This is a genomic window from Shewanella sp. ISTPL2 (genome assembly GCF_013283205.1).
GTDB lineage: Bacteria > Pseudomonadota > Gammaproteobacteria > Enterobacterales > Shewanellaceae > Shewanella > Shewanella oncorhynchi.
The window spans coordinates 2,652,887-2,710,557 of the sequence record NZ_JAAPAV010000001.1; the positions used below are offsets into that span (position 1 = coordinate 2,652,887).

A 57,671-nucleotide genomic window follows, 5' to 3' on the forward strand; every position below is an offset into this window, starting at 1 on the left:
CATAAACATAGTGCAAACGCCGACGATATAACGCGCTGTAATAGCGGACATATAGTGCAAGTCAAAGTGCAGACGATAGAAGAAATCACCGCCGCGACTCTCACGCACTTCAGAGATCATGCCGCTGCCATCTGCTAAGGCTACATGTTCTTCAGTCTTGCCACGACGCTGACCTTTTTCTGGTGGCAGTTGCCAGCTAACGCTTTGAAAGGGGGTTCGTTCAGTTGGAAAACCTATCATCCAGCGCTGCGCTGTTGCCGGCGAATGCGCTTCTATGTAACTTTGACCTTTATCTAATTGGTTTTCGAGTGTATCGGCTCGGTAGTCTTGATAAACCCCTTTGTGTAATTCGGGTTCATTCCAAAGGCTGATCTCATGGCGAAAATAACTCAAGCTACCCGCAAAAAAGATCAACAATAATACCCAACATACCAGCAAGCCTGCCCAGGTATGTAGCCAAGATAAAGTTCTAAAAAATGTCTCTTTCATCTTATTGCCCACATACCTTGATCAATCCAAAACATAACAAACTCACTAAGCCTAAATCTCGCCACGCATGCCAGGTTTTACGCACACAAAAGGCATAAATAATAGCAATGGCATAAAACAGGAAAGCTAACATATTGGCTGTTATCGTGCTTTCAAAGCGCGGCATAGGTAGCACTAATGTCAGCAGGCAAGCCAAGGTTGCTGCCGCAACATAACCCGCCAGTAGAGCGGCACTCGCACGCGCAAAGACTTTGAAGGCAAACTGCGATTGCTCTTGCTTAAACCATTGCACAATTCCCCGCGAAATCAGCGAGAACGAGCGCATTTGAGTTGTAGAAGATTGCGTTGAGGTTTCAAACGCGGGTGTATTAGACATAAGTGCCACTTCTCATTTCGAGCCAATATGGGTCTGTTATGGCTATCCGTTACTGTTGATTCTGCAAAGTGTGCTTGAGCTTTTTGGCTTAACGACGAATGCATTTCTATAGCAGTAGATAGCTAACCGCGAGAAGTATAACTTAGTTAATTCAAATGATAAACGATATCATTTAGATTCGAATGTGAATTTGTGATCTTAAGCTGATCTGCTTTAGCGAGTGTAGGGTGGCGAGTTTAACGTATGTAGCGTAACGAGCGCTCTGTCACAATTGTTTGTTTTTATTTGTTGATATGTGTTTAGTGGTTACTGCTTGTTTAGCATTAGGTTAATTTTTATGCTGCCAATGTGAGCTTTATCAATTTTGATAGACGACGGTTTTGGCAGAATGCGTTATCTTTTTTACCGAGACCTAGCCTGATAACCCTATGCATAAAAATTCTACAAATGGTGAAACACACCTGTCAGATAATGCGATTTTACTATCAACGACGGATCTGAAGGGAAATATTAAATATGTGAATCAGACCTTTTCGCAGATCAGTGGGTTTAGTGTTGCTGAGTTGCAAGGGAATCCACATAACATAGTGCGCCATCAAGATATGCCTGCGGCTGCATTTAAGATCCTCTGGGAGCGAATTAAGCAGGGCAAGCCTTGGATGGGGATAGTTAAAAATCGCACCAAAACGGGCGGCTATTATTGGGTGAATGCCTACGTCGCGCCAGTGTATGAAGATGGTAAAGTTCATGAGTATCAATCTGTTCGTCGCCAAGCTACCCCTGAGCAGATTAAAGCCGCTGAGAGTATTTACCGTGATATTAATCAGGGCAAGCAACCTAAAGTGTTGCGTAAAGATAGGTTAGGTTTCAGTGGCAAAATACTGCTGGCCATGTTGGTTTCGATTACGGCTACGGCGATAATTGCCAGTTATTCCCCCATAGTTGCCGCGATGGTGGGAATGAGTCTCGCGTGCCTAGCATGGTATTACCTGATGCAGCCGCTGCAAAAGCTTGTGTCTATGGCAACTAACATTATTGACGATCCCGTCGCTACGGGCGTGTACACCGGCCGCCAAGATGAGATCGGTAAATTAGACCTCGCCCTACGTTTTTTGATCACTGAAATTGGTGGCGTTGTTGGCCGTATGGCTGATTCTGCCAGTGAGATCCAAGCACAAAGTGTCAGCCTTAAACAAACCATTACAAACACTTGGGAGCACGCCGATAGTCAGAGTGAACAAACCACGCAAGCTGCGACTGCGATGGAGCAGATGAGTGCCAGTTTTGCTGAAGTAACGGGAAACATTCATCGCACTGCCTCGGAAATGGTGTCGAGCCATGAGGCGGCTCAACGCGGTCATTCACGTTTAGAAACAGTTATTGATGCGATACATCAGTTAAGTGTACAAGTGAGCCACTTTTCCGATGTTGTACAAGCTATTGAACAAGATAGCCGTGCGATTCACCAAGTGCTCGAAGTCATACGTGCTATTGCCGACCAAACAAACTTATTAGCCTTAAATGCGGCAATTGAAGCGGCGCGGGCAGGGGAGAGTGGTCGTGGTTTTGCCGTGGTGGCCGATGAGGTCAGGCAGTTATCGAGCCGTACTAGCCAATCCACCTCGCAAATCGAGTTAATTGTTAGCCGTTTTAGGGAAAGCACTCAAAGGGCGACCTCGACCATGATGGCAGGGCAGGAACAGGTAAAACGTTCGGTAAGCTTAGCGCAAGATGCGAGTGTGGCTTTTGGCGAGTTGCTTTCATCTATTTCGCGAATTAATTCTTTGAGTGATGATAATGCGGCGGCGATGACGCAGCAGACTTCGGTGGCCGCAGAAATTAGCCGAGCTATCCATGTGATCAGCGACTTGGCTCAGCAGAGTTTAGAGCAGACGCTCGATGCGGCGGCGCGGGGTGATCAAGTGTCGCGTTTATCGACCAAGACGCATCATTTGTCCCAACAGTTTTGGCAGCAGAGTGTGCAACGTAAATATTAAGCGTATTTACCTTATGTCGTATTGCATTTTGTGATTGATTTATTATTAATGCCTGTTTATAAATCAATCACTTAATCATGTTTTTCTCGCTGTTTTATTTTTGACTTCTTGATGGAGGTCACATTTAGGAGATGCTAATACCTGAGTTGACCGAAATATTTGCCAATAACCCTTGTGTTTTATCCTGCATGCCCCAAGCTCTATTAGTGAAGCAAAAATAAAAGTAATGACACTAAAAGGGACAACCTATGAAAATAAATATTTCTGGTCACCACGTCGATGTTACTGATTCTATTAGAGAAGATGTTAACGAAAAATTTGCAAAAATCGCCACCCATTTCCCCTCTCTGATCGCACTGGACATTATTATTGCGAAAGAGCATGGCGAGTATCAGGTTGAGCTTCGTACGAATTATGAAGGAAGCCGTATTTCTGCTTCAGGTACCGATGAGGTTATGTACCCAGCAATCAAAGCAGCATCGAAAAAATTAGATGCAGCACTTAAGCACCGTAAAGGTCAGTTAAAAGCGGATTTGCATGAAACCCCGAGCTGTACAACGCCAGCTATTGCCCATGAAATTATCCAAGAGATGGATCTTCGTTAGGTTTTAGCTATAACTCATCGCTTTAGATGAGCACAAAAAGGGCCTTAAATGGCCCTTTTTGTTGGCAATCGGGTTTGGTTTAATGCTAATGGGTTAAATCAATGCCAGTTGTAATCCCTTGAGCACAGCTTGGGTACGGTCTCGGCAATCGAGTTTAGTGAGTATGTTAGAGACATGATTCTTCACTGTGCCCTCGGCTAAAAATACCGCATTGGCGATTTCCTTGTTGGAGAAGCCGCCCGCCATAAAACTGAGAATTTCCCGCTCCCGTTCCGACAATAATTCATTTCTAGTTACCCCAACGCTAGGTGCAGGTTTAGGCTCACTCATCTGTTTGAGTACCGAAGGCTCTATCAAGTAGCCGCCTTTGGCGGCGGTTTCGATGGCGTGCAGTAACTTGTCGAGTGACACGTCCTTGAGCAAAAAGCCGTTGGCTCCCGCCTGTAAACTATTGAGGAATAACTCACTGTCGTCGAAGGTGGTTAACATGATGACAGGTAAGCGATTGGCACTTTGCCGTATCTGTTTGAGCATGGCGATACCATCAAGATTTGGCATACGGATATCACTGAGCAGCACATCGACGGGATTGCTGGCAAGCTTTTTGAGTGCATCTTGACCGTCTTCGGCTTGCCATAACACGCGAATGTTGTCGGAAATAGCGAGCAGGCTAGCGATCCCTTGGCGAACCAATTGCTGATCTTCCACTAAACCGACACTGATGATGTTGTTTTGCATATCCATAGCTATTCCAAAGATTTTTTTAATAAAAAGTTAAGCGAGTGCTGGGAGTGTGAGGGTGAGTTGGCAACCGGACGCCGAGTCATTTGCCCTTAACTCCAAGGTGCCATTAAAGGGTTGTAGCCTTTCCTGCATGCCGCCGAGCCCAGTACCGAACTGTCCAGTGCCGCTTTTAGCTGATGCGTTTCGCGCAGCTCCCCGTGTTAGCCCAACGCCGTTGTCGCTCAGTTGTAATACCAGTGCGCTTTGGGAGTCTTCCATGCTCAGTTGCAGTTGATTCGCCTTGCCGTGACGTACGGCGTTGCTGATGCCTTCTTGCAGCACTAACAGTAGTGCCTGAGTCAGTTCGGCTGATTGCAGTGGCTTCATCCCTTTGCAGTGAAGAGTCACGCTGGGTAAGCGGGTCATCAGTGCCTCTAAAGGTGGGACTAAATCCAATCCCACTTGCACTCTTTGAGCCCTGACGACGGCGCGAATACTTTCAAGTAGCTGTTTAGCTAAGGATTTACTTTGATTGACTTGAGGTTTGAGCTCCTCGGGCGCTGTATGGCTTAGTACTTCCAATTGCAGGGAAAGCGCTGTGAGTTGGTGGCCGAGAATGTCGTGCAAATCGCGTGATATCCTTAATCTTTCTTGCTGTTCGCTGGCTTGGCTCAGCAGCGCGCGAGTGGCAATAAGCTGTTGGTTTAGCTGTTCTTGTATCAAACGTGATTTACGTTCAGAAAGCCTTGCTTGGCTACTGCTGTAGGCAAAGAATTGAAAACCAAGATAAATCAAAATATTGAACACATTGCTTTGTTCATGCAATTGCCATTGCAGCAGCGCGTAATAAACAAGGTTGGCTAGCAGCAGCTGTGAAATGGCTTGGCGACGACTAAAAAACTCAGGCAACAGTGACGCCCAAATGACGAAGAGGATAGGCAGTAATGCGTTGTTTGCTGTGAGCATTAAGCTCATCACGGTCAACGGCATCACTAGCGTGGTTATGCGGCGAAGTCGAATATTATTATGCGCAACTTTATCGGTAGCTATCAGTATAAATTGCACTACAAACAGCCCATACAGTACGACATTTAGCATGCCTTGCCATGTATGCAATGCGGCTTGATTTATCCCAACCCAAGCGACTAATGCCCAAGTGAGCACTCCTGCAGCAATCAACATGTTTTCTTCTTTCGCTAATCGATTTTCTAGCACGAATGACGATTCCTTAATCCAATTCTGCCGACCATTCTAAGGTATCAGCGCCAGATGTCACTATGCCAAAAGTCATCTTGTTAAATTTTTGTTTCATGACTTTTGGCACCTGTTTTTCGTCCTGCGATTTTTTAAGCTAACTCCATCGCAGTTACTTATCAGCGCAAATAACAGGAGTAAGACATGAAACACGTGAACTCGGCTATGACAACTCAGATTCGCCAAGCAAATATGACCAAAAGGACGTTATCAGCGATTTGGGGCGCAGGCTTAGCTTGCTCGCTCTTGTCGGCTGGAAGTGTGTCGGCAGGAAGCATGTCGGCTGAGAGCCAGGCACATACCCTGACTGTGGATATCGATAATATTCAAGTACAAACTGGCGCCTTGATGGTGGAGCTTTATGCCAATGCCGAGGATTACGCCGCAGGCCACAATCCTAGCGCATCTATGATAAAGCCCGTCACTAAAACAGATCACAGGCTGGTATTTAGCGATCTCGCCGATGGCCAATACGCGGTAAAGGTCTTTCACGATGAAAATGGCAATCACAGTTTAGATACCAATATGTTAGGTGTGCCGAGTGAAGGCTATGGCTTTAGCAATAACGCCGGCAGTTTTGGACCAGCGAGCTTTAAAGACGCCAGTTTTAGTCTGCAGGCCGATGCACAAATCACCATACATATTCGCTAAGGGGGGCTGCACCATGGATAGACGTCAATTTTTAGCAGGTTCAGCCGCCCTAATGACGAGTGCTGTTTGGGCCAGTTCGGTTGATAAATTATTGGCGCTGGATAGCGCACAAACGATCGCACGTGAGCCATGGGCCATAGGTTTTAATGGGGCGCAAGGCGACTATCAGCCACTCACTATGCAGGTTTCGGGCGAGTGGCCAGCGCAGTTGAGTGGCAATCTATATCGTAATGGGCCAGCGAAAATGTCTCGGGCAGGAAAGGCATATCAACATTGGTTTGATGGTGATGGCATGGTGCAACAGTTTAGTGTGAGCAATGGGCAAATTCAGCATCAGGCCAAGTTTATCCAAACAAAGAAGTTTAAAGTCGAAGAGGCCGCTGGCGCGTTTAAGTACACGACCGCAGGCACAGTGATCCCCAATGCTTTACCTATTCGAAATAACGATGATTTGAATGTGGCTAATACTAGTTTATTGCCGCGCCACGGCGAGTTGCTCGCTTTATGGGAGGCGGGTTCACCCTATCGACTTGATGCCCAGACCTTAACCACGCTTGGCGTGAAAAGCTTTGGTGACAAATTTAAGGGCTTGCCCTTTTCTGCTCACCCGCTCGATGACGGACAAGGTGGACTATGGAATTTTGGCGTCTGGTATGTCGGTGGTGAGAAGCAATTACTTGTGTATCAAGTGGCAGCCGATGAGAGCATTGCCAGAATGGAAGTGATTGAATTACCGCAGGCGAGTTATTTACATGCCTTCGCGCAGAGTGAGAATAAGCTAGTGTTTTATATTTCATCCTGCGTGTATGAAGAGGGCGAAACCTATGTTGATGCCTTTAAATGGCGCCCCGAATTGCCATCGCAATTACTGGTTATCGACAAAGCCGACTTTAAAGCGCGCCAGTTACACCCGCTGCCCGCTGGATTTGTGTTTCACTTTGGTCAAGCCATTGAGAAGAATGACGAACTTTCAGTACAACTTTGCCTCTATCCCAATTCGGCGATTTTAACGCAAGGGATGAAGGGGTTACTAACGGGTGCCCGAAAAACAAAAACACCCCATGCCGAGTTAGTGACAATTACAGTACCGCTCACAGCACCACTTACAGCAGCATTTACACTAGCTAGCAAAACGCAGTTTGCGGAGACCTTGCCTTCCTCTGCACGTATTAAGCGCAGCGGCGTGATGATGGAGTTTCCCCAGTTTTCGCAGCACATTATGAGTCAAAAACAAACTAGCGGTGAAAAAGCGTTTGCAGAGAAAACAGGCGGGGCTTCGGAGTTTGTTCCGTTATTTGGCGTTGGAGCAAGATCAGATTCAGCAGTTAACTCTGGCTCCAGCTCTAACTTTAAATATGAAGCAGAATCTGAATCAGGGCTAAGTAACACTTTGTATTGTATTCATAATGCAAAAGACAGTAGCAAGCACAGTGCGGATACATTTGGTGACGCGAGCTATAGCGCGTTTTATCTTGGCAAAGGCAAGGTTGCCGAAGAGCCGCTCTATATCCCCGCCACTGAGCAGCACGAAGCTTATTTACTGATGACTTGGCTCGATTACCATAATGCACAGTCTGGTTTGTCTTTGTTTCGTGCCAGTGATATCAGTGCGGGCCCTATAGCTTCGGCTCAAATGAACAGGGTATTGCCACTAGGGTTTCATGGCTGCTTTATTGAAGCTTAATATTTTGATCTATAAATAAAAAACGCAGCTCTTAGCTGCGTTTTTGTTTCAGGCGAAAGAAACGTCTAGTCATCAATTTCCGCATTGTGATAGACGTTTTGTACGTCGTCACAATCTTCAAGTGCGGCAATAAACTTTTCAAACATAACGACATCTTCACCTTCAACTTTAGTCATGTCCTGCGGTACGAAGGTGATATTGTCAAATTCAAAGTTAACCTCTGGCATCGCTTCGGTCAGCGCAGTTTTGACTTTAAAGTATTCAGTGTGTGGTGCGTATACTGTGATTAAGCCATCTTCAAGCTCAACATCGCTTACATCAACGTCAGCCATCATCAGCAGTTCTAAAATCGCATCTTCGTCATCACCCGCAAACACGAACACGGCTTGATGATCAAACATGTGGCCAACTGTACCTGGGCCGCCGAGTTTGGCATCGTTTTTCACGAAGGCTTGACGCACTTCGGTGAAGGTACGTTTTACGTTATCGGTTAAGCAGTCAACAATGACCATGCAGTTGCCAGGACCAAAACCTTCGTAACGGGCTGTATCGTAATCTTCACCGCCGCCGCCTTTGGCTTTTTCAATTGCGCGTTCAATAACATGCGCAGGCACTTGGTCTTTCTTAGCGCGTTCAATTAAGCGACGCAGTGATAAGTTTCCATCGGGCTCAACGCCGCCTTGCTTAGCGACAACGTAAATCTCTTTACCGTAGCGTGAATAAATGCGGGTTTTTTGACCGGCTGTTTTCGCCATGGATTCTTTCTTGTTTTGATATGCTCTGCCCATCTTGATCTCGTTAGCTCAAAAAAATTGCGCCGATATTAGCAGTTTTCTTGGCATAAGTGCAGTCGTCCCTATGTGATTTATTACCTAGAAGGCGACGGGGCACGCATTTCAGGGCAAAGTTAGTTTTCTCAAGGAAGATCCGCTTTTAGATAGGCTAGGACTATATCGCGATAGATTAATACTAATGTCTAATGCCATACGCTCGTGAGACTGTTGATGATAGCTAACTTCTACTTTGTTTATTTAGCGAGATAAATTATCTAGCTTATTCAGAGAAATAGACTAAAACTATAAATCTTGAGCGCTATCATAGTTAGTCCTCCCTCGTCAGTTGTAATAAATAGTCGCTGTAATTGATACTAACTGAACGAAGGCTAATGATTCGACTCTTAGCATTTCCCTTTCATTTTTACCTTGCGCAGTTACGGGAAGTATATGGAAATACAACAAAAAATTTTAATTTTCATCAGTTTTACGCTGGTCACTCTGGGGAGTTTATTACTTGAGGGACTGCATCTTCCGAGCATTGTGCAGGCGGTGATCTTGGGCGCTCTTGCCTGTGTCTTAGTGGTGTGGGTGTGTTTGCGCGCATCTAAGGCTAAGCTCGACACCGATGAGGCAAACATTAAGGTATTACAAGAGCAAAGCATTCCCGCCCACGATATCAGTGTGCAAACCAGCAAAATGGCTATCGGTTCGGCTGAGGTGTCGCATTTTATTGATTTACTGAATAAATCAATTGAATCAAATGGCGAGCATGCCAGCGCCATTGCGGTTGCCGCGGGGCAATTGAGTCACACTACGGCCCAACTTGGCGATAATGCAGCCGATATTTTAGGTCAAGCTCAAGAGGCTGAGCGCGTTAGCGTGCAGGGACGAAGTCAAGCTCAGAAAGGTGTTGCGGCCATTCGTTCACTGAGTACGGATATTGATACCGCCGCTGAGCAAGTGCAGGCGCTTAAATCAAGAGCCGAAGAAATCCAAAAAATTACCGAAGTGATTAACTCCGTTGCCGAACAAACTAATCTGTTGGCGTTAAATGCGGCTATCGAAGCGGCTCGTGCGGGAGAGCAGGGTCGAGGTTTTGCGGTAGTGGCTGACGAAGTACGCAGCCTTGCGGGGAAAACGGCGGGTGCAACCCAAGATATTGGCAAAATGCTATTAGAAATCCGCAGTGAAACGGATAAAACTTCTGGGCTGATGGAAAGGGTCGTGACGCAAACCGCCGATGTGGTCGCCGCCATGGGCGAGTTAGACGCGCACTTCACTGAGATTTCGGCTTCTGTGACTCAATCGGCCCATGCCTTAGGTGATATGGAAGATTCACTCAAACAATATAACAACACTACTAACGACATTAGCCGCTCGGTGACTCAAATACGTGACTCGTTAAATTCGACGGGTAAACAGAGTCATAGCGTATCCGAGCAGGCCTTTACTTTATCCTTGACCACTGAGGGTATTTTTAAAGCGCTGTCTAAATGGGATACACAAACCTTCGATCAGCAGGTTCTGCAATTGGCGAATGTTGCCGCTAAAGCGTGCGGTGACAAGTTAGCACAAGGTTTAGTCAGTGGCAGTTTTAGCGAGGCTGATTTGTTTAATCCTAAATACCAACCTATTACCAATACTCAGCCGCAGAAATACAGCACGGCTTTCGATCGTTATACCGATCAGCATTTTCCAACGATTCAAGAGCCCATTCTGGCAAAACACAGCGAAATTATTTATGCGGGAGCCGTTGATAGGAAAGGTTATTTTCCGACCCATAATAAACGCTTTAGCCAAGCACTGACAGGCAAAGTTGAGGTTGATATGGTGCACAATCGAACCAAACGCTTGTTTAATGATCCGACAGGGATCCGTTGCGGCGCCCATACTGAACCTGTGCTATTGCAAACTTATAAACGCGATACGGGCGAAGTGATGCACGACTTGTCGGTGCCCATTTTTGTAAACGGTAAACATTGGGGCGGATTTCGAGTGGGATTTAAAGCTAAGTAGATTACTGATAACTCAAATTTAGGTTATTTACTCTAAAAAATGCATAAAAACGCATCTTTATTTGTGTCTTATATGTGATCGATAGTGGGTAATTGATTAACATAATAGAAATAGATTGGCATCTTTTTGCCGAAGTGCTTAAATAGCCCAAGGTGTACAGTATAAGACAGTATTGTATCCAATAAAAAATCATAAAATTTGAATAAGACCTTAAGTAATTGATTTAAAATGTTTAAAGTATCTTCCTGGATATTTTAAAATGTTGAGGACAGGGAGCTCTCTTGCGACGTAAATATAACGCAGTAGATGCTGCTTAATGTGAGTTAAATGTGATGCAAGCAAATCAAGCGACTGTAACTGTTTTATATTATGATGCGCCCGTAGGGTTAATTATGCACAACGCCGTATTAGGTAATTTGCCAGTGAGTGAAGCTGGGCGTGTGATGATACCTGCAAGTTTCCGCAAGGGAAAATCTATCATTGCTGTACTTGAAGGTGAGTGTAAGATATTGAATTCATTAGGCGAGCGAGTGTTTGCTCAAGCTAATATAGGTTAACATTTTAAACTAATCGTCATTCTTGGGACGAATAATTCACTTTGCTAAATTATCGTCCCGACATTTTCTGCAAAAACTCTATTCAATCCATCTATTTCTATTAATGTTAGCGCTTGTTCGCTTAATCATATTCGGTTAGTCATTCAGATATTTACTGTCCCACAAATTAACGCACTTTAATGGCAGACTTCTACCAGCAATTGGTCTGCAAGGTACTGTAAGGTTTCGGCATTAGGATGGGTGTGGGCGAAGGTTCTTAAACCATAAATTCCCATCATTAAATATTGGGCTCTTTGCTCGCTGCTGCGATCGCCTTGGAGGAGTCCTTGTAACGTTGCGGTGGCAAATTGTAGTGTGAGTGCTTGCTGCCAAGATTGTAGATATTGATTGATGATGTCTCGGATCTCAACATCTTGCTCTGCAATTTCATTTAACGCTTTTGTCAGTAAGCAAGCTTGGGCGCTATCGCAACTCAGACATTCAATAACGAGATGATCTAAGTAGGTTTTCAAATTAGTCAGCACATTCTCGCCATTGCCGAATAGATTGTTGAATTGCTCGTTTCTGTCGAGTTGATATTGCTCTATGGCCGCGATTAATAACCCGCGTTTATTGGTGAAGGCACAGTAAATCGACCCCGGATGTAATCCCGTGGCTTGAGTAAGATCTTGCATGCTCGTTTTGGTGTAACCCTTGTGCATGAAGGCGGCCATAGCGCCGCGAAGTACCTGTTCTCTGTCGAACTCTGCATTACGCATCGAATTTAATTCACTTGTATAGAAACGCTTAGGCCAGATTCTACCTAAATTTGAACAAACATTCAAAAATGAACTTGAATGATCGTTTAAATAATAATATCTTGAATGCATATTCAAGAATGGGACTGAGAAAATGACCACACAAACCACGCCAAATTCATTGGTAAATCTGTTCGATACCTACTCACTTAATGACACTATTACCTTAAATAATCGTATCTTAATGGCACCTTTAACCCGTTGTATGGCGGATGCTGATTTAGTGCCGACCGATGATATGGTTGCCTACTATGCACGCCGCGCTGAAGCGGGTTTGATCATCACAGAGGCGACGATTATTCGTCCCGATGCTCAAGGTTATCCCAATACCCCTGGTATTTTTACTCAAGCGCAAATTGCTGGCTGGCGTAAAGTGACCGATGCTGTACATGCCAATGGCGGTAAGATTTTTGTGCAGTTATGGCATACGGGCCGTGTTGCTCATCCACACTTTTTCGGTGGTGGTGATGTGCTTGCGGCATCAGCACAGAAGATTGAAGGCAGTGTGCCAAGAATGCGCGAACTGACTTATGTTACGCCAAAACCTGCCACACTTGAGGATATTCAAGGCCTAGTGCGTGATTACGCCAAAGCGGCGGAAAATGCCATTGAAGCTGGGTTCGATGGCGTCGAAATCCACGGTGCAAATGGTTATTTAATTGACACTTTCTTACACCATGATAGCAATCGCCGTACTGATGAATACGGTGGAACACCTGCCAATATGTCCCGTTTTGCGCTTGAGGTTGTCGATGCTGTTGTGGCTCGTATCGGCAAAGATAGAACCGGTTTACGGATTTCTCCAGGGGCTTATTTCAATATGGCGGCAGATAGTCGTGACCGCGAAGTATTCGATTACTTCTTGCCTGAGCTGGAATCCCGCGATATCGCTTTTGTGCATATTGGGATTTTCGATGACAGCATGGAATTCGATTATCTTGGTGGCAAAGCTTCAAGCTATGTGCGCGCCCACTATGGCAAAACCTTAGTGGGTGTTGGAAGCTACAGCGCTGAAACCGCCAGTGAAGCGATTGCGGCGAATAAGTTTGATTTGATTGCTATCGGTCGTCCATTCATTGCTAACCCTGACTATGTTGCTCGCGTGCGTGATGGCGTTGAACTGGTTCCTTACAGCGACGAAATGCTTGCAAGCTTAGTATAATTTCGCTTAATAGCTTTATAAAGAAAGGGTTAGCATGTGCTAACCCTTTTCGTTTGTCTCTCTCGTTTTTATTTAATCCGCTTTAACTAAGGATCTGAGTGCGGTGAGCTTTTGCTGAGCGATGCCAAAAATGCTCTCGGGAGAATATTGCCCTTGGCTAGGTGTGGCCGTTTGCGGCAAACTTCCTGCGGTTTTACCGAGCAGTAACTCCATTGCTTGAGTCACATGGGTAATAGCCCAAATATGGAATTCCCCCTGTGCCACTGCATCGACAATGTCTTTGCGCAGCATAAGGTTGGCCATGTTCGAGGCAGGAATAATCACCCCTTGTTCCGGCGTACGGCCTTTTATTTTGCAGACATCGAAGAAGCCTTCAATTTTTTCATTCACGCCGCCAATGGGCTGAGCCTCACCAAATTGGTTCATCGAACCTGTGATGGCAATATCTTGCCTAATTGCTTGCTCGCTAATAGCCGAGATAATGGCGCAGCATTCGGCCATCGACGCGCTGTCACCGTCCACTCCGCTGTATGATTGCTCAAAGGTGAGGTAAGTGGTGAGCGGGATTTGCGCCGTCTTACCTAAAACTGAGGCTAAATAAGCGGTTAAGATCAACACGCCCTTAGAATGGATCCTGCCTCCAAGTTTGACTCTGTGCTCGATATCCATCACTTCACCCTTACCAAACGCAGTGGTTGCTGTGATGCGATTGGGCATACCAAACTGATGATCTGAGGTCGAGATGACGGATAAGGCATTGATTTGCCCAACCACTTTGCCCTGAGTGCTAATTAAGGTGGTGCCGTTGGTAAAGCTTTGCATTATGTTGTCGTGAAGACGCGAGACTCTTTGCTCTTGATTTCGCAGTGCTTGCTCAACGTGCGGCACTAAAATTTGCTGACTGCCCGAAGATTTAGCGCAGTAGTTTGATTCCCGCAGTAGGTTGGCAATATTGGCTGAGTGTAGCGACAGTTTTTGTTGATCTTCGGCTTCCCGCGAGCTGTATTCGATGATGCGTGCTATAGCTGCACGGTCGCAATGTAGCATGTTGTTGTCGTGAACTATGCTCGAAATAAAGCGGGCATAGTGCGCCTCAGAAGTTGAGGTTCTGTCCATCACATCTTCAAAATCGGCGGTAACGCGGAATAACTCACTGAAGTCAGGATCATAGTGCTGTAACAGCTGATAAGTTTCGTGATCGCCAAACAGAATAATTTTTACATCTAAGGGGATAGGCTCAGGCGCCAATGAAATCGTGCCCGACAGTGACACTTCCCGCTCGAGCGAACTTAAATCGAGTTTGCGTGAACGCAGGGCGCGTTTTAACCCGTCCCACACGTAAGGGCGTTCTAACACTTTTACGGCATCCATCAATAACACGCCGCCGTTAGCTTTGTGCAGACTGCCAGAGCGGATAAGTGAGAAGTCGGTGAACACTGTCCCCCTGAAGGTGGCATTTTCCACATAGCCAAATAGGCTGTGATAACTTGGGCTTTCTTCTACGACAATAGGGAATTTTTGAGTCCCTTGAGCGACCAAAACGTTAACTTGGTAGCGGCGGGGCATTTTCTTTTCAAGGGAAGCGTAGGCTAGGCCCAGTTGTTCTTCACTTTCTTCTAAAAAGATATCTAAATTGTCTAAGATATCCGCCTGCATACCGGTTAAGAAAGTCCGCGCTTCTGGCTGGTGCTTGAACTTATCTTTGAGTGGCTTAATAAAATGGATTAATACTTCTTTGGCGACTTGTTCGTCATGCTCTTGCTGCTTGTCGCTGAATTCTTCTTCCCATTCAGTGATTTGGCGAATAATACCGCGCAGTTTAACTTCTAGGCCATTGATATTACTTTCAAATTGACTACGTTCAGTCTCTGTCAATGCTTCGAATGAAGCTTCGTCATGGGGTTCTTCACCATTGAGCGCTACCATTTGATAGTCGCCCTGCATGGTTAAACTGAGGCTGATGCCTTTTTGTTTCGCTTCTTCGGTTAATTCAGTGAGTGCGACTTCTTGTTTCTGTGATAATTGGCTTTTGAGCTTTTCGGTGCGGGCATAATACATTTCATTATCAAAGGCTAAAGGCATAGCTTTGACAAGTTTAAGCATCAACTTTTCGACGGCTTTTTTAAATTCAAGCCCAGTCCCTGCGCTCAGTTTCAGTACTTTAGGGCAACGGGTATCATCGAAATTAACCACATAGCACCAATCGTACAGGGTATGGTCGTTTGGCTCGTGACGGCTTAGGTAACGCAGCATCATGGTCCGTTTGCCGAGGCCGTTCTGACCTATGGCGTAGATGTTGTAACCCTTTTCTTTAATTCCCATTGCAAACTCTACCGCTTGCTGGGCGCGTTCTTGGCCGACAATATCATTGAGAGGTGTGAGTTCTGCTGTCGATTGGCAATCTGTGCTTAATTGGTCGAGTTCGCAAATGCGATATAATTGTTTACTGTTGAGCAGGGTAGCTTGGCTTGATACGACGTCAGTGGGCATAAATATCCTTGGTTTTTCAGCCTTATTATTTCCATTGTAGACAATAAGATAGCATTTTTGTCAATCAAAACCCTGTTATTGCTGATATATGTCTTTAGGGATGGTTTTCTCTCGCTAAGAAAGTGCTGAATTATCGGGGGAAGACTTAATTGATTAAGTCTAACTAATTGTTACTCAATAAACTTATCGCGATACTGACACTAAAATTTTGTGCTAAAGTAGCAAATGCAATGTTAGTTGGATTTACCCGTGCAAGCAGTCTGCTGAGTGTGAGTAAGTTAGTGTGAATTTTGATGGTTTGACCTCTACCACCCTAAAAGGTGGATATGATGGAGTAAGTTTTAGATCCAACCTTAGTGCCAATTGAGATCTATTGATTTGATGTTAAACGTAAAATTTTATGAGATTTTACTGCTTGGTTAACGTTTTCCCTCTGTCGCAATATTGGGCATGTGTTTAAGGTCTTACGGTATTCTCGCCGTAGGCCGATTGAGCAGTAACGAGATCTGAGTTGGCAAGATGATGATAGATGTACCTATTACGCAGCAACAGCTGGATAACTGGTTGAGTGACTTAAATTTAGTCGCTGAGATATCAAGCAGTAAAGCAATGTTATTAGCATGGAATGCTGCGGGTGAACTTAGCAGCATGTTAAGTTCAGACTCTGCGGCTGAAAGTGAAATACAGGCAATACTCAGCCACTTAAGTGGCAATCATTTGGCTACCTCCCAGCCTGCTATAAGCCAGTCCGTTGTGATGCCCTCAATGCTCACACCATCAGAAATCGTTTCCAATCCCTTTGATATTATTGATAAACCTACTATTTCCCCTCTAAGCAATGCTAAGTTGTCCAGCCTGAGTGAGCCGATTTCAGCATTGCCGCGATTAGGCAGTCATCAAATCACGGCTGCATTATCTGTATCACAGCTAACTGAGCAGGTACGTGAGCCTCTGTTAATTATGGATACTCGGCAGCACTCAGATTGGCACACTTGTAGCGCAATCGGCAGCGTGATTTGTTTGTCTCTCGCTTGGCCATCTGGGGCTAATTTTGGCTTTTTATGCTTCTATCACAACGAGGCTCAAGGTGTAGATTCAGAAACGCTACAACTCGCTAAGCTTATCAGCGATAGCATTCAACATCAGTTAGGCGAGATGTTGAGCCAACATAATGCGGCTGAAACATTAAGCCGAGGTTCACCGAGTCGTGTCAAAACGGTCGATTTACAAACTTTTATCGATAGTTTTGACGAACATATTTGGATGAAAAATGCCGCTGGCATTTACACTCTTTGCAATCGTAGTGTTGAGAATGCGTGGGAAATGCCCCGTAGTGAGATTGTTGGTAAATCCGATGTTGAACTCTTTGGTACTGATATTGCAGAGATTTTTCTAGAGGGTGATAGGCTCGCTATCGAGTCTGGTACGCCTATCATTGTCGCTGAGTGTTTAGATGGCAGTGAAGCTAAAAATCATCTTTGGTTAGAAACGCTAAAACTCCCAACACTCAATGCCAAGGGGGAGCTCGTGGGCGTTATCGGTATGACTCGCAACATCTCCAAGCATAAAGCAGTTGAAGAACAGCTGACACTGGCGACCAATGTGTTTAAAAACTCGGTTGAAGGTGTCGTTGTGACCGATCGGCATGGCAATATTACCGACGTTAACGGTGCATTTTTTGAGATCACAGGTTATGTGAGGGAAGAGTTACTCGGCCAGAATCCTCGGATTTTTAGTTCGGGTCGGCATGATAAAGATTTTTTCGATAAACTCTGGAATACCTTGTTTACTCAAGGTAAATGGAATGGCGAAATTTGGAATCGGCGCAAGAACGGCACGATTTTTCCGCAAAATATCACCATAAGCACTATTTATGATGACGTTGGAGATGTGCGTTATTTTGTCGCTGTGTTTGCCGATATTTCAGCCCAGAAAGAGAATGAAGCGCAACTCACACACTTAGCGTATTTTGACCCGCTAACGCATTTGCCCAATCGCATGAAGTTCATGATGCAGCTTAAGCAAGAAGTGCGACAAGCTAAGCGGCTGAATTTGCAATTAGCGACTGTGATGATTGATGTCGATCTGTTCAAGCATATCAACGACAGTTTTGGCCACAGTATCGGCGATGAAATGTTGGTCGAGCTCGCCAAGCGTTTACGCAGTCAAGTGGGTGATCAGGATGTGTTATCACGGATTGGTGGCGATGAGTTTGTGGCATTGATTTCAGGGATCGACAATAGTGCAGATACCGCAGTTGCCATAAATCAATTGCGCCAAGTGTTTGAGCAACCTTTTATTGTGAGCACGGGCGACCACTTACGTTTAACGGCGAGTATGGGCGTTTCTTTGTATCCAAATGATGGAACCGATGCGGACACTTTACTGCGTAACGCCGATGCAGCCATGTATCGCGCCAAAAATGATGGCCGCAATAATTATGCTTTTTATACAGAGTCCTTAACTCAACAGTCTTTTGAACATCTTAAGCTGCAAAGTGCCCTCTATGGCGCGATTGAGCAAAATGCTTTGTACTTAATGTACCAGCCAAAACTCGATTTAGTGACTCGACAAACCGTTGGATTTGAAGCATTACTGCGTTGGCACGATCCTCAACTGGGGTTGATTTCGCCTGCGATATTTATTCCTGTGGCAGAAAAAATAGGTCTTATCCATGAAATTGGCTTATGGGTGTTAGAAACCGCTTGCCGTCAAGGCATGCGTTGGCTTGGTGAAGGCAAACATTTTGGCCGTATTGCCGTGAACGTGGCAGGACAACAGTTACAGCGCAGTTCCTTTGTGGATGATGTGAAACGTGTCTTAGCTGAAACGGGTTTGCCCGCAAAGCATTTAGAGCTTGAAGTGACCGAAAGTGTGATGATGCAGAATCCTGATCTTGCTATCCGTGACTTAAAGCGACTTGGCGATCTGGGTATCGAATTATCGGTTGATGATTTTGGTACTGGCTATTCATCGCTCAACTATTTGAAAAAACTGCCTATTCATAAATTGAAAATTGATCAGTCTTTTGTGCGAGACATTCCCTTCGATACCAACAATACCGCTATCGCTAAGGCTGTGATTGCGCTTGGACATGCGTTGAAGCTGGAAATTATCGCCGAAGGGGTTGAAACTAAAGAGCAAGCTGATTTTCTGCAACAAAACCAGTGCGATCAAGCTCAAGGTTATCTTTTTAGTCGTCCGCAGCTAGCTGAAGATCTCGACGCATTTTTATCGTAAAACAAGTTTGCATATAACAATAGGACTAACACTATGCCGCTAGTCGCTTAGGGTTGTGTCTGCTAAAATTCTAGCCATTATTTTCAGTGGTTAACTGCAATGTCTTTTAGTGCCTTATCCTTAAACTCCACGTTAGTGAATACCTTAGCGGTTCTTGGCTATGAATCGCCAACGCCAATCCAGTTAGAAGCGATCCCTGCCATCTTAGCTAAACGTGATGTTATGGCTGGCGCCCAAACGGGTACAGGCAAAACCGCTGCGTTCGCCTTGCCTATCTTGCATCATTTGATGACACTCAGCCCTCTGCAAGAGTTAACGGCTGTGAGACACGTACGCGGATTAGTCTTAGTGCCGACACGTGAGCTGGCGGTGCAGGTACAGCAGAGTTTTGTTAAGTACGCTAAAGGGACTGATATTCGTATTGGCATCGCCTACGGCGGCGTGAGTATCGATGCGCAGGTCGCCGTGTTTAATGCAGGGATTGATGTGTTAATCGCAACACCGGGCCGCTTACTCGATCACCTTAGGCAAGGTGCATTAAATCTTAAGCAATTGAGTGTGCTTGTTTTCGATGAAGCCGACCGTATGCTCGACATGGGGTTTATGGATGAAATTCAAGCCGTGCTCAAGCAAGTGCCGAGTGACAGACAAACCCTGTTATTTTCTGCCACTTTAGATGCCGCTATCTTCAGCTTAAGTAAAACCTTACTGCGCGATCCCAAGTTGATTGAAGTTGCCAAGCGCAACACGACCGCTGCCGAAATTGAACAAGTGGTTTATGCCGTCGACGCCGACCGTAAAACCGAACTCGTCAGCCATCTGGTGCGCAGTAAAAACTGGCATCAAGTGCTGATTTTTAGCCGCACTAAGCAAGGTGTCGATAAACTGGTTCAGCAACTCAATAAAGCCGATATTATCACTCAGGCGTTTCACGGTGACTTGTCCCAAGGCGCGCGCGAGAAAGTCTTGCAGGAATTTAAACAAGGTAAGATCCAAGTGCTAGTGGCAACGGATGTCGCCGCCAGAGGCCTAGATATCGTCGAGCTAAAATATGTGATCAACTTTGAGCTACCCTTTATCGCTGAAGATTATATTCATCGTATTGGTCGCACAGGTCGAGCGGGTAGTGCAGGGCTTGCCATCACCCTCTTTAGTCAAGAGGACGCCCTATTATTGGAAGAAGTTGAAGTTGTGCTCGACAAGCGTCTACCCCAACAATGGTTACTAGGCTTCGAACCCGACTTTAATAAGATGGATACCGAACCTAGACGTAACGGCAAAGCGGCTCAGAAGCAAAGAGCGAAGAAACGGGCTTTGGGTGGAAAGGGGAAAAGGTAGGTTTTTAGATGTGGCGTCTGAATGGCTGAATCTAATAGAGATTAGATCAAGTGGTGACATGATTCATTTATTGACACCAGTTCAGTTCCCACCGCCGCATTTGAATCGATAGCTCGAAATAAGTAATCGCATGAAAGTTCAAACAAAAAGGGCTTAACCTTGCGGTTAAGCCCTTCTGGTAAAATTGGTGGAGGCGGCGGGACTTGAACCCGCGTCCAGAACACCTACATCCAAGGCACTACATGCTTAGTCTCTCTTTTAATTAACCCGAATAAACTCCGAAAGACAGGATTTCATCGGGCGAGTCCGGTACTATTTCGCGGTTCACCCCCGGACGGAGTTCCCTCGCTATCAAATGTAAGATGACCATCTGTATACACCGCCCATTTGAGAGACCTGTGTCAGATGGCTAGCTAGCCTAAGCTGCTAGAGCGTAGTTATCGTCGTTTGCAACTATAACTGTGCGGCTTTTTACGAGGCCAACCGCCCCTCGGCATGCTCCCAGGGTTTCGTGAATCCTGTCGAATCCAGAATCGCCCCCAAGAATTTGATTGTAACCCGTAGCACTATGATCACCTAGCATCATTTGCTTCAAGTTCAATCGTTTGTTCATTATCCGTGCGTTTTTTCTTTTTTCATCACGCGGGCTTTTTCAACTTCCCATTCACGCGCTTTAGTATCTTCGCGCTTATCGTGATCTTTCTTACCTTTACCTAGGCCAATTTCCACTTTTACCCATGCACCTTTACGCCAGTACATTGAGATAGGAATAATAGAGTAGCCTTGGCGCTCAACTAAGCCCGCTAGTTTATCTAGCTCTTTACGGCTGAGTAGCAGTTTTTTCAAACGTAGGGGATCGCAGACAACGTGTGTCGATGCCGTATTCAAGGGAATAATGGTGCAGCCATGCATAAAGGCTTCGCCATTTTTCAGGAATACGTAACAGTCGGACAAGTTGACCTTACCCATACGGATAGATTTCACTTCCCATCCCATAAGGGATAGGCCGGCTTCCATTTTCTCTTCGAAACGGTATTCGAAGGTTGCGCGCTTATTACGTGCGATAGTCGCAGGCGCGGCTTTGCTTGAATTTTTCTTTACCATAGTGGCGCCATTATACGCACGGTGAATCAATTTGGTATTGATATAAGGTTTTATTTAGTTAATTTCAAGCCTCTATCGTGTTATTGCTGGTTTTTTGAACGTGATTAGGGGGTTGAGTATCAGCCTAAGTGCACAAGGGGTGCGTTTTTTACGTATCGTGATAAAATCCGTGCAAATTTTGATTGCTGGCCTAAGTTGTTTATTGCACGTGCGTTATTTTCGTGCGTTTGAGTTTGCTTAGGTCGCTGTGAATACGTTAGTGAAGAGTACTAAGTCCTATGCCGCAAATTTCTCGAAGTGTGTTAGTCCGTTTTAGTGCGATGCAAATGTATGACTTAGTGAATGATGTCGAGTCGTATAAGGAATTTTTACCCGGTTGTGTGGGTGGTAAAGTCTTAGAATTTGATGGTAAGACTATGCTGGCATCTGTGGATGTGAGTAAAGCGGGGATCCGTAAGACATTTACGACTCGCAACCAAGTGGTTCCTGGTAAGAGTATTGATTTAACATTGGAAAATGGGCCCTTTAAGCATTTATTGGGGCAGTGGCGTTTTACTGAGCTGACTGAAGAGGCCTGCAAGGTAGAATTCGAGCTGAGTTTTGAGTTTTCAAGTTCGTTAGCCGATATGGCCTTTGGTAAAGTGTTTAATGATCTTATGGTATCAATGGTGACGGCATTTACGAGTCGCGCTAAGGTGATTTACAGTGACAAATGAGACAGATAAGTTTGTAGTTGATGTGGTTTACGCCTTGCCTACACAGCAAAAAGTGATTTCGGTGAATGTGAATCCCGGCACGTCGGCGATTGAGGTGGTGCGTTTAAGTAACATAGTGAGTTTTTTTCCTGAGATCGATTTAGAGACGGTTAAGCTCGGTGTGTTTAGTAATGTGGTTAAGCATGACCAAGTGATTTTACCGGGGCAAAGGGTTGAGATTTATCGTCCTTTGATTGCTGATCCTAAGGATGTGCGTCGTCGCCGAGCAGATAAAGCTAAAGATGAAGGCCGCGCGAATAAAGTGACGGGCGGACGGGCTTAAATACTGACATCATTGCTCAATAAAAAAGCGCCCTTGGGCGCTTTTTTGTATTTGATTGACTGAGAAGAGCATAAGCAAAGTTTAGGATATTACTTAATTGGTTTTTGAACTTGCGCTTCAGCTTGATTTTCTTTCACTAATGGCTTTTCATCGGCGCGCTGTGCTGGAATTTGTGGCACTAGCTCAGTTTTATTACCTGTTGGCAAGCTGCTTTGTTCTAGCGGCGTACTAAATTCTTTGCTCAGTTCATAATCGCCTTTCACTGAGGTAAGTTTATCGCCCGTAAAGTGCAGTATGAGTTCTTTATGCGTAATGCTGGCATCACGCCCACTCTTGTAGTGATACACATAGTACCAAGTATCGTCAGCAAAACTATCTCGTAATACCGGACGGCCGAGAATGTATTCGGCTTGTTCTTTGGTCATGTCAATGCGCAACTTTTCAACTTGTTGCGGTTCCATGTAGTTGCCCTGTGGAATATCGGGCTTATAAATCAACCAATCGAACACGCTACAGGCACTGAGTGAAACAGAGAGCGCCACAGCGCCCAGTAGGGTAAGACTTTGCTTTTTATTGATCATTGTATGCGCTACTTCTGAAAATCTGGCGGCCATAATACCCAAGCATTCCCCCTCATGACAAGGGCAATCGGGCTTTGCAACCGTCATAGATCGAATTGTGTGACTTTTCGACCCAGTATGTTGGCTTTAGTTCTCAATCTTTAAGGATATTTATTCGCTGAAGTCATATGGGGTTATGAGTATGATTTTCTGCTTCAGAGCCGTACAGGTTTACTGCTGGCTGGATTGGGAAAAGAGTAAATGTGAGCGATTTCTTCTTTAAAGCCAAGCAATTAGTTAGCAAGTCGATAGACAGTATGTGTGGCGATAAGCATAGTAATCTCGTTAAAATCAGATTAAAGTTACCGATATGTTTTTATTGTGTTCTTGTACTGTGGCTTTTTGCCGTAAGTTTGCAGTGTTCGAAATAAAATAGTGGGATAGATGCATTGGGTTCTTTAGTTTGCGTAGGTACGGGTTTACAACTGGCCGGACAGATCAGTGTGATGAGTCGTAGTTATATTGAGCACGCTGATGTCGTGTTTTCACTCTTGCCCGATGGTTTTTCGCAGCGTTGGATCCAGAACATTAATCCCAATGTCATCAATTTACAGCCGTTTTATGCACAAAATGGTGAAGATAAAAATCGCCGAGAAACCTACGAACAAATGGTTAATTCTATATTGGAGGCCGTAAGGGCTGGCAAAAAAACCGTTTGTGCGCTCTATGGTCATCCTGGAGTCTTTGCCTGTGTTTCCCATATGGCGATTACACGGGCGAGGGCAGAAGGGTTTTCAGCGAAGATGGAGCCGGGGATTTCGGCCGAGGCGTGTTTATGGGCTGATCTGGGTATTGACCCCGGCAGCTCTGGGCATCAAAGCTTTGAAGCTAGCCAGTTTATGTTTTTTAATCATGTGCCCGATCCGACAACCCATTTATTGTTATGGCAAATTGCGATTGCTGGTGAACATACCTTAACTCAGTTTCATACTACGAGTGACAGGCTGCAGATTTTGGTTGAACAACTGAATCAATGGTATCCGCGAGATCATCAAGTGGTGATCTACGAAGCTGCTAATCTGCCAGTTCAAGCCCCTAGAATTGAGTATTTGCCGTTGAGTAAGCTGCCCGAGGCAAACTTGTCTCCGATCAGTACTTTACTGATCCCGCCAGCAAAAAAACTCGAATACAACTATGCTATTTTAACTAAATTAGGCATTAGACCTGAAGATTTAGGCTAATTGCGAGTGCTGTACTTCTGAGCTGAATTCGGGAGTCACCATATAAATAAGGAAAGGTATGTCTGCATTATCCGATTTTTTTATCCAGTTAGGCCAAGATGCACAGTTGATGGAAGCGTATCAACAGGACCCTGAGGCCGTAATGCGCGCCCATGGGTTAACTGATGAAGAAATTAGCGCTGTAATGACTGGGGATATGACAAAACTAAAAGTTTTGAGTGGCGACCAAAATTATCAAACATTTATTTTAGTCAATCATGGTAATAATTAACTAATCTTGAAACGGTTACGTTGTGCCCTATTAGCCATCTTCGCCTTGTGTTCGACAGCTTTGATGGCTAACTCTCTCGATTTTGATCAGGCACTCAATGAGCTTGATGTATTACTGCAATCTGATCTTAGTGCTGCGCAGAAAAAGCTTGCCGAATATGAGAAAGAATTCAGTCGTTTAACTACAATACAACAAGGGCGACTGAGGATAGATAGAGCGATAGGTTATTTTTTCATCGGTGAATATACTAAAGCGTTAGATGATCTTCACCAAGCCGAAACCTTAGTGACAAATACTGATTTATTGGCGTCAGTTTATAGTTACAAAGCCACGGTATATATAGGTATGCGTGACTATGACAAAGCCTTGGCTGCAGTCGCTCAAGCATTAGCCCTAGTGGTGAATATTGATGATGTCACGATTAAACGGCACTCATATCTAAGAATTGCCAATATTTATTCCGAAATGGACGCTTATAGCGATATGGGCCTTTATGCCAATAAGGTGCTACAACTCGCAAAGGAAACCGATGTCCGCGATATTTGTCATGCCAAATTGTTGCGCGCTATTTATTTACTCGGCGTGAAAAATCCCGACGCCTTCGATGTCTTCGAAGATAGCCGTCAATACTGTGATGCGAAGCAATTCCCCCTTTTGGCGACTATGTCGATGAAAGGTAAAGCTATGGTTTTGCAGGAGCGGGGCGACTTTTTAGGTGCGAGAGCGATTCTGCTATTAGCTTTAAAAGGGTATGAAGCTTTTCAATTTCAGTTAGAAATTAGCCATGTGCATGCACTACTTGCCGAGAATTACTTTGCCATGGATGAGCAGGTTCAAGCGAAAAGTCACGCCGTTAAAGTGCTTTCATTCCCCGATGATAATAGCTACATCGAACATAAGCATATTGCATATAAGGTATTTGCCGAACTGATGGCGGCGGATAAACAATTTGAGCAAGCCTATGAATACACAAGAAAAGAACAATATTATAATCAATTGATTTTTGACCAATCTAGAATGAAAACCCTCGCTTATCAGGCGGCTAAGTTTAATGCTGATGAACAGTCGCGTGAAATCAATTTACTCAATAAAGAGCGTGAACTTTACATCGCTCAGCAAATGGTAAAAGAGCGGGAATACACCAATATGCTGATGTTTATCACTATTCTAGTGGGTGGGCTGTTCTTCCTTGGGATTTTGTTAGCCGTAGGTCAGATGCAGAAACGTAAGTTTATGCGTATGGCGAGAATGGATGCCTTAACAGGCATATTGAATCGTGGTGCAGGGCAAGAGTTGGGAGAAAACCTTTTTGTGCAAGCCATGGCTCGTAGCGGGGATTTCTGTGTCATTTTATTCGATTTAGATTTCTTCAAACGTATCAACGATTCTTTTGGTCATGGAACTGGCGATTGGGCGCTTAAAAAGGTGGTTGACTCCCTTAAATCCCATATCCGAAATGGTGATGTTTTTGCTCGTATCGGCGGTGAGGAGTTTGCAATTTTATTACCCTATGCCGATGAAGAGAAAGGCATGGAAGTGGCGGAGCAATGTCGAGCTCGTATCGAGGCCATTGATACCCAACATTCAGGGCATAAGTTCGTCATAACGGCGAGTTTTGGCGTGAGCGGTTTAATGGCTGATGATCTGAGTTTGGATCCATTATTTCACCGAGCCGACATGGCGCTCTATGCCGCTAAGGCCAATGGCCGCAACACCGTAGTACGCTATTCTGACATATTAAAATGTGACAAGCAGGCAACTGATTTACGGCGTCATATCGCATCGCCCTCTGTGTAATGCAAGTCGAGTGAGCATTTAGTCTCATCCAGAGTTGGTAAGCCCTTACTGGTTTTATCCTTCCTTAGTTTATTGCTCGTTTTTTATTTTGCAGCCACTCACTAAAATGCAATAACAGTCTAAGGTGTCTCTAAGCGCTCTTTTACTCTGCTTTGTTGCTCCAGTTGATTTCCCCCACGCTTAAGTGTTTTCCGTATCAAAAATTTCTTATTTTTAATGAATTGCCTTGACCTTGTTAATAAATAAATGGGATATCATAGCTGATAATTGCCTAGCTATTGCTGGGTCCTTACATAGAACAATGCGCATTCCTTTTTCCGTTGGAGCCTTCATGGAACAGTCGAGTTTACTCACGTCGGTGCTGCTATTTTTATTGGCGGCGGTTATTTTTGTTCCCTTGGGTAAACGTTTTGGCGCGGGCCCTATTCTTTCCTATTTGGCCGCAGGGATTATTTTAGGCCCAGGTGGTATGGCGTTGGTTTCTGATCCTGCAGCCGTGTTGCATTTTGCCGAGTTAGGTGTGGTACTTATGCTGTTTGTACTTGGACTCGAATTGAATCCAAGTAAATTATGGGAACTTCGCAGTGCTATCTTTGGTTTAGGCAGTGGTCAGCTGTTGTTGTCATGGGCTGCGATTGGAGGTTTGGCTTGGGGCTTTGGCTTGTCTATTGAGGCGGCTTTAGTGGTTGGTGCCGCGCTATCTTTATCATCGACAGCCTTTGCCGTGCAGTTAATGAGTGAGCATAGGTTGCTCACAACCCCACTTGGACGTGATGCTTTTGGGGTCTTGTTAATGCAAGACCTTGCGGTTATCCCTATGTTGCTGCTGACAGCATATTTGGCGCCCAATTCTGCTCAGATTGAACATCATGCCGTGCCTTGGTACTGGACGTGTCTTGCGCTCGTTGGTTTTGTGTTAGTGGGTAAATATTTACTGCCTAAATTCCTTAAACTAGTGGCAAGCAGTGGGGTGCGTGAAGTGCTCACCGCTTTTGCATTATTGTTGGTCATGGGTAGCGCTGAGTTAATGGAGTGGTTGGGACTTTCCGCGGGTATGGGGGCATTTTTGGCGGGTATTATGCTCGCTAACTCAAGTTATCGGCACCAGCTCGAAACTGATATAGAACCTTTTAAAGGCTTATTGCTTGGGCTGTTTTTCATGGCTGTCGGTATGAGTATGGATTTGAAATTATTGATATCTGATCCGTTGCTTATTCTGGGCATTTTAATGGCTATGTTGCTGATTAAAACCTTTGTGCTTATGGTGCTGGGGCGCATTCGGCACCACAAATGGCGACCGAGTATTGCATTGGGATTGATCCTTGCAGAAGGCGGTGAATTTGCCTTTGTGCTGTTATCCCAGGCGCAGTTATCTGGCATTGTCGGCGATAAAATTGCGCAAGTCCTTGTGCTTGCTATTGGTTTGTCTATGGCGGTGACGCCGATATTGTTTACCCTGTTTCGTGCGACTAAAGCCAAAGTGGTGGATACTCGTCTGCCAGATACGATTAATGTCACCGAATCTGAAGTGGTGATTGCTGGATTTGGTCGAGTAGGCCAGATCACGGGGCGTATTTTGGCCTCATCAGGTATCCCTTTTGTCGCATTGGATAAGGATGCGAGCCATGTGGATGTGATTCGCAAATATGGCGGTGAGGTCTATTTTGGTGATGCCAGACGCTTAGACATGTTGATGTCAGCGGGGATTGCTCGGTCTAGATTACTATTGCTTGCCGTGGACAGTGTTGAGGATTCCATTGAAATTGCTCTGCAAGTGAAAACGCATTTTCCCCATATCAACATTGTCGCGCGGGCGAGGGACCGTAACCATGCTTATCGTTTGATGAGCCTTGGGGTGACGGATGTGTTTCGTGAGACCTTTGGTTCGGCGCTATCGGCCAGTGAGAAGATTCTCCAAGGTCTAGGTTTATCGCAGGTACAAGCCAACGAGCGGGTAAAAATTTTTGCTGAACATGATAAGAAACTGGTGATTGCGAGTGCGGCTCATCAAAATGATTTAGCGACGTTAATCAATCTATCGAATAAGGGTAAGGCAGAGTTGGAATCCCTCATGCGTGGCGATAGGGAGAATGTGAGCTAATGTTGTCACTCTGATTTGGATATAAAAAGAGAGCATAAATGCTCTCTTTTTTATTGGTTTACAACATCAAATTTAACGCTGATGTTTAGGTATTAAAAGCTATAGCTGTATTGCAGTTTGACGTTGCGTTCTTCACCCGGCATACCACCGAGGAACATGGCTTTACTGTAATAGTCTTTATTGAAAAGGTTATTGATGTTTAACTGGATTTTCCAAGAATCCGCGTTGTAGCTCACCGCCGAGTCAACGACGGTATAGCTAGGCACGTAACCGTCTGGAATACCAAATGAGCTTGAGTGCGTACTGCGATCATCGACAAATTTTGCACCAAGGCTCAGCTCGATTGGGCTTGATAATCTAAACCAATCCGCGCCATAGGTAACCCAAGCACTGGCAGTGACATAAGGCACACCTTTTTGACGGCTGTCGTAATTTGCGACGTCATTCGGGTTTTGCTTATCCCTTGCATCTTGGTACATGCCATTAAGGTTAACGCGCCATTGATCATTCAGGTGGGCATTGAGATCGAGTTCGACCCCCTGAGTATCTTCGCTGCCATCGTAAAAATACACGGGAATATTAGGGGTTAATATGCCATTGGTATAATCAGGGTTGTTATAGGCGACATTAGTACGCGAGCTTTTAAAGAATACCAGTGAGCCAAGCAATTGATCCTCAAATGCTTTAAAGCGCATACCTAGATCATTGCTAATTGATTCTGAATCATCTCGGTCGGTAGCATTATCTTTTACTGCATCAAGTACACTGTAAGCGGTTCGCCCTTTAGAATGGTTGATGAAAAATGATAAATCCTCAATCGGCATGTAGGTTAACCCTAGGTTATAGGTCATACCGTTATCTGTGGTATCAGCTTCTGGTGTCGCTTGGGATTGGCTAGTGCTATAGCGTGGATCAACACCAAAGTGCTCATAGGCTTGTTTAATTTCATTAAAGGCAACACCAATACGTGTGGTAAAGCCGTATGGCAGATAACTGACATGTTGTAAGCCTACGCCCCAAGCGCTGACTTTTTTGTCATAGTTAGCGGTTTTGAGTGGGTCATAGTCCTCGAATTTACCTGTGCCCCAATTAGGATTGCGGATGTCGTATATATAAGGCAGAGATCCTTGGTAAATGATTTTGCCATCTTTGTTTTTAAAGATTTGATCCGCATCGTAGATAGAATATTGCTGGAAGCGAATATTACGGTCTTCATAGTTGGCATTGACCAATAATTCATTGTCTATATTGCCAATTTGGAAGTCATAACGTAAATCGGCAAAGTACTGCCACGAAGTCTCGTCGGCATCCACTTTACGGTATTCCTGACGTCTTGCAGCAAAAGGATAAAGTTCGCCGTTTTCAACTAAAGGCGCGCGGGGATCAGCGTTGATCGGGTTTTTGCCTTGTTTCCAGTAGACGTAGTTATAAGCACCTGTTTGGCGGGCGAAGCCTGAAGTGTAGTCGCGATACTGTAATTGCTGATTAAGAAACAGACTATCGTTGAAGTAAATATTATGGGTTAGTTTAAATCTTAACTCTTCGCCTTCATTGTCCTTCGCCATGGGTGAAATCAGCCCTGCATCACCAAACGAATAGGGCCTTAAGCCATCAGCGCCCGACAACGAGGCCGCTAACTGCTGACGCTGTGCATCGGTCAGTTGTAGACCCTTACCACTTGGATCGTTGATTAAATCCTGCCAAGTGACCTCTCCCGCGCTCTTACCGCCGACTGAATCGGCATTGTAAATTCGAATCGGGTGGCCAATAGAGTCAACGGCAATAGCATCTTTGATGTAAGCACCTGAAAGCATTAAATCTTGGCTATCACTTAATACCCATTTCAAGGCGCCATAGATTTCGTCTCTGTCTGTACCTATATCGCGATAGCCATCACTGCGGCCGGATTTTGCCACTAAACGGTAGGCGACATCATCGCTCAGGCCGCCCGTGCTATCCAGAGCAAGGGAGTAGGTATCCCATTGCCCAACTTCGGCGGTAAATTTGTTTTTTGACTCGAATTGCGGTTTTTTCTCAATTAAATTGATGACGCCGCCAGCACTCCCCATGCCATAGAGTCCAGTCGCTGGGCCTTTTAATACTTCTACGGATTCAACGTTGGTTAAAGAGCGCGTGGGGTTGAAAGTGTTACCAAGGCCAGCACCGCCATACATACCGTCATAAGTGTAATTTGCGCCTAAACCACGGATGACTATGTTGTCACCGATGCCATAGTTATTACCCGCTTGAGTCACACCACTGATGTTACGGATCAAGTCTTGCAGATTATCTGTACCTTGGGTTTCGATCAGTTCTTGGTCAACAATTACAACTGCAGCGGGTGTTTCCATGAGAGACATGTCGGATTTAGTCGCTAGCCCTGAATTTTTCACCACTGAGTTTTGTCTGCCATAAACCGTGATGCGCTCAACGTTGGCTTCAGTATTTGCTGATACCGAGTTAGCTTCGGCGGATGCAGTTTGCGATAAAACGGAAAGGCAGGCGAGTGCAGTTAGTGACAAACGAAATGATTTCATTAATGGTTCCCCCAAATAAATAGGTCGCGAATAGTAATGATTTGCATTTGAGTTGGCAACATATGTTTCAGATGTCGTGGTTGAAATGTGCAGTGCTGCGAATAAGTGTTACGAAAAGGCATGTATTTGAGGAAGTAAGGTATGGGTTCTCGCAGGAGAAAAGCTTCATAAAAAGTCGCGTCTAAGCTCCATCCCGCTGTAATGTCAAATTTGTTTCATTTTTTTTATAAAAAAGTGATTTATTTTTTGAGTTAACCATCACATCCCACCTTGTTGATCGGGAAACGCAACCTAGTACTTAGTTTGAATCGCACACGACACTTATTTCGTTTACGTAAACGTCAAAATGAAACGGTCGTTTTAATTTGTGGCAATAGCAACAGTCTTTATCATTATGATTTATATGAATTTATCTGGCTTACCTCTAGGTTAGTTCAAAACATTGAGCATTTTCTACTTAGGTCTAATAGAGTAAAAATGATGTAATAATTAATTTACTATTAGTTATTTAATTACGTAATTAATTACTTTGCGTATTGATTGGTAAAGTTGTCTGACAAGTTTCATTTAACTGCAATTTCCATATGTGATTAAAATGTTTAATTGCATATTTATCAGTTATTTGTTGTTTATTTTATTGCTTGGTCAGACCAATTTTAGCATGGTTTTTACTTAGGTTAATGCATGTTTTTGTCAATCTTGGACTGTTGCAAATACAAACGTTTGTCGGTAAGTTTTAGTTCGAAAAAAACATTTGATGGTTTTTTGGTGAGTTTATAAGCAGTGGTGATTGGGGATGCTACTGCTTTATATGTCAGCGTTAAGCCTGTGATAGTGGAGCCTCTTGGGAGGGCATCAAGATGACGGAACACACTTTGAGTGAACAGCAATTGAATTCGACACTGGGTAAAGCTACAGCAAACGCCACGCTTAATATTGTGGGTCGTGACATTCCAGGCCAAGAAGTCATATTTACCGAAGGGGCTGTCGCCTTACTCGAATCCCTTTGTCGTGAATTTGCCGACGAAGTACCTGCCTTACTCGCTAAACGTAAAGATAAACAAGCACGTATTGATAAAGGAGCATTACCTGACTTTCTGCCTGAAACCCGCGCTATTCGTGATGGTGCATGGCAAATTCGCGGTATTCCCGATGACTTGCTTGACCGCCGCGTAGAAATCACAGGTCCCGTTGAACGTAAGATGGTGATTAACGCACTCAACGCCAATGCCAAAGTGTTTATGGCCGACTTTGAAGATTCCTTAGCACCGAGCTGGGAAAAAGTCGTCGAAGGTCAAATCAATCTACGTGATGCCGTGCGTGGTGAGATTGAGTACACAGCACCGGACACGGGTAAGCACTATAAATTAGGACCAAATCCTGCAGTGCTTATCTGCCGCGTTCGTGGTCTGCACCTTAAAGAAAAACACGTGCAGTTTAATGGCAAAGCGATTCCTGGCTCACTGTTTGATTTCGCACTGTATTTCTACCACAACTATCGCCAACTTTTGGCCAAAGGCAGTGGTCCATATTTTTATATTCCTAAGTTAGAAAGTCATATTGAAGCGCGCTGGTGGGCAAAAGTGTTTGCTTTTGTTGAGGACAGATTCTGTCTGCAAGCGGGCACGATTAAATGTACTTGCTTGATTGAGACTTTGCCTGCCGTGTTCGAAATGGACGAAATTCTCTATGAACTACGTTCCAATATCGTCGCACTGAACTGTGGTCGTTGGGATTACATCTTCAGCTATATCAAAACATTAAAACGTCATAGCGACCGAGTCTTACCGGATCGCCAAGCCGTCACTATGGATACGCCTTTCTTAAGCGCTTATTCAAGACTCTTGATTAAGACTTGCCACAAACGCGGAGCTTTAGCGATGGGCGGCATGGCAGCCTTTATTCCTGCTAAAGATCCTGCTCAGAACGAAGCCGTATTGCAGCGAGTTCGTCGAGATAAAGAGCTTGAGGCGCGTAACGGCCACGATGGCACTTGGGTAGCGCACCCTGGCCTTGCCGACACCGCTATGGGGATTTTCAACGAATACATAGGCCAAGATCACTGTAATCAATTACATATTACCCGTGATGTCGACGCGCCAATTCTGGCTAGTGAGTTACTTAAAACCTGCGATGGTGAGCGCACTGAACAAGGGATGCGTCTGAACATTCGTATCGCCCTGCAGTATTTAGAGGCGTGGATCAGTGGCAATGGTTGTGTACCTATTTACGGCTTAATGGAAGATGCGGCTACGGCTGAGATCTCTAGAGCATCAATTTGGCAATGGATCCAACACGGTAAGTCGCTGTCAAACGGCAAATTAGTGACCAAACAACTCTTTAAAGACATGTTGGTTGAAGAGCTGTCGAACGTGAAAAAAGAAGTGGGTAGCGACAGATTCACCTATGGCAAATTCACTCAAGCAGCGGTGTTGCTTGAAGACATTACCACCTCCGACGAGCTGGTCGATTTCTTAACCTTACCCGGTTACGAAATGCTGACAGCTTAGAATGAGCTCATTTGCTTGAACCGTTTTAGGTAAACCAGATTTAGCTGTGGCGGGGCTACCGCCAACCAAACAATTTAGCAGAGTGAAACTGGGGGCAGTTTCATGATAGCTACAACATCAAAGAGAAAGGAGCGACACTATGACTAAGGCAACGACTCAGACTTCACGTCAAGAGCAGATTGATGCAATCAAGAGAGATTGGGCAGAAAACCCACGTTGGAAACACGTGCGTCGTCCTTATACCGCAGAAGAAGTGGTTGCGCTTCGCGGTTCAATCGTGCCTGAGAATACTATCGCTAAGCGCGGTGCTGCTAAGTTATGGGAATTGGTTAACGGTGGCGCTAAAAAAGGCTATGTGAATTCATTGGGTGCGTTAACGGGTGGTCAAGCGGTACAACAGGCGAAAGCGGGTATTGAAGCGATTTACCTTTCAGGTTGGCAAGTGGCAGCCGATGCTAACTTAGCCGGCACTATGTACCCAGATCAATCTTTATATCCAGCTAACTCAGTGCCAGCTGTGGTGTCACGCATCAATAACTCATTCCGTCGCGCTGACCAAATTCAGTGGGGCAATGGCGTTAATCCAGAAGATGAAAAATTTGTTGATTACTTTCTGCCAATTATTGCTGACGCAGAAGCGGGCTTTGGCGGCGTATTAAATGCCTTCGAACTGATGAAGTCGATGATCGACGCGGGCGCTGCCGGTGTTCACTTTGAAGATCAGTTAGCTTCAGTGAAGAAATGTGGTCACATGGGCGGCAAAGTATTAGTGCCAACCCAAGAAGCGGTACAAAAGCTGGTTGCTGCACGTTTAGCAGCGGACGTGAGCGGTGTCGATACGCTGGTTATTGCCCGTACCGATGCTAACGCGGCCGATTTGTTAACTTCAGATTGCGACCCATACGATCGTGATTTCGTGACTGGCGAGCGCACCAATGAAGGTTTCTACCGTGTGAAAGCAGGTCTTGACCAAGCGATTTCTCGCGGTCTAGCTTACGCCCCTTATGCGGATTTGATTTGGTGTGAAACCGCTAAACCGGATCTTGAAGAAGCGCGTGTTTTTGCTGAAGCGATTCATGCTCAGTACCCAGATCAACTGCTTGCTTATAACTGTTCGCCTTCGTTCAACTGGAAGAAAAATCTGGACGACGCCACTATCGCGCGCTTCCAACAAGCATTGTCAGACATGGGCTACAAGTACCAGTTCATCACTTTAGCCGGCATCCACAACATGTGGTACAACATGTTCGACCTCGCTTACGACTATGCGCGCGGCGAAGGTATGAAGCATTATGTCGAGAAAGTTCAAGAAGTTGAGTTTGCAGCAGCGAAGAAAGGTTACACCTTCGTCGCGCATCAACAGGAAGTGGGCACAGGTTATTTCGACCAAGTGACTACGGTTATTCAAGGTGGCCATTCTTCAGTGACCGCACTGACTGGGTCTACCGAAGAAGAGCAGTTTTAAGCAGTAAGCAGCGCTTAGGATGATCCATTGTGATTGTGGATCACTCCTTAGCACGCCTTATGCTGATGTATCTGGTGAGGCGTGGTTAAAAACTCGAAATAGAGGGCAAGAGCGGACTGTGATGAGTTACCGATCTTGCGACTTAAATTTCGAGTCGAGTATGAAAGAGTGTTACCCGTAAGCCTGTGTTTAGCTGCTTTGCAGCTGTTGTCCCCGTGCAGTTCGCCTACATGTGCTGTGCGGGTTTTTAAGTCAAACCTTGTGACTTAACTTCCTACCCAGTAAGTTTTGCTTGCCTTAGCTTGGCGACTCTATGAGTCGCTATTTTTTTTGCTTATTGGTTCATTATCGCGCTGATTAATATGGTGCAACTCTGATACGACTTGGTGCAGTAATCGGATTATTTTACAGCAGCTTATTGCTATCTCATTGTTATTTAATGGCTATCAATAGTGGCCTGAAAAATGCTCTGAATACAGTGGGAAGTTATAGCGTATTAAAGCTGATTGTTGGCATTCACATTGAGGTCACCGCCATGAAATATTACAGTCGCCGTTTAGTTAAACCTGAACATTTAAATCCAGCAAATACCCTGTTTGGCGGTCAGTTGCTCAGCTGGATAGACGAGGAGGCCGCTATTTTTGCTGCCTGCCAGATGAAGAGCACAAGTCATGTGACTAAGTTGATTTCTGAAATCAACTTTATGACGCCAGCGCATCAAGGGGATGTGATTGAGTTTGGTCTGGAGCTAGTGAGTCTCGGCCACAGCTCGATTACTGTCAGCTGTCAAGTACGTAATAAGATGACGCAGGCGCCAGTGGTGAGTATAGATAAGATGGTGTTTGTGCATGTGAATGCCCAAGGATTGCCCGTTCCCCATGGTATTCGGGCGAATGCGGCTTAAGGGGCGTGGCGCTTAAAATGCGTGATGCTTAAATGTATAAGATGCTTAAAATGAGCAGTGACGCCTAGGCGTCACTGTCATTAGTCTTTGGTTAAATCTTCTTTTACCGATTTGACCGCATCCCGTGAAGCATGACCTATGGCTTTTGTCGTGTCTCGAGTCGCGTGGCCTATCTCAGTGGTGACTTCTTTAGTCGTTGTGCCGATGGCACGGCCTGCGTCCTTTAAATCCGCACAGGCGGATGTAGCGAGTAATAAAGGAATAATAATGAGCGTCGCTTTATTCATTGTGATGCCAATCCTCAATTTAAGTTCGTAACTCAATTTACTGGGCCTTGCCATTTTTACTGTGCAAAATGACATTCGGGACAATATAACAGATCTTGAGCTGAATCACGCTATGGCGACATTATCTGCTGAGCCGCTGTTGCAATGCTTCTGTTCGAGTATCAACCGAGTGAGTGAAACTAAGAGCATTAAATGACGTCGTGGATTGAGTTATCGAACTCGACAAATAAAAACGCCAGTGGCGTTTTGCGCACTGGCGTCTAAGGTCGCTAAATAATACTGCAAAGATTATTCGAGTTTGGCTAAGCGTTGTTGATAGTCTTCAATCAGGTGCTGCATGATTTCTTCAGGCGCCGCATCGTCACAGCAATCGTCTAAAAAGATTTTAAAGGTGACTAAGGCATGGCCGTCGTTTTTGAGTCTATCACTCTGCATTGAGAAGTAAGCATCTTCATTTTCGGCTTTACGAACCACAAACTTATTCGTTTCGAAGGTTTTTTCCCCAGAAAGCTCGTGCCATTTAGTGATGCGATTTAACGCGATCTCACAGGACTGGTTCATTTCAATATGATTTAACCAAGTAACGGGATGTTCAGGATCTTTGTAATGTGGACATCTAACTGTGTAGTTATATACATGGGTGATTGCAGTCATAGCGTACCTACCTGTTCGAGGATATTGTTGCCATCATAGGCATCGTTTTTGAATTCGGTCAATCATTAATTAAGTCTATATAGCCTTGATGTTTTTTGACGGAGAAGGATAGTTACTGCATGAAAATTAACCATTTACTTAATCTGTCATGTCTCTATTTAGCATGAGTTTTATGCCAATAACTTTGTGCTAGATCTCAGTTTTGGGTGAAGTTTCGCTTTTGCTGAATTACTGATTAATAAAGCAACAACTTGGTCGTCAGTAAGTCTTATTGATAAAAAGAGCGAACAGCGGAGTAAATAGGTTAATTAAACTTTGATGGGAGCTATATGAGTAAGTGGCAGCATAAGTTGTCGCAGAGGAAACGCAGAAGGTAGAATGGACAGAGGCCCATTCGTTAGAACGGGCCTCTCAGCTGGCTTCATCTTTTGCAGGGAAAAAGCGAACTGGGGCCATCTTATCGGATCTGTAACAGTCTGTAACCCACAGAGATCACGTTTTTTATATCATTTTGCTATGAATATTTGAGGTTCAGATCCTTTCTTCTTGAATATGCAGATTTGTGAGTGTTTTGTCAGTGCAAAGGTGCATAGACACTGAGTTTTATGTTGGTTTTTGTTACTCAATTTTTAAGATAGTAACTTACCTCACCATCTTGTTGATACAGGTGTAAAAAAGGCCCCAATAGTGCAGCAATAATCTGTGCACTATTGGAGCCTAAAACGAATTCATTGGAGGATGAAGTCGTGTTTACGCACTAGCAGGACAATAAGTCGTTATCCAGCAAGTTAGCGCACGATTGTTGTGTGCTAACTTGCGATTGGTAAGGTATGGCGATTACAGCGCACAATTACAGCGCATTAGTGAAGATCTGACAGATCTCCGCATGGGTCGCTTGTTTTGGATTGGTGAATCCACAGGCATCTTTTAACGCGTTATCCGCAAGTGTTGGAATATCTTCCGCTTTCACGCCTAACAAGGTCAGGTTTTCTGGGATCTTAACCGCAACAGACAGTTTTTTGATTGCCGCTATCGCCGCACTAGCACCTTGCTCATCTGTCATCGCAGACACATCGACACCCATAGCCTTGGCAATGTCTTTTAAGCGAGCAGGGACGACCTGGGCGTTGTATTCCTGCACATGTGGCAGCAGCAGAGCGTTACACACGCCGTGGGGCAGATCGTAGAAACCGCCTAATTGGTGCGCCATCGCATGCACATAACCTAAGCTGGCATTGTTAAACGCCATACCTGCTAAGAACTGGGCGTAGGCCATTTGTTCACGGGCGTTGATGTCTTGACCGTTTTCAACTGCGTTGACTAAGTTAGCTTGAATCAATTCCATAGCCTTGATCGCACAGGCGTCGGTGATCGGGTTCGCTGCAATAGACACATAGGCTTCAACCGCGTGAGTCAGTGCATCCATACCTGTTGCGGCAGTTAGGCTCGCAGGCTTTTTCAGCATTAACTCAGGGTCGTTGACCGACAGCAAAGGCGTGGTGTGTTTATCGACAATCGCCATTTTAATGTGGCGGGCTTCGTCGGTAATGATACAGAAGCGCGTCATTTCACTGGCAGTACCTGCCGTCGTATTAATGGCCACTAACGGCAACTGTGGTTTCGCGGATTGATCTAACCCTTCATAATCTTTGATGCTGCCACCGTTGGTTGCAACAAGGGCGATACCCTTGGCACAATCATGGGGTGAGCCGCCGCCGAGTGAAATTACAAAGTCACACTTGTTGGCTTTTAACAGGGCTAAACCCGCTTCGACGTTCGTCACGGTTGGGTTAGGTTGTACACCATCATAGATGGTGGAGGTAATACCATTTTGACCGAGTTTTTCGGCCACTTCACCCACTAAGCCAATCTTGACTAAGGGTTTATCTGTCACTATGAGTGCGTGTTTAAAGCCTAAGGTTTTGATGTCACCGATAGCATCATCCACTGCGCCTTGGCCTAATACGTTGACAGAAGGAATAAAAAATTTAGCAGCCATAAAATCCACCTATTTGCTTGTAAAGATTAAGTTGTGTTCTTTTCTGGTGATCAAGCTACCAATTTGGAGGTAGTGAAAGTGTGAGCTTGATCGAGTTCGGCGCTTATCTGAGGGTAATTTCCCACTAAAGTTGGAACTGGGTAACTAAATTTCGGACTTTTATGACGGGTATTAGTGTTGGCGTACGATATGGTTTTTTAGCGTTGTTAGCGCCCCTGGTGATGCATCATTTCTGTGCATTTTTCGTTTACTTTTTATCCCACTTTTTATCCAGCATTTGACGGCTCAATTGTTAAATCTAACAGAGGTTAAACCTCATGAATACTCTCATTTGTAGCATTAACTCCAATTAATTAGTTTGATATCTAATATTGATTTATGCGTACTGCTGTGGTTGTGGTAGGGCCGTAAGTCAAAGGAATCTATAGTTTTATCTTGTTTTTACAGGTTAATTCTTTTTTACATAACTAACTTGTGAGCTTTGTCACTGTGGTATTTTAGGTTGATAGTTACATCACTAATCATTATCATGATTGTTAATTGAACGTTCAATTAACGTCGTTCAGAGTATTGAGAGAGTGGTTATTCCTTGAGTATTTATGCCTAAAGCCGCAATGAAATTGATACGCAGACAGCAGCTTATCGATGCGACATTAGCATCGGTTGCCTTGCATGGATTGCAGCACACGACCATCAACAGCATTAGTCAGTTGGCGGGGATGTCGTCGGGGATCATCAGTCATTATTTCAGTGGTAAGCAGGGCTTGATCCAAGCGACGCTGCGCCACTTGCTCGAGCAGTTAAAGCAAGCGTTGCTCAATCGAATCCAAGGACAAGTGTTGGCGCCAACAGAGCGCTTAATGATGATAGTTGAAGCGAATTTTACCGAGTTACAGCGCTCACGAAATGTCACTCACACTTGGCTGAGTTTTTGGGCACAGGCCGTCCACGATCCCCAGTTAGCCCGTTTGCAGAATATCAATAGTCGCCGCTTATACAGCAACTTACATTTTTCCTTTCGGCACGTGTTGCCCAAAGAGTTTGCCCTGATGGCTGCTAAGCAAACGGCGGCGATGATCGATGGATTTTGGTTACGCAGCGCCTTAAGTGAAACCCCTGAGCAGGATTTTGTTCAGGCCGAAAAATTATGCAAAACCTTTATCCACAATGTGATAAAGCAGCATGGAGTCAATACATGTCAGTAGAAGTACAGTACAACTTTATTGCGGGTCAGTTGCTCGCTAACGACAGCGGCGAAACCTTCGACGTCGTCAATCCTGCCACTGGGCAATTGGCGTACCGAGTGCAAGTGGCCGATGAAAAAATTCAGCAAGCGGCCATCGAAAGCGCCAAAAAAGGCTTTGCTATTTGGTCTGCCATGAGTGCCACTGAACGCAGCCGTATTCTGTTAAACGCGGTCGCATTATTGCGGGCTCGTAATGATGAACTCGCGGCAATCGAAGTGTTCGATACAGGTAAACCTTGGCAAGAAGCCTCAGTGGTTGATGTGGTCACAGGCGCAGATGCTATCGAGTTTTTCGCCCATATTGCCCCTGGGCTTGAAGGCGCGCAGCAGCAAGTCGGTGGGGATTTTTATTACACCCGCCGTGAGCCTTTAGGCATTTGTGCAGGCATTGGCGCGTGGAATTATCCATTGCAAATCGCCTGTTGGAAGGCCGCACCTGCCTTAGCTAGCGGCAATGTGATGATTTTTAAACCTTCGGAAGAAACGCCGCTTGGCGCACTGAAATTGGCGCAACTCTTAAGTGAGGCGGGTTTGCCCGATGGCGTATTTAACGTCGTGATGGGTGACGGCAAGGTTGGCGCTTGGTTAACGGGGCATCCAGATATTGCCAAAGTGTCCTTCACGGGCGAAGTCGGTACCGGTAAAAAAGTCATGGCCGCGGCGGCAAGTTCATTAAAAGACGTCACTATGGAACTCGGTGGTAAATCACCGCTTATCGTATTTGACGATGCCGATATCGATAATGCCGTTTCAGGTGCCATGCTCGGTAACTTCTATACCCAAGGTGAAGTCTGTACTAATGGGACGCGGGTGTTTATCCATGAGTCAGTTTATCCACGCTTTATCGAAAAACTGCTTATGCGTACTCAAACCAATATTGTGGTGGGCGATCCTATGGCGCCAGAGACTAACTTTGGCGCCTTGATCTCCAAAGATCACCAGCAAAAAGTACTCGATTATATTCAGCAAGGTATCGATGACGGCGCAACTCTGCTCACCGGTGGCACAGCATTAACACCTGAAAATGCTCCCAATGGTTACTTTGTTGCCCCGACGATTTTCACCCATTGCACCGACGAGATGCGCATCTGTAAAGAGGAAATCTTTGGCCCTGTGATGTCGGTACTCACCTTTAAAGAGGAAGCCGAAGTGATTGCTCGGGCAAACAATACCGCTATGGGCTTGGCCGCTGGGGTGTTTACCCAAGATATCAGCCGTGCTCATCGGGTCATTCATCAGTTACAGGCGGGTATTTGCTGGATCAATGCTTATGGCGCCTCGCCAGCCGAAATGCCTGTAGGTGGGTATAAGTTGTCGGGTATTGGCCGTGAAAACGGTAGCGAGACACTCAAGCATTACACCCAAATTAAAGCCGTTTATGTGGGTCTGCAGCCCTTAGAAAGCCCATTTTAAGGAGGCATTTTGACTCAGTCATTAGAGCAAAAATATTATAACTACATCATAGTTGGTGCAGGATCAGCGGGTTGTGTGCTCGCCAATCGCTTGTCAAAGGATCCTAAAAACGAAGTGCTGTTATTAGAAACCGGAGGCAGCGATAAGAGCATCTTTATTCAAATGCCGACGGCGTTATCAATTCCGATGAACAGCCCTAAATATGCTTGGCAGTTTGAAACTGAGCCTGAGCCATATTTAGATAATCGCAAGATGCATTGTCCTCGGGGCAAGGTGCTTGGCGGTTCATCGTCGATCAATGGCATGGTATACGTTCGTGGTCATGCTAGGGACTTTGATGAGTGGCAGGCGCAAGGGGCGACCGATTGGGATTATAGCCACTGCTTACCGTACTTTAAGAAGGCGGAAACCTGGGCCTTTGGTGGTGATGAGTATCGCGGTGAGTCTGGGCCGTTAGGCGTGAATAACGGCAATCAAATGCAAAACCCCTTGTACCAAGCCTTTGTGGATGCGGGCATTGCGGCGGGGTATTTATCGACCACCGATTATAATGCGGCGCAGCAAGAAGGTTTTGGCCCTATGCATATGACGGTCAAAAAAGGCGTACGCTGGTCAACCGCCAATGCCTATTTACGCCCAGCGATGGCTAGACGTAACCTCACGGTTGTGACCCACGCTTTAGTGCATAAAGTGTTATTGGAAGGACAAATGGCTGTTGGCGTTCGCATTGAACACAAAGGTAAAGTTGAAGATATTCGTTGTAACAAAGACGTGATTTTAGCTGCTGGCTCAATAGGTTCGCCGCATTTACTGCAATTATCAGGCATTGGCGATCCCCAAGTATTGGCCGATGCAGGGGTCGAGTTACAACATGAGCTGCCCGGTGTTGGTCAGAATTTACAGGATCATTTAGAGTTTTATTTCCAATTCAAATGCCTTAAACCGATTTCACTCAATGGCAAGTTAGATCCTTTCAGCAAGTTCTTAATCGGTGCTCGGTGGGTTTTAGATAGATCCGGTTTAGGGGCTACGAATCACTTCGAGTCCTGTGGTTTTATTCGCTCAAAAGCGGGTCTGGAATGGCCAGATTTACAGTACCACTTTTTACCTGCGGCTATGCGTTACGATGGCAACGAAGCCTTTGCGGGTCATGGGTTTCAGGTACATGTAGGCCATAACAAGCCTAAGAGTCGTGGTGCCGTGACCTTAGTGTCGGCAGATCCTAAAGCACCGCCCAAAATTCAGTTCAATTATTTACAGCATCCCGATGATATTGAAGGCTTTAGGGCCTGCGTGCGTTTGACTCGTGAGATCATCAATCAAACGCCATTCGATGAGTATCGTGGTGAGGAAATTCAACCCGGCACACAAGTGCAAACCGATGCGCAAATCGATGCCTTTGTGCGTCAATCGGTTGAGAGTGCTTATCATCCTTCTTGCTCGTGCAAGATGGGCACGGATGCGATGGCGGTGGTGGATCCCGAAACCCGCGTGCATGGCTTGCAGAATTTACGGGTGGTGGATTCTTCTATTTTCCCGATTATCCCGAACGGCAATTTGAACGCGCCGACCATAATGTTGGCTGAGCGCGCCGCGGATCTGATTTTAGAGGCTGAGATGTTAGCGCCAGCAGACTGTGCCGTTGTGGTTGCCGACGCTTGGCAAACCACACAAAGAAGTACTGCGACAAGTTAAAGCCATAAGTTAACAACACGCCTGCTCAGTCCGTCGAATCGACGGACTGGCGGCTTCAATTTTGAAGTGACTCATTAATTGATGACTCAAAAGGGTCATTATTCATTTTATCTAAAGGGTCGGTCAGCCCGCAGTGAGTGTGCAAATGACCGCTTTCACGACTGATCATCTATCAGGGTTTAACTATCGCGGAGTGTTTTTAAGTAGCGATATTTAAGGCTTGAGGGCAGAACGTTGCCTTTAAAAATGGATCAGTTTTTATTATTAAATAAAAACATGGAGTTACATTTTATGGGTTTATATCCAGATGCCGACTTACACCCAGTATCGACTGGGACTGAGTGCTCATTATGACTTGGTTATTATCCGCAGGGATACTGTTCACTTTTACCGCGATTGCGTTTGTGATTTATCGCTGGGGCAATATTCGCTGTATCGGCGTGACGCCTGTGCGTACTTTTACCTTTATCGCGATTCTGTTTACCTCAGGACTTGATGTCGGCTTGATCATGTTTCCGCTCACCGAGTTTGCGGGTTACGCCAATGTGGCGGCGAGTCCTGAATACGGCTTTAGTAATCCGCTGGCGATTGAGTTTGGCTTCTGGGCCTTTTTGATTTGGAGCTTCTACTTTTTAACCTGTTTTTATTTTTGTGTCATCGAGCCTAGGGTGAGATTCTTCGATATTCCTTGGGTTAAGTTCATCAATAATATCGTAATTATTGGCACCTGCGCCTTTACCGCCTATTTGCTATTGAGTAATTTACCTTGGTATTTACCCGAATTAGGTGATGGCGAAACCATAGTCGGTAGCTTCTATTTAATCGTATTTATGGTGATCGCCGCGGCTGTGTATTCCAGCACTAGCATACGTTATGTGCGTATCTTGAGTCTGGCGAGCACTTGGTTGTTTTTAGGCTTGATTGCCATCATGTGGGCCAGTGCATTTTTATCGGCTGACTCGAGTGTGGGCGAGTTCTTTACGACCTTTGCCATGCTGGGTGACTACTTCGGCAATATTCAACATTTTGTGTTACCCATCAATGACTACCATGAGTTTTATCTGTTCTGGTGGTTTGCGTGGAGCATTATGATTGGCCAATTTACCTCGCGCTTTGTCGGCGGGATGAAAACCTATCAAGTGCTGCTGGCCATGATGGTGTTTCCGTCTATTCCCATCGCGATTTGGTTCACCGTGCTTTATTACTACAGCGCCAATGGGTTAGATACCTCGGGCTTCTATAATCTGGCGATGGTGATTGTAGGGGTGACCTTTGTGATTAACTCACTCGACTCACTGGTACGCCTGTATACCGACAATCTTAACCTGACGATTGAGCGGTTAGGCAAGTTTAAATATGTCAGCTTTAACTTAGTTTTGCTCTGCAGTCTGACATTACTCTTTCAATTAGACTTTCTTCAAATTCAATGGGTTGGTGCAATCGCACTCGGCCTGATCTTTAGCTGTTTTGGTTACATCATGATGACGCAATTGCAAACTGTTCGTGCCATTGAGCGCTCGCCAAAAGAGAACAAAATCGACTTTACTAAAATTGAGCTAGCTAACTAATGGAAAAATTGATAATGAAATCAAAATGTTTTTATCTTGTCGCTGGAGGATTGTTATTGATGTCAACAGCGGCCAATGCAGGATTATCGGCCACTGTGACGGCGACGTCGGATTACACTTTTAACGGTGTCAGCCAAACGGACAGCGGCCCAGCACTGCAAGGCAGTCTAGATTACGGTTTTGATTCGGGATGGTACGTGGGCGGCTTTACCTCGAACGTCGACTTTGGGGGGAACGACAGCACTTGGTTGGAACTCGATGCCTATGCGGGTAAGTTTTATCAGCTCAATGAGCAACTGAGTTTCGATGTCGGGCTGGCCTATTACACTTACCACGGCGAGTCGTTTTCCGATGAGTACAACTATCCTGAGCTGTATAGCAAGTTAGGATATGATAGTTCACTGGGTCACTCTGAAGCTAAGTTAACCTACACATGGGATTACTTTGGTTTGGGTGGTGAGCATTACACTATGTTGCTTGGCCATACTGTCAGTGTCGCTGAAGGGCATGATATTCGCTTTAGTGTCGATCGCTCGACATCACTTGATGAGGATAAATGGTCATGGGATGGTGGCAAATCCTTTAATCATTTCCGTATCGCCTATCTGACCAGTTGGAGTGGCTTTGATTTCAGTCTTGCCGCCGAAGATACTAGCATGAACTTAGATACCAGTGACGAGCGTCTAGTGTTGTCGGTATCGCGTCAATTCATGTTGTAATCTAAGGGACTTTTACCATAAAAGTGCCTCCTCTTGGTGAGTTCAGTCGCGCTTTCTGGTAAGGTGCACTCGTTGCTTAGAATGGGGAGAATGAAAAGAACGATGGAAAAGTACGAACAACTGCTTATTTCGCTGCGCCGAGTGATACGCGCTATCGACATTCATTCTCGCCAGCTGAACAAACACTCAGGTTTAACTGGGCCGCAATTGATGGTGATGCAGAAAATCGCCCAATTGGATGCGCCATTGGCTAAAACCGTGGCGGAAGAAATTACGCTCAGCCCTGCGACTGTAACGACCATTATCGATCGACTCGAGGGCCGTGGTTTAGTGATCCGTCTGCGCAGTGAGACTGACAAACGTAAGGTGCATTTATACCTTAGCGATGCGGGACGAGCGCTGTTACAGGACTCTCCTAAACCGTTACAGGATCATTTTATTAAGCGTTATCAGAATCTTGAAGAATGGGAGCAGAGTCAATTGCTCTCAGCCGTTGAGCGTATCGCGACTATGATGGACGCCGATAAAATTGATGCGGCGCCTATGCTCTTGGTGGGGAAGATCCAAGGGGATGAGTAATCGTTTAGCTCATGCTTTAAATTGATTAGACGTTAAAATCGATTAGATTTTAAAATGAAAAAGCACTGAATCTTCAGTGCTTTTTTGCTTTTAGTTAGATGTCGTTTAGCTGTGCGTCTTTTAGATGCTTAAGCAGCAGGGCAGCTTGTTTTAGCAACAGAGTTAATCAGGATTTCTTGCACTGGCGTATTAGCAAAACCACCGCTGTTTTTTGTCGGTACTATGCTGATTTGATCCGCCACATCCATGCCGTCGACCACTTTGCCAAACACGGCATAACCATAATTACTCGCAGACGCATCCAAATGTGGATTATCTAACACATTGATAAAGAACTGTGATGTTGCAGAGTTAGGATCATCCGTGCGAGCCATGGAGATAGTGCCACGTTTGTTGCTAATACCGACAGCGGCTTCATTCTTGATGGGGGCATCGCCTGGTTTGCTTTTGAGCCCAGTGGTAAAACCGCCGCCTTGGATCATAAAGTTATTAACGGTTCTATGGAATAAGGTGCCGTTATAGAAAGACTTATCAACATACTGCTTAAAGTTTTTACCTGTGATTGGCATGTTAGTTAAGTCAATGGCAAGTGTGATATCGCCTTTCGTGGTTTTCATTAAATAACACACATCCGCAGCTAAGGCTGGCGGCGTGGGATCGGGTGTCGGTGGCGTCGGCGTTAAATCACCATCTGTACTTCCTTCACAACCCGTCAAGGCTATGCAGCCGACAAATAGTAATCCTGATAACTTCTTCATTTCATATCCTTATTCTCAATCATCATTGGGGTGTTTTTGCTTTAGCATTCCATGGGTTTGAGCCTTTGGCGTATATGCTAGGGCATATCAGGTTCCATGAATTTAATGTTGTTATTATGTTTCTATGCTGTAGCGAGACGAGATGTTGACAGAGGAGAGATAGGCTATTCAAGTTATAAAACACAATTGATACAAAGTGTTGCACTGATATCTGTGGTTAATATGTCACCTGACTTATTTGTTAGTATTAGTCTGAATGTAATGACATAAAAATGACTTACGTTTGTCATGTTATTTCTATCCCTTTGCTCTTCACTTATTGCATGCTTTAGGAGCCATGCTTGCCCTCTTGCTGAACGCATGCCCCAATTTAGTGCATTCCACTCTTTATATCCTGATAGCTACTGAGCGCCAACTTAACTGAGTGCTTCTAGTAAGTTACTGATTTTTTGAAAAAGTTTTTTGTTATTTCTCTGAAATATTTATGTCATCTTCTTGTTACTTTTCGTTGGCATGGTTACTGTATATCTAAAGCTATGGATGAGCGGTCGCGGGGGCGACAAAATATGGGGCTGGAAAAGTTGCTGTATTTGCGGGGAGTTGGAGCAGAATTTACTGATTGTTTTGGCCAAAATATCCATATTTCCGAGGTAGACAGGCAAGGTATCTTGACCTGTATGTTACAGGAAAAAAACAGCGTGGCAGGGACTGCCATTGATGCTCCTGCTACAGAAGCGTTATCGAGTGATGCTGGGCTGACCTGTGTCGATACGGTATTGACCGAAGCACTGATCGCGTCGCAAATTGATTTACTGGATGCCCGTCCTTGGACTCAGGTGCTACCTGAATTCCATTGGTGTTTTGTGGATGAACCTTGGATAAGCCTTTGTTTACCGGAAACCTACACCTCAGATCTGAGTGTGGCGATTGAATGCGAACAGGGTGAGTCCATTGTATTCGATGTGCCTTTCTCGGCGCTTAAGTCCATTGGCGATTACCGCATTGAACAAACGCTTTATCTACACTATCGCCTTGATCTTACGCAACTGGGATTCGCACGCCTCGATTTAGCTGAGGCCAAGACCCAAGCTTTCCCTGACAACTTAATGCCCGCCGAGACTGAAGCGGTGAATTTAGCGTCCTATTTCCTGAGCAGCCAAGAGTTTACTAACAACCCTGCCTTAATCAAAAACCAAGACTCATTTGCGCATGCAGCCGACAAAAATGCGAGTGATTTCTCTGTGTTAGGTTTGGGCTTTCATCGCATAGCCTTAAGCTTAAAACATACCCTATCGACAAGTACACAAGCGGCAAGCTCTGCGCTAGAGGGCTGTGTGACGGCAGAGGCAGAGGCTGATACTCGTACTTTGTTTTCTGGCACCTTAATGGTGGCGCCGCGGGCCGCCTACCAAGGCGTACTCACGGCTGTTGCCCAAGGTAAACGCCATAAACCTTGGGGGATCAGCGTCCAACTTTACAGTTTGCGCAGCGAGAGCCAATGGGGCATTGGCGACTTTGGTGATTTAGAACAACTGGTCGGGCTGGTGGCGGCGCAGGGCGCGGATTTTATTCAACTCAATCCCTTGCATGCCCTCGATATCGCGGCGCCAGAGCATCCGAGTCCCTATAGTCCGTGCGATCGCCGCAGACTTAATCCTCTATATATTCAATTACAAAGCGTTCCTGAATACCAAACTCTTGCCACTGAATTTTCAAGTTCTACTTGGGTAGAGGCTATCGCTTTACTGAATCGTGATAATTGGCTCGATTATCCTAAAGTGAGCGAGCTGAAATACCGTGCCTTTGAGCAGTTATATCGCGTTTTTTGTGACACGCATCTGGCGAATGACACGCCCAGAGCGCAAAGATTCCATGAGTTTGTGCGTGAGCAGGGCAGTGCGCTACAAGAGTTTGCTCAAGCGGAATATTTGCGTAGTCCTAAAGCGTTTGTGCAAGAGGAAGGTTTCTATCTTTACCTGCAATTTGTGGCTGAAAAGCAGTTACACCTCTGTCAGCTAAAAGCTAAAGAGGTTGGGATGGGGGTGGGATTGATCCGTGATTTGGCCGTCGGTGCAGCGCTGCAGGGCAGTGAAGTACAGGCTAATGCCGAGCAGTTTTGTTTGAATGCCAGCATAGGTGCACCGCCCGATCCCTTTGCACCCCAAGGACAAAATTGGGGCTTAACGCCACTCGATCCTGTGAAGTTAAAACAACATAATTTCAGCCATTTTATCGCCTTGATCCGCGCCAATATGGAAAGCTGTGGCGCCTTGCGTATCGATCATGTGATGGGCTTACTGCGACTCTGGTGGTGGCCGCTGGATAAGCAACTCGGTCACGGTGCCTATGTGTATTATCCCGTCGAAACCTTGCTTGCCATCGTTTGCCTTGAGAGCCAACGTGCTCGCTGTGTGGTGATTGGCGAAGATTTAGGACTGGTGCCACCTGACATTATTCATCGTCTCTACACTTCTGGCATTTATTCCAATGAGTTGTTCTATTTCTGCAAAGACCATCAAGGCTTTAAATCACCGGATCAATATAAGTCCCAAAGCTTAATGATGCTGGCGAACCACGATGTGCCGACTTTAGTCGCTTGGTGGTGTGGCAGTGATTTACACCTGCGTCGACAGTTATCCCTGTTTGAAACTGACGAGCAGCTAGGCGAGGCGCTCGCTGGGCGTGAACATGAAAAGCAGCAACTCATTTCACTGTTAGTCGCTCAAGGTCTGTTAGCCGATGTGACGATAGCCGAACTCGATATTCAAACCTTGCTCACGGCTTGGATGACCTTAGGAGCTCGCGGTAATAGTGCGCTATACAGCGTGCAACTGTGCGATTTATTAGCAGATCGCCATGCGGTGAATATTCCCGGTACTTGGCTCGAATATCCAAATTGGCAGCGTCGCCTGCCGCTGAATTTAACGCAAGTGTCGACTTCGCCAGAGATACTGCAGCGATTACAAAATATCGCTGTGGCGAGACAGCTACCGAGCTAAATCTAGCACCAGCGAAAGGCTGCCTATGTCGCACCACATTATGCCATCCCTAAAGATGAGATTATTAGGGGGATGTGGGTAAAGAGTGCCAATTTGCAAGTTTAATTGACTGATAAACGGAAGAAAAATAATGACTCAAGCCAATGCCTATTTCTACGATGGTGCCGACGTCGCCCTACTTAATGGTCAATACACTGATGTTTTTTCGCTCTTGGGTATGCACAGTGCCAACGATGGTAAGGCATTAATTGTTCGTTGTTTTTTTCGCAATGCCCTCAGTGTGGATGTGATCAGCATTAAAGATGGCCGCAAAGTGGCGAGTCTGGACAAGGTCAACGAGCAGGGACTGTTCGCCGGCACTCTGGGACGACGCGTCAAGCCGTTTCTCTACTTGCTACGGGTGGAATATCCCCTGTGTCAGTTAGATATAGTCGACCCTTATCAGTTTGATTCACTGCTCAATAGTGATGATATTTACCTGTTTGGTGAAGGCAGCGCCGAGCGTGCCTATGAATTTTTGGGGGCCAACTGGCGTCAAACCCAAGGCGTCGAAGGTGTGCATTTTTGTGTGTGGGCACCCAATGCTAAGCGGGTTTCTGTGGTGGGAGATTTTAACCATTGGGACGATACTCGCCATGTGATGCGCCAACATATTGCCAATGGTTTATGGGAGCTATTTTTACCCAATGTGGCTGAAGGTGCACACTATAAGTTTGATTTGGTTTATCAAAATGGTGAGCGCCATACTAAATCCGATCCTATGGCAACCCAAATGGAATGCGCGCCCCACAATGCTTCTATCGTGCCCAAAAAAGCTCACCATAGCTGGAATGATACCGCTTGGATGAGTAAGCGAGTGGCGACTGCTTGGCATAAAGCGCCCATGTCGGCCTACGAAGTGCACTTAGGTTCGTGGCGTCGTAAGGGAGAGCAAGGCGAGCAATATCTTGATTATCAAGACTTGATTGAACAGCTTATTCCCTATGTGAAGGAGCAAGGTTTTACCCACATCGAACTGATGCCGATCAGCGAGTTTCCCTTTGATGGTTCGTGGGGATATCAGCCAGTGGGTCTCTATGCGCCGACCCACAGATTTGGCGATGCCAATGGGTTAAAGGCCTTTGTGGATGCCTGCCATCAGGCGGGGATTGGTATTATTCTCGATTGGGTGTCGGCGCATTTCCCTAAGGATCCCCACGGCTTAGTGCGTTTCGATGGCACATGTCTGTATGAGCATGAGGATCCTCGCAAGGGCACACATCCCGATTGGGATACCCTGATTTATAACTATGATCGCGGTGAAGTGCGCAGCTTCTTGTTGAGTAATGCCTGTTACTGGCTGCGGGAGTTCCACTTTGATGGCCTGCGTCTCGATGCCGTGTCTTCTATGTTGTATCTCGATTACAGCCGCGAGCCGGGCCAATGGCTGCCTAATGCCTATGGTGGACGGGAGAATCTCGAGGCCATCAGTTTCTTACAAATTTTGAATCAACGCTTGTACCAAGCTTTCCCCGGCATTTGCATGATTGCCGAAGAGTCCACCGCCTTTGCTGGGGTGACTAAGCCGACGGATCAGCAAGGTCTCGGCTTTGGTTTTAAGTGGAATATGGGATGGATGAACGACAGCTTAAGCTACTTAGGCCGTGACCCGCTTTACCGCCAGTTCCACCATCATCAATTGACCTTCAGTTTAATGTACGCCTATACCGAGCAATTTATGTTGTCCGTGAGTCACGATGAAGTGGTCCACGGCAAGGGTTCGTTGCTGCATAAAATTCCCGGTGATGATTGGCAGAAATTTGCAACTCTGCGTGCCTATTACGGTTTTATGTGGGGGCATCCAGGTAAGAAATTACTCTTTATGGGCTGCGAGTTTGGTCAGCGAAATGAGTGGAACCATAACCAGAGTTTAGATTGGCACTTATTGGCTTACAAGCCGCACCAAGGCGTCCAGCGTTGGCTTAAAGATCTCAATCACTTATATCAAAAAATGCCAGCCTTATCGGTTCAGGATTACGAGGGCGCAGGATTTAGTTGGCTAGATTGTGAGAATAGCCGCGACAGCATCTTTACCTTTGTGCGTTACGGGTTAGCGGGTGATGCGCCGTTAGTGTTTGTCATCAACATGACGCCCCAATTACACACTGGGTTCCGTATTGGTTTGCCTTTGGCGGGGGATTACCGCGAATATCTTAATAGCGATAGCCAGATTTATGGTGGCAGTAATCAAGGTAATGCGGGCACTGTGGTTGCTGAGTCGCTGCCGTGGCAAGGAATGGCGCAGAGCGCGCTGATCACTGTGCCGCCCTTGGGCTGCCTAGTGATAGGGCCTGCAACTGGATTGGCTGAGGCTAACTAGCATGCAAAAGCCCACGGCTGATGATATTAAGCTCAACCCTGACGCTAAAAACCACCCATTTCAAAGCGAAAAATGGGCGTTAGGGGTAGGTGAGCCTTTTCCGCTCGGTGCTAATGTTGAGGGCGATGGCGTTAACTTTGCGTTATTTTCAGCTAACGCCACAGCGGTCGAGTTATGTTTATTTGATGACAATGGCGAGCAAGAAGTCGCGCGTATTGCGTTAACTGAACAAACCCAGCAAATCTGGCATGTGTTTGTGCAAGGGCTTAAGGCGGGGCAACTCTACGGTTATCGCGTTTATGGCTCCTATGAGCCTCAGCTTGGTCACAGATTTAACCCCAATAAATTATTGCTCGACCCCTATGCGCGCCAGCTCGTTGGTGAATATCGCGACCATGAGTCTAACTATGGTTACGAGCTGAACCACATGGATGAAGATTTATCTTTCAGTAAGTTAGATAACGCTGCCTATGTGCCAAAATGCAAGGTCGTGGACATTCGTCCATTAATCAAGATAGCTGCCAAGCAGTCGATTCAGCCCCTTGCGACGAGGTTTCAGCCCAAACCCCTAGAGCGCAGCATCATTTATGAGATGCACGTTAAAGGCTTTACGGCGGTGCATCCTGAGATTGAACCCCATAAACGTGCCACCTTTGCGGGTTTAGCGACTCAGCCAGCTATCGATTATTTGGCCGAACTTGGGGTGACGTGCGTCGAGTTACTTCCTGTACAGGCCTTTTTCACTGAGCCATTTTTGCTCGAGAAAAAGCTCACTAACTATTGGGGTTACAACAGTATCGGTTTTTTTGCCCCTGAGCCGAGTTATCTGTCATCCGACGATATTGGTGAGTTTCGGGCCATGGTGGATGCACTTCACGGCGCAGGTATCGAAGTGATCCTCGATGTGGTCTATAACCACAGCGCCGAGGGGAGTCGACTTGGGCCGACCTTTAGTTTTCGTGGCATAGATAATCTCAGTTATTACCGTCTGCATCCGAATGATAAGCGTTTTTATATTAATGATACGGGTTGCGGAAACACCTTAAATATCAACCATCCACGCATGTTGCAGCTAGTGCTTGATTCGCTGCGTTACTGGGTAGAAATCATGGGCGTCGATGGGTTTCGCTTCGACTTAGCGGCCTGCCTAGGTCGCGAGGCCTATGGTTTTGATGCCGGCTCAGGTTTCTTCGATGCATTGTTACAAGACCCTGTTTTGTGCCGAGTGAAATTAATTGCTGAGCCTTGGGATATCGGCCCCGGTGGTTATCAATTGGGCAATTTCCCCGTGGCTTTTAGCGAATGGAATGACAGATATAGAGACACTATGCGCCGCTTTTGGCGAGGCGATCACAGCATGTTGCCCGAATTTGCCAGACGTTTTCACGGCTCGGGGGATTTTTTTGAGCACAGTGGCCGTCCACCTGCGACCAGTCTTAATTTTTTAACCAGTCACGACGGTTTTACACTTAAAGACTTGGTGAGTTATACCCAGCGCCATAACTTGGCAAATGGGGAGGATAATCGCGACGGTCACCAAGAAAACTTCAGCCATCATTATGGGATTGAAGGGGAAACCGAAGATAGCGCAATTCTGGAGCTTCGCAGTCGTCAACAGCGTAACTTATTGACTACGCTATTTTTATCTCAAGGTGTGCCTATGTTGTTGAGCGGTGATGAGACGGGCCGCACTCAGCAAGGCAACAATAATGCCTATTGCCAAGACAATGAACTGAACTGGTTTGATTGGTCGGCAAAGGGCATGGACACTGAGTTGTTGGCCTTTACTCAACAGCTTATTGCCCTGCGGAAACGTTTCCCGCTGTTATGTGCTAAGCGTTTCATTCACGAACAGTTATTGGCTGAATCCTTAGCCGATATTGGTACTCGATTAGATTGGTTTAGTCGCCAAGGTGAACAAATGACCAAGAGCTTGTGGACCGAATCTATGTGCCGCAGTTTGTCTGTGGTGCTTTCCGGTGATTTAGAAGATCAAGGCAAGCAGCAAGCTTTGCTGTTGATGGTTAATGCCGACGACAATCCTCTCGCTTTTACCCTGCCGACATTCGAGCACTTGAGTCCGTGGCAATGCCTTATTCATACCCAAACTGAGCCGCTGGATGTTCAGATCTCTGCGACGCGATACTTACTGCAAGATCGTAGTCTCATGCTTTTTCATGCTGATTTGATTTTATAGGAAATGAAGGAATTAACTATGAGTGACAAAAGCGAGCTGAGCCCCAATACCAGCGAAAAACCAGTAACACTAGCTCAGTCAAAAGCCGCGAGCAAGAAGGCTCCCGCTAAGCGTCAGACTAAGTCTAAAGCCGCTGAGCCCTGTGAACCCTGCGATGCTTTGCCCGCTTCTTTTGAGCGCCATTTACGTTATGGACTCAGCCGTGGCGAAGGCGTGAGCTGCGAATTATTTCAAGCGTTAGCTTACAGCGTGAAAGAACAGATGCTAGATAATTGGCGTCAGACTCGAGTGGATGACAGCCATTTTAAGCGCAAGCAAGTGGCGTATTTATCCCTCGAATTTTTGATGGGCCGAGCACTAGGTAATGCACTACTGAGTTTAGATTTGCAACAAGATAGCCGTGATGCCTTGAGCAACTATGCCGTATCGCTAGAAGAGTTAGAAGAGGCCGAACATGATGCTGGTTTAGGTAATGGCGGCCTAGGTCGATTAGCCGCGTGTTTCCTCGATAGCTGCGCCAGCATGGACTTATCAGTGACAGGCTATGGCATACGTTACGAATATGGCATGTTCGCCCAGAAGATAGTCGACGGTTACCAAGTTGAACGCCCTGACCGTTGGTTGCGCGAAGGCAATCCGTGGGAAGTGCGTGTCCCTACTCACAACGTAATAGTGCCATTTTTTGGTCATACCGAATCCTATGTCGATAAACAAGGCCGTCGGCACATTATTTGGGTTGAAACCCAAGATGTGCTCGCCGTTGCCTATGACATGCCAGTTCCTGGTTATCGCAATGGGCGGGTAAATACCTTGAGATTGTGGAAGGCTGAAGCGACCGATGATTTTGATTTAGCTGAGTTTAACCAAGGCGACTACACGGAAGCCGTGGCCCGTAAAAACTTGGCCGAGCAGATCACTATGGTGCTCTATCCAAATGATGCGAGCGAGAACGGCAAAGAGCTGCGATTACGTCAGCAATACTTTTTATCCTCCGCTAGCTTGCAGGATTTACTCAAACGTTGGGTGAGTCGTCATGGTCATGATTTTACGCAGTTTGCCGCTAAAAATGTCATGCAGTTGAATGACACTCACCCTAGCATTGCCGTGCCTGAGTTGATGCGGTTATTGATCGACGAATACGGTTTGGAATGGGACAGTGCGTGGGCGATTACCAGTCAGACCATGGCTTACACCAACCATACCCTGTTGCCTGAAGCATTAGAGCGTTGGCCCGTGCGTATGATGGCGCAAATGTTGCCACGCATCTTAGAAATCATTTATGAAATCAACGCCCGTTACTTAGATATAGTCGCCCACCATTGGCCAGGAAATAGTGAGAAATTGGCGAGTATGTCAATTATTCAAGATGGTCCACATCCCCATGTGCGTATGGCGTATTTGGCGATTGTGGCGAGTTTCTCGGTCAACGGTGTCGCGGGTTTACACACGCAACTACTCAAATCTGGGTTGTTTAAGGATTTCTATGAGTTGTGGCCGCATAAGTTTAATAACCGTACCAATGGTGTGACGCCAAGGCGTTGGCTTGCCCATTGTAACCCTGCCTTAGCTAAGTTACTGACCGCCCATTTAGGTCAAGAATGGGTGACAGACTTAAGCCAGTTAACGGCGCTCAATGCCCTCACACAGGACAATGCGTTTATCCAAAAATGGCGTGATGTGAAGCAAGCCAACAAGGCTTTGCTGGCTAAGATGATTGTTAAGGAATGTGGGGTTGAGTTCGATCCGGCGATGCTGTTTGACGTGCAAGTGAAGCGTATTCACGAATATAAACGTCAGTTACTCAATATCTTGCATGTGATCCATCTCTATCACCAGATCCAGCAAGGCCACACCGAAAACATGGTGCCACGTTGTGTATTGATCGGCGGTAAAGCGGCGCCCGGTTACTTTATGGCTAAGTTGATCATCAAGCTCGCCAGCAATGTTGCTCATATGGTCAATTCCGATCCTATGGTGACGCCTTACCTACGCTTTGCTTTCTTACCAAACTACAACGTCAGCGCCATGGAAAAAATCTGTCCGGGGACTGACTTATCCGAGCAAATTTCAACCGCGGGCAAAGAGGCATCGGGCACGGGCAATATGAAGTTCATGATGAACGGCGCCCTGACAATCGGCACTATGGATGGCGCCAATATCGAGATGTTAGAGGAAGTGGGCTCAGAGAACTTCTTCCTGTTCGGACTCAATGCGGAGCAGGTCTCGCAGGTACGTAGTCACTATCATCCGCGCAGTATTATTGATGATTCACCGGCGTTATCTGAGGTGATGAAGTTACTCAAAAGTGGTCACTTCAATCTGCTGGAGCCGGGGATTTTCGATCCCATTATTACCGCCATCGAAAGTAGCGACGATCAATGGATGACGGCCGCCGACTTTGACAGTTACCGAGTCGTGCAAGAAGCCGTGGCGCGGGCCTATAAAGATCCGCAGGTGTGGACGCAGATGAGTATTCGCAATACCGCCGCCAGTGGACGTTTTTCGAGTGATGTGACGATCGCGGGTTATCGCGATGAAATTTGGAAACTGTAGGGTTGGGCTTTGGGTTATAAGTCTCTTGTTATAGCGGATGAGTATAAGTGTTTGAAAGGAATGCAGCAATCAATGGAAGGAATGGGGAATGCAAGTGAGAAATACTCAGGGGAGTACGGCAGTGTCTGCCGTATCGATAAGCCATTTATGGGCAATCAGTTTGCCGATTTCGGAGTAAGAGCCTATGTCTAATGTTCGTTATATCAGTAATTTAACTCGTGAAACCTATGCGTTGATTTTAGCTGGTGGGCGCGGGTCTCGCTTGCATGAACTCACGGATTGGCGTGCTAAACCTGCACTGTATTTCGGTGGTAAGTTTCGTATTATCGATTTCCCGCTCTCAAATTGTATCAACTCGGGTATTCGTCGTGTCGGGGTTGTGACTCAGTACAAGTCGCATTCTTTGATCCGTCATGTTATGCGCGGTTGGGGCCATTTTAAGAAGGAGCTGGGCGAGTCGGTGGAGATTTTACCCGCTTCACAACGCTATTCGGAAAACTGGTACCAAGGCACGGCCGATGCGGTATTTCAAAATATCGATATCATTCGCCACGAGCTGCCTAAATACGTGATGGTGTTGTCTGGCGATCACGTGTATCGCATGGATTATGCTGGGTTATTAGCCGCGCATGCCGAGTCGGGCGCAGATATGACAGTCTCTTGCCTTGAAGTGCCGATTGCCGAAGCTGCGGGTTCGTTTGGGGTGATGGAAGTCGATGAAGAGATGCGCATTTTAGGCTTTGAAGAAAAGCCGCTGCAACCTAAGCATTCTCCGGGTAATCCTGAAATGTGTTTAGCGTCTATGGGCAACTATGTGTTTAACACAGAGTTTTTGTTTGACCAGCTCAAGAAAGATGCCTTAAATGAAAGCTCAGATCGCGATTTTGGTAAGGATATTATTCCTGCGATCATCGAAAAACATAATGTGTTCGCCTATCCCTTTAAGAGCGCTTTCCCGAACG

General features: G+C 45.8%; 44 protein-coding genes and 1 other RNA gene (2 of these 45 running past the window's edge). 30 read left to right on the forward strand and 15 right to left on the reverse strand.

Annotated features, from left to right (window positions below; genetic code table 11):
• Both HUB64_RS11750 and HUB64_RS11755 read right to left on the reverse strand, forming a co-directional pair.
• A protein-coding gene (locus tag HUB64_RS11750; RefSeq protein WP_173246078.1) for a PepSY domain-containing protein crosses the window boundary here: on the reverse strand, positions 1-489 show its start. Its footprint begins 1,182 nt before the window's first position; 489 of the gene's 1,671 nt are visible here — the first part of the coding sequence; the start codon lies at positions 487-489; its stop codon lies off the left edge, out of view.
• 1 nt (position 490) lies between these two features.
• Positions 491-865 (reverse strand): DUF3649 domain-containing protein, encoded by a 375-nt coding sequence (locus HUB64_RS11755; RefSeq protein WP_131523016.1) that lies wholly within the window; start codon positions 863-865, stop codon positions 491-493.
• 428 nt (positions 866-1,293) lie between these two features.
• Between HUB64_RS11755 and HUB64_RS11760 the strand changes: the two genes are divergently transcribed.
• Both HUB64_RS11760 and raiA read left to right on the forward strand, forming a co-directional pair.
• Positions 1,294-2,862 carry a PAS domain-containing methyl-accepting chemotaxis protein gene (locus tag HUB64_RS11760; RefSeq protein WP_173497036.1) on the forward strand — a complete coding sequence of 523 codons (1,569 nt, stop codon included), beginning with the start codon at positions 1,294-1,296 and terminating at the stop codon, positions 2,860-2,862.
• Between the two features lie 248 nt (positions 2,863-3,110).
• Entirely contained in the window at positions 3,111-3,467 is a 357-nt protein-coding gene (raiA, locus tag HUB64_RS11765) for a ribosome-associated translation inhibitor RaiA (RefSeq protein ID WP_028760784.1), read from the forward strand.
• A 93-nt stretch (positions 3,468-3,560) separates the two neighbouring features.
• Here the strand turns inward: raiA and HUB64_RS11770 are convergent, their stop codons facing one another.
• Complete coding sequence (locus tag HUB64_RS11770) at positions 3,561-4,211, reverse strand: response regulator transcription factor (protein WP_173497037.1); 651 nt, start codon at positions 4,209-4,211, stop codon at positions 3,561-3,563.
• 30 nt (positions 4,212-4,241) lie between these two features.
• Complete coding sequence (locus HUB64_RS11775) at positions 4,242-5,405, reverse strand: histidine kinase (RefSeq protein ID WP_173497038.1); 1,164 nt, start codon at positions 5,403-5,405, stop codon at positions 4,242-4,244.
• A 183-nt stretch (positions 5,406-5,588) separates the two neighbouring features.
• On the opposite strand from HUB64_RS11775, the gene HUB64_RS11780 reads away from it, so the two are divergent.
• Positions 5,589-6,095 (forward strand): DUF2141 domain-containing protein, encoded by a 507-nt coding sequence (locus tag HUB64_RS11780; RefSeq protein ID WP_173497039.1) that lies wholly within the window; start codon positions 5,589-5,591, stop codon positions 6,093-6,095.
• A 13-nt stretch (positions 6,096-6,108) separates the two neighbouring features.
• Positions 6,109-7,779 (forward strand): carotenoid oxygenase family protein, encoded by a 1,671-nt coding sequence (locus HUB64_RS11785; protein ID WP_173497040.1) that lies wholly within the window; start codon positions 6,109-6,111, stop codon positions 7,777-7,779.
• 65 nt (positions 7,780-7,844) lie between these two features.
• Here HUB64_RS11785 and HUB64_RS11790 read toward each other — a convergent pair whose 3' ends face one another.
• Entirely contained in the window at positions 7,845-8,567 is a 723-nt protein-coding gene (locus HUB64_RS11790) for a YebC/PmpR family DNA-binding transcriptional regulator (protein WP_028760779.1), read from the reverse strand.
• Between the two features lie 435 nt (positions 8,568-9,002).
• Here HUB64_RS11790 and HUB64_RS11795 point away from each other — a divergent pair, with 435 nt between their 5' ends.
• Complete coding sequence (locus HUB64_RS11795) at positions 9,003-10,571, forward strand: methyl-accepting chemotaxis protein (protein WP_173497041.1); 1,569 nt, start codon at positions 9,003-9,005, stop codon at positions 10,569-10,571.
• A gap of 332 nt (positions 10,572-10,903) precedes the next feature.
• Complete coding sequence (locus tag HUB64_RS11800) at positions 10,904-11,128, forward strand: TIGR02922 family protein (RefSeq protein ID WP_028760777.1); 225 nt, start codon at positions 10,904-10,906, stop codon at positions 11,126-11,128.
• Between the two features lie 176 nt (positions 11,129-11,304).
• On the opposite strand, the gene HUB64_RS11805 is transcribed toward HUB64_RS11800, so the two are convergent.
• The gene (locus tag HUB64_RS11805) at positions 11,305-11,886 is read right to left on the reverse strand and encodes a TetR/AcrR family transcriptional regulator (protein WP_173246058.1); all 582 of its coding nucleotides are present in this window, start codon (positions 11,884-11,886) and stop codon (positions 11,305-11,307) included.
• A 133-nt stretch (positions 11,887-12,019) separates the two neighbouring features.
• On the opposite strand from HUB64_RS11805, the gene HUB64_RS11810 reads away from it, so the two are divergent.
• Complete coding sequence (locus tag HUB64_RS11810; RefSeq protein WP_131523010.1) at positions 12,020-13,087, forward strand: alkene reductase; 1,068 nt, start codon at positions 12,020-12,022, stop codon at positions 13,085-13,087.
• Between the two features lie 72 nt (positions 13,088-13,159).
• On the opposite strand, the gene HUB64_RS11815 is transcribed toward HUB64_RS11810, so the two are convergent.
• The gene (locus HUB64_RS11815) at positions 13,160-15,577 is read right to left on the reverse strand and encodes a Lon protease family protein (protein WP_173497042.1); all 2,418 of its coding nucleotides are present in this window, start codon (positions 15,575-15,577) and stop codon (positions 13,160-13,162) included.
• A gap of 519 nt (positions 15,578-16,096) precedes the next feature.
• Here HUB64_RS11815 and HUB64_RS11820 point away from each other — a divergent pair.
• Both HUB64_RS11820 and HUB64_RS11825 read left to right on the forward strand, forming a co-directional pair.
• Positions 16,097-18,817, forward strand: a complete 2,721-nt coding sequence (locus HUB64_RS11820; RefSeq protein WP_254451412.1) for a bifunctional diguanylate cyclase/phosphodiesterase — start codon at positions 16,097-16,099, stop codon at positions 18,815-18,817.
• Positions 18,818-18,916: 99 nt separating this feature from the next.
• Entirely contained in the window at positions 18,917-20,155 is a 1,239-nt protein-coding gene (locus HUB64_RS11825) for a DEAD/DEAH box helicase (RefSeq protein ID WP_173497043.1), read from the forward strand.
• 185 nt (positions 20,156-20,340) lie between these two features.
• Here HUB64_RS11825 and ssrA read toward each other — a convergent pair.
• Both ssrA and smpB read right to left on the reverse strand, forming a co-directional pair.
• Positions 20,341-20,696, reverse strand: a transfer-messenger RNA (tmRNA) gene (gene ssrA, locus HUB64_RS11830).
• Positions 20,697-20,767: 71 nt separating this feature from the next.
• Positions 20,768-21,259 (reverse strand): SsrA-binding protein SmpB, encoded by a 492-nt coding sequence (smpB, locus tag HUB64_RS11835; RefSeq protein ID WP_006080832.1) that lies wholly within the window; start codon positions 21,257-21,259, stop codon positions 20,768-20,770.
• A 278-nt stretch (positions 21,260-21,537) separates the two neighbouring features.
• Between smpB and HUB64_RS11840 the strand changes: the two genes are divergently transcribed.
• The gene (locus HUB64_RS11840) at positions 21,538-21,975 is read left to right on the forward strand and encodes a type II toxin-antitoxin system RatA family toxin (protein WP_028760728.1); all 438 of its coding nucleotides are present in this window, start codon (positions 21,538-21,540) and stop codon (positions 21,973-21,975) included.
• The gene (locus tag HUB64_RS11845; RefSeq protein WP_106651167.1) at positions 21,965-22,297 is read left to right on the forward strand and encodes an RnfH family protein; all 333 of its coding nucleotides are present in this window, start codon (positions 21,965-21,967) and stop codon (positions 22,295-22,297) included. The genes HUB64_RS11840 and HUB64_RS11845 overlap by 11 nt, the downstream gene beginning before the upstream one ends.
• Positions 22,298-22,386: 89 nt before the next feature.
• On the opposite strand, the gene HUB64_RS11850 is transcribed toward HUB64_RS11845, so the two are convergent.
• Positions 22,387-22,878, reverse strand: a complete 492-nt coding sequence (locus tag HUB64_RS11850) for an outer membrane protein assembly factor BamE (RefSeq protein WP_028760727.1) — start codon at positions 22,876-22,878, stop codon at positions 22,387-22,389.
• A gap of 428 nt (positions 22,879-23,306) precedes the next feature.
• Between HUB64_RS11850 and HUB64_RS11855 the strand changes: the two genes are divergently transcribed.
• The 4 genes from HUB64_RS11855 (at position 23,307) to HUB64_RS11870 (ending at position 28,267) form a co-directional block, all read left to right on the forward strand.
• Entirely contained in the window at positions 23,307-24,098 is a 792-nt protein-coding gene (locus HUB64_RS11855) for an SAM-dependent methyltransferase (RefSeq protein ID WP_173497044.1), read from the forward strand.
• Between the two features lie 58 nt (positions 24,099-24,156).
• Positions 24,157-24,369: a hypothetical protein gene (locus HUB64_RS11860; protein ID WP_173497045.1), complete on the forward strand. Its 213-nt coding sequence runs from the start codon at positions 24,157-24,159 to the stop codon at positions 24,367-24,369.
• Positions 24,370-24,432: 63 nt separating this feature from the next.
• A complete protein-coding gene (locus tag HUB64_RS11865; RefSeq protein ID WP_173497911.1) occupies positions 24,433-26,166 on the forward strand; it encodes a GGDEF domain-containing protein in 1,734 nt (577 codons plus the stop codon).
• Between the two features lie 331 nt (positions 26,167-26,497).
• Positions 26,498-28,267 carry a monovalent cation:proton antiporter-2 (CPA2) family protein gene (locus tag HUB64_RS11870; protein WP_173497046.1) on the forward strand — a complete coding sequence of 590 codons (1,770 nt, stop codon included), beginning with the start codon at positions 26,498-26,500 and terminating at the stop codon, positions 28,265-28,267.
• A gap of 92 nt (positions 28,268-28,359) precedes the next feature.
• Here HUB64_RS11870 and HUB64_RS11875 read toward each other — a convergent pair whose 3' ends face one another.
• Positions 28,360-30,804 (reverse strand): TonB-dependent siderophore receptor, encoded by a 2,445-nt coding sequence (locus HUB64_RS11875; protein WP_173497047.1) that lies wholly within the window; start codon positions 30,802-30,804, stop codon positions 28,360-28,362.
• Positions 30,805-31,664: 860 nt separating this feature from the next.
• Between HUB64_RS11875 and aceB the strand changes: the two genes are divergently transcribed.
• The 3 genes from aceB (at position 31,665) to HUB64_RS11890 (ending at position 35,683) form a co-directional block, all read left to right on the forward strand.
• On the forward strand, positions 31,665-33,314 hold the full coding sequence (aceB, locus tag HUB64_RS11880) for a malate synthase A (RefSeq protein ID WP_173497048.1): 1,650 nt from the start codon (positions 31,665-31,667) through the stop codon (positions 33,312-33,314).
• A gap of 139 nt (positions 33,315-33,453) precedes the next feature.
• Positions 33,454-34,779 carry an isocitrate lyase gene (gene aceA / locus HUB64_RS11885; protein ID WP_028760720.1) on the forward strand — a complete coding sequence of 442 codons (1,326 nt, stop codon included), beginning with the start codon at positions 33,454-33,456 and terminating at the stop codon, positions 34,777-34,779.
• A gap of 535 nt (positions 34,780-35,314) precedes the next feature.
• Positions 35,315-35,683, forward strand: coding sequence for an acyl-CoA thioesterase (locus HUB64_RS11890; RefSeq protein WP_006080843.1), 369 nt, complete (start codon positions 35,315-35,317; stop codon positions 35,681-35,683).
• A gap of 80 nt (positions 35,684-35,763) precedes the next feature.
• Here HUB64_RS11890 and HUB64_RS11895 read toward each other — a convergent pair whose 3' ends face one another.
• From HUB64_RS11895 to yiaY, 3 genes are all read right to left on the reverse strand, one after another.
• Positions 35,764-35,970: a hypothetical protein gene (locus HUB64_RS11895; RefSeq protein WP_028760719.1), complete on the reverse strand. Its 207-nt coding sequence runs from the start codon at positions 35,968-35,970 to the stop codon at positions 35,764-35,766.
• Positions 35,971-36,258: 288 nt separating this feature from the next.
• Positions 36,259-36,624, reverse strand: a complete 366-nt coding sequence (locus HUB64_RS11900) for a hypothetical protein (RefSeq protein ID WP_028760718.1) — start codon at positions 36,622-36,624, stop codon at positions 36,259-36,261.
• An 850-nt stretch (positions 36,625-37,474) separates the two neighbouring features.
• A complete protein-coding gene (gene yiaY, locus HUB64_RS11905) occupies positions 37,475-38,623 on the reverse strand; it encodes an L-threonine dehydrogenase (RefSeq protein ID WP_028760717.1) in 1,149 nt (382 codons plus the stop codon).
• Between the two features lie 599 nt (positions 38,624-39,222).
• On the opposite strand from yiaY, the gene betI reads away from it, so the two are divergent.
• The 6 genes from betI (at position 39,223) to HUB64_RS11935 (ending at position 45,843) form a co-directional block, all read left to right on the forward strand.
• Complete coding sequence (betI, locus tag HUB64_RS11910) at positions 39,223-39,828, forward strand: transcriptional regulator BetI (RefSeq protein ID WP_173246034.1); 606 nt, start codon at positions 39,223-39,225, stop codon at positions 39,826-39,828.
• Positions 39,819-41,282 carry a betaine-aldehyde dehydrogenase gene (gene betB / locus HUB64_RS11915; RefSeq protein ID WP_173497049.1) on the forward strand — a complete coding sequence of 488 codons (1,464 nt, stop codon included), beginning with the start codon at positions 39,819-39,821 and terminating at the stop codon, positions 41,280-41,282. Before betI ends, betB begins: the two co-directional genes overlap by 10 nt.
• Before the next feature lie 9 nt (positions 41,283-41,291).
• Positions 41,292-42,977, forward strand: a complete 1,686-nt coding sequence (gene betA / locus HUB64_RS11920; RefSeq protein WP_173497050.1) for a choline dehydrogenase — start codon at positions 41,292-41,294, stop codon at positions 42,975-42,977.
• A gap of 350 nt (positions 42,978-43,327) precedes the next feature.
• Positions 43,328-44,545 carry a BCCT family transporter gene (locus HUB64_RS11925; protein WP_173497051.1) on the forward strand — a complete coding sequence of 406 codons (1,218 nt, stop codon included), beginning with the start codon at positions 43,328-43,330 and terminating at the stop codon, positions 44,543-44,545.
• Positions 44,546-44,559: 14 nt separating this feature from the next.
• Complete coding sequence (locus tag HUB64_RS11930; protein WP_173246025.1) at positions 44,560-45,264, forward strand: TorF family putative porin; 705 nt, start codon at positions 44,560-44,562, stop codon at positions 45,262-45,264.
• A 102-nt stretch (positions 45,265-45,366) separates the two neighbouring features.
• Positions 45,367-45,843: a MarR family winged helix-turn-helix transcriptional regulator gene (locus HUB64_RS11935; protein WP_006080852.1), complete on the forward strand. Its 477-nt coding sequence runs from the start codon at positions 45,367-45,369 to the stop codon at positions 45,841-45,843.
• 128 nt (positions 45,844-45,971) lie between these two features.
• Here the strand turns inward: HUB64_RS11935 and HUB64_RS11940 are convergent, their stop codons facing one another.
• A complete protein-coding gene (locus tag HUB64_RS11940; protein ID WP_173497052.1) occupies positions 45,972-46,601 on the reverse strand; it encodes a peptidylprolyl isomerase in 630 nt (209 codons plus the stop codon).
• Between the two features lie 566 nt (positions 46,602-47,167).
• Here HUB64_RS11940 and malQ point away from each other — a divergent pair.
• The 6 genes from malQ to glgC all read left to right on the forward strand — a co-directional run.
• Entirely contained in the window at positions 47,168-49,600 is a 2,433-nt protein-coding gene (gene malQ / locus HUB64_RS11945; protein ID WP_173497053.1) for a 4-alpha-glucanotransferase, read from the forward strand.
• Positions 49,601-49,727: 127 nt separating this feature from the next.
• Positions 49,728-51,959 carry a 1,4-alpha-glucan branching protein GlgB gene (gene glgB / locus HUB64_RS11950; RefSeq protein WP_173497912.1) on the forward strand — a complete coding sequence of 744 codons (2,232 nt, stop codon included), beginning with the start codon at positions 49,728-49,730 and terminating at the stop codon, positions 51,957-51,959.
• 1 nt (position 51,960) lies between these two features.
• Positions 51,961-54,156, forward strand: a complete 2,196-nt coding sequence (gene glgX, locus HUB64_RS11955) for a glycogen debranching protein GlgX (protein ID WP_173497054.1) — start codon at positions 51,961-51,963, stop codon at positions 54,154-54,156.
• 18 nt (positions 54,157-54,174) lie between these two features.
• Positions 54,175-56,709 carry a glycogen/starch/alpha-glucan phosphorylase gene (locus HUB64_RS11960; protein WP_173497055.1) on the forward strand — a complete coding sequence of 845 codons (2,535 nt, stop codon included), beginning with the start codon at positions 54,175-54,177 and terminating at the stop codon, positions 56,707-56,709.
• A 60-nt stretch (positions 56,710-56,769) separates the two neighbouring features.
• Positions 56,770-56,901 (forward strand): hypothetical protein, encoded by a 132-nt coding sequence (locus HUB64_RS23315; protein WP_263145093.1) that lies wholly within the window; start codon positions 56,770-56,772, stop codon positions 56,899-56,901.
• Positions 56,894-57,671, forward strand: the 5' portion of a protein-coding gene (gene glgC, locus HUB64_RS11965) for a glucose-1-phosphate adenylyltransferase (protein ID WP_006085131.1). The gene runs 485 nt beyond the window's last position; 778 of the gene's 1,263 nt are visible here — the first part of the coding sequence; its start codon is at positions 56,894-56,896; its stop codon lies off the right edge, out of view. The genes HUB64_RS23315 and glgC overlap by 8 nt, the downstream gene beginning before the upstream one ends.

Coding starts and splice junctions, on each gene's coding strand:
- HUB64_RS11800 (WP_028760777.1), top strand. CDS start 10,904: ATGCAAGCAAATCAAGCGACTGTAACTGTTTTATATTATGATGCGCCC.
- HUB64_RS23315 (WP_263145093.1), top strand. CDS start 56,770: ATGCAGCAATCAATGGAAGGAATGGGGAATGCAAGTGAGAAATACTCA.
- HUB64_RS11780 (WP_173497039.1), top strand. CDS start 5,589: ATGAAACACGTGAACTCGGCTATGACAACTCAGATTCGCCAAGCAAAT.
- HUB64_RS11940 (WP_173497052.1), bottom strand. CDS start 46,601: ATGAAGAAGTTATCAGGATTACTATTTGTCGGCTGCATAGCCTTGACG.
- yiaY (WP_028760717.1), bottom strand. CDS start 38,623: ATGGCTGCTAAATTTTTTATTCCTTCTGTCAACGTATTAGGCCAAGGC.
- glgX (WP_173497054.1), top strand. CDS start 51,961: ATGCAAAAGCCCACGGCTGATGATATTAAGCTCAACCCTGACGCTAAA.
- aceA (WP_028760720.1), top strand. CDS start 33,454: ATGACTAAGGCAACGACTCAGACTTCACGTCAAGAGCAGATTGATGCA.
- HUB64_RS11805 (WP_173246058.1), bottom strand. CDS start 11,886: ATGCGTAATGCAGAGTTCGACAGAGAACAGGTACTTCGCGGCGCTATG.
- HUB64_RS11755 (WP_131523016.1), bottom strand. CDS start 865: ATGTCTAATACACCCGCGTTTGAAACCTCAACGCAATCTTCTACAACT.
- HUB64_RS11935 (WP_006080852.1), top strand. CDS start 45,367: ATGGAAAAGTACGAACAACTGCTTATTTCGCTGCGCCGAGTGATACGC.
- HUB64_RS11895 (WP_028760719.1), bottom strand. CDS start 35,970: ATGAATAAAGCGACGCTCATTATTATTCCTTTATTACTCGCTACATCC.
- HUB64_RS11925 (WP_173497051.1), top strand. CDS start 43,328: ATGACTTGGTTATTATCCGCAGGGATACTGTTCACTTTTACCGCGATT.
- betI (WP_173246034.1), top strand. CDS start 39,223: ATGCCTAAAGCCGCAATGAAATTGATACGCAGACAGCAGCTTATCGAT.
- HUB64_RS11820 (WP_254451412.1), top strand. CDS start 16,097: ATGATGATAGATGTACCTATTACGCAGCAACAGCTGGATAACTGGTTG.
- HUB64_RS11770 (WP_173497037.1), bottom strand. CDS start 4,211: ATGGATATGCAAAACAACATCATCAGTGTCGGTTTAGTGGAAGATCAG.
- HUB64_RS11875 (WP_173497047.1), bottom strand. CDS start 30,804: ATGAAATCATTTCGTTTGTCACTAACTGCACTCGCCTGCCTTTCCGTT.
- HUB64_RS11840 (WP_028760728.1), top strand. CDS start 21,538: ATGCCGCAAATTTCTCGAAGTGTGTTAGTCCGTTTTAGTGCGATGCAA.
- malQ (WP_173497053.1), top strand. CDS start 47,168: ATGGGGCTGGAAAAGTTGCTGTATTTGCGGGGAGTTGGAGCAGAATTT.
- raiA (WP_028760784.1), top strand. CDS start 3,111: ATGAAAATAAATATTTCTGGTCACCACGTCGATGTTACTGATTCTATT.
- smpB (WP_006080832.1), bottom strand. CDS start 21,259: ATGGTAAAGAAAAATTCAAGCAAAGCCGCGCCTGCGACTATCGCACGT.
- HUB64_RS11865 (WP_173497911.1), top strand. CDS start 24,433: ATGGCTAACTCTCTCGATTTTGATCAGGCACTCAATGAGCTTGATGTA.
- HUB64_RS11790 (WP_028760779.1), bottom strand. CDS start 8,567: ATGGGCAGAGCATATCAAAACAAGAAAGAATCCATGGCGAAAACAGCC.
- aceB (WP_173497048.1), top strand. CDS start 31,665: ATGACGGAACACACTTTGAGTGAACAGCAATTGAATTCGACACTGGGT.
- betB (WP_173497049.1), top strand. CDS start 39,819: ATGTCAGTAGAAGTACAGTACAACTTTATTGCGGGTCAGTTGCTCGCT.
- HUB64_RS11815 (WP_173497042.1), bottom strand. CDS start 15,577: ATGCCCACTGACGTCGTATCAAGCCAAGCTACCCTGCTCAACAGTAAA.
- HUB64_RS11960 (WP_173497055.1), top strand. CDS start 54,175: ATGAGTGACAAAAGCGAGCTGAGCCCCAATACCAGCGAAAAACCAGTA.
- HUB64_RS11825 (WP_173497043.1), top strand. CDS start 18,917: ATGTCTTTTAGTGCCTTATCCTTAAACTCCACGTTAGTGAATACCTTA.
- HUB64_RS11870 (WP_173497046.1), top strand. CDS start 26,498: ATGGAACAGTCGAGTTTACTCACGTCGGTGCTGCTATTTTTATTGGCG.
- HUB64_RS11810 (WP_131523010.1), top strand. CDS start 12,020: ATGACCACACAAACCACGCCAAATTCATTGGTAAATCTGTTCGATACC.
- HUB64_RS11850 (WP_028760727.1), bottom strand. CDS start 22,878: ATGATCAATAAAAAGCAAAGTCTTACCCTACTGGGCGCTGTGGCGCTC.
- HUB64_RS11860 (WP_173497045.1), top strand. CDS start 24,157: ATGTCTGCATTATCCGATTTTTTTATCCAGTTAGGCCAAGATGCACAG.
- HUB64_RS11890 (WP_006080843.1), top strand. CDS start 35,315: ATGAAATATTACAGTCGCCGTTTAGTTAAACCTGAACATTTAAATCCA.
- HUB64_RS11785 (WP_173497040.1), top strand. CDS start 6,109: ATGGATAGACGTCAATTTTTAGCAGGTTCAGCCGCCCTAATGACGAGT.
- HUB64_RS11930 (WP_173246025.1), top strand. CDS start 44,560: ATGAAATCAAAATGTTTTTATCTTGTCGCTGGAGGATTGTTATTGATG.
- HUB64_RS11795 (WP_173497041.1), top strand. CDS start 9,003: ATGGAAATACAACAAAAAATTTTAATTTTCATCAGTTTTACGCTGGTC.
- HUB64_RS11760 (WP_173497036.1), top strand. CDS start 1,294: ATGCATAAAAATTCTACAAATGGTGAAACACACCTGTCAGATAATGCG.
- HUB64_RS11900 (WP_028760718.1), bottom strand. CDS start 36,624: ATGACTGCAATCACCCATGTATATAACTACACAGTTAGATGTCCACAT.